The sequence below is a fragment of the Streptomyces sp. NPDC014991 genome, assembly GCF_043080665.1.
GTDB lineage: Bacteria > Actinomycetota > Actinomycetes > Streptomycetales > Streptomycetaceae > Streptomyces.
In genome coordinates, this window is record NZ_JBIBVY010000005.1 from 20,969 (window position 1) to 76,454 (window position 55,486).

Annotated in this window: 53 protein-coding genes (1 of these 53 only partly in view); 21 read left to right on the top strand and 32 right to left on the bottom strand. The window is 72.2% G+C overall.

Features of this window, described 5'->3' with window-relative positions; all coding sequences use genetic code 11:
- Positions 1-380: 380 nt before the first annotated feature.
- From ACF1BE_RS10500 to afsQ1, 3 genes are read right to left on the bottom strand one after another with little or no spacing between them, the layout of a single operon-like run.
- Positions 381-983: a hypothetical protein gene (locus ACF1BE_RS10500; RefSeq protein ID WP_392198600.1), complete on the bottom strand. Its 603-nt coding sequence runs from the start codon at positions 981-983 to the stop codon at positions 381-383.
- Positions 980-2,578, bottom strand: a complete 1,599-nt coding sequence (locus ACF1BE_RS10505; protein WP_392198601.1) for an ATP-binding protein — start codon at positions 2,576-2,578, stop codon at positions 980-982. Before ACF1BE_RS10505 ends, ACF1BE_RS10500 begins: the two co-directional genes overlap by 4 nt.
- Positions 2,575-3,252, bottom strand: coding sequence for a two-component system response regulator AfsQ1 (afsQ1, locus tag ACF1BE_RS10510; protein ID WP_031024517.1), 678 nt, complete (start codon positions 3,250-3,252; stop codon positions 2,575-2,577). The genes ACF1BE_RS10505 and afsQ1 overlap by 4 nt, the downstream gene beginning before the upstream one ends.
- Before the next feature lie 241 nt (positions 3,253-3,493).
- Between afsQ1 and ACF1BE_RS10515 the strand changes: the two genes are divergently transcribed.
- On the top strand, positions 3,494-4,288 hold the full coding sequence (locus tag ACF1BE_RS10515) for a SigE family RNA polymerase sigma factor (RefSeq protein ID WP_392198602.1): 795 nt from the start codon (positions 3,494-3,496) through the stop codon (positions 4,286-4,288).
- A gap of 150 nt (positions 4,289-4,438) precedes the next feature.
- Here ACF1BE_RS10515 and ACF1BE_RS10520 read toward each other — a convergent pair whose 3' ends face one another.
- A complete protein-coding gene (locus tag ACF1BE_RS10520; RefSeq protein WP_392198866.1) occupies positions 4,439-5,038 on the bottom strand; it encodes a uridine kinase in 600 nt (199 codons plus the stop codon).
- A 160-nt stretch (positions 5,039-5,198) separates the two neighbouring features.
- Between ACF1BE_RS10520 and ACF1BE_RS10525 the strand changes: the two genes are divergently transcribed.
- Positions 5,199-5,600 carry a hypothetical protein gene (locus ACF1BE_RS10525; RefSeq protein WP_392198603.1) on the top strand — a complete coding sequence of 134 codons (402 nt, stop codon included), beginning with the start codon at positions 5,199-5,201 and terminating at the stop codon, positions 5,598-5,600.
- 133 nt (positions 5,601-5,733) lie between these two features.
- On the opposite strand, the gene ACF1BE_RS10530 is transcribed toward ACF1BE_RS10525, so the two are convergent.
- Genes ACF1BE_RS10530 through deoC form a run of 3 tightly spaced genes read right to left on the bottom strand, consistent with a single transcriptional unit; the run spans position 5,734 to position 9,063 of the window.
- The gene (locus tag ACF1BE_RS10530) at positions 5,734-6,624 is read right to left on the bottom strand and encodes an aldehyde dehydrogenase family protein (RefSeq protein ID WP_392198604.1); all 891 of its coding nucleotides are present in this window, start codon (positions 6,622-6,624) and stop codon (positions 5,734-5,736) included.
- On the bottom strand, positions 6,617-8,068 hold the full coding sequence (locus tag ACF1BE_RS10535; RefSeq protein ID WP_392198605.1) for an aldehyde dehydrogenase family protein: 1,452 nt from the start codon (positions 8,066-8,068) through the stop codon (positions 6,617-6,619). Before ACF1BE_RS10535 ends, ACF1BE_RS10530 begins: the two co-directional genes overlap by 8 nt.
- A 5-nt stretch (positions 8,069-8,073) precedes the next feature.
- Positions 8,074-9,063 (bottom strand): deoxyribose-phosphate aldolase, encoded by a 990-nt coding sequence (gene deoC / locus ACF1BE_RS10540; protein ID WP_392198606.1) that lies wholly within the window; start codon positions 9,061-9,063, stop codon positions 8,074-8,076.
- Positions 9,064-9,221: 158 nt separating this feature from the next.
- On the opposite strand from deoC, the gene ACF1BE_RS10545 reads away from it, so the two are divergent.
- A complete protein-coding gene (locus tag ACF1BE_RS10545) occupies positions 9,222-9,959 on the top strand; it encodes a PH domain-containing protein (protein ID WP_392198607.1) in 738 nt (245 codons plus the stop codon).
- A 311-nt stretch (positions 9,960-10,270) separates the two neighbouring features.
- Here the strand turns inward: ACF1BE_RS10545 and ACF1BE_RS10550 are convergent, their stop codons facing one another.
- The 3 genes from ACF1BE_RS10550 to ACF1BE_RS10560 form a co-directional block, all read right to left on the bottom strand.
- Positions 10,271-11,917 (bottom strand): phospho-sugar mutase, encoded by a 1,647-nt coding sequence (locus tag ACF1BE_RS10550; protein WP_392198608.1) that lies wholly within the window; start codon positions 11,915-11,917, stop codon positions 10,271-10,273.
- A 253-nt stretch (positions 11,918-12,170) separates the two neighbouring features.
- Complete coding sequence (locus ACF1BE_RS10555) at positions 12,171-12,995, bottom strand: purine-nucleoside phosphorylase (RefSeq protein WP_392198609.1); 825 nt, start codon at positions 12,993-12,995, stop codon at positions 12,171-12,173.
- A 160-nt stretch (positions 12,996-13,155) separates the two neighbouring features.
- Positions 13,156-13,593: a gamma-glutamylcyclotransferase gene (locus tag ACF1BE_RS10560; protein WP_392198610.1), complete on the bottom strand. Its 438-nt coding sequence runs from the start codon at positions 13,591-13,593 to the stop codon at positions 13,156-13,158.
- A gap of 94 nt (positions 13,594-13,687) precedes the next feature.
- Here ACF1BE_RS10560 and ACF1BE_RS10565 point away from each other — a divergent pair, with 94 nt between their 5' ends.
- Together ACF1BE_RS10565 and ACF1BE_RS10570 are read left to right on the top strand one after the other, a co-directional pair.
- The gene (locus ACF1BE_RS10565) at positions 13,688-15,136 is read left to right on the top strand and encodes an NAD(P)H-quinone dehydrogenase (RefSeq protein ID WP_392198611.1); all 1,449 of its coding nucleotides are present in this window, start codon (positions 13,688-13,690) and stop codon (positions 15,134-15,136) included.
- A gap of 167 nt (positions 15,137-15,303) precedes the next feature.
- Positions 15,304-16,236 (top strand): DeoR/GlpR family DNA-binding transcription regulator, encoded by a 933-nt coding sequence (locus tag ACF1BE_RS10570; RefSeq protein ID WP_392198612.1) that lies wholly within the window; start codon positions 15,304-15,306, stop codon positions 16,234-16,236.
- A gap of 312 nt (positions 16,237-16,548) precedes the next feature.
- Here the strand turns inward: ACF1BE_RS10570 and ACF1BE_RS10575 are convergent, their stop codons facing one another.
- The gene (locus tag ACF1BE_RS10575) at positions 16,549-18,321 is read right to left on the bottom strand and encodes an acetyl/propionyl/methylcrotonyl-CoA carboxylase subunit alpha (protein ID WP_392198613.1); all 1,773 of its coding nucleotides are present in this window, start codon (positions 18,319-18,321) and stop codon (positions 16,549-16,551) included.
- A gap of 364 nt (positions 18,322-18,685) precedes the next feature.
- Here ACF1BE_RS10575 and ACF1BE_RS10580 point away from each other — a divergent pair, with 364 nt between their 5' ends.
- Positions 18,686-19,270 (top strand): hypothetical protein, encoded by a 585-nt coding sequence (locus ACF1BE_RS10580; RefSeq protein ID WP_392198614.1) that lies wholly within the window; start codon positions 18,686-18,688, stop codon positions 19,268-19,270.
- Here the strand turns inward: ACF1BE_RS10580 and ACF1BE_RS10585 are convergent.
- The 4 genes from ACF1BE_RS10585 to ACF1BE_RS10600 form a co-directional block, all read right to left on the bottom strand.
- Positions 19,242-19,859: a Maf family protein gene (locus ACF1BE_RS10585; protein WP_392198615.1), complete on the bottom strand. Its 618-nt coding sequence runs from the start codon at positions 19,857-19,859 to the stop codon at positions 19,242-19,244. The two genes, ACF1BE_RS10580 and ACF1BE_RS10585, sit on opposite strands and share 29 nt — an antisense overlap.
- A gap of 32 nt (positions 19,860-19,891) precedes the next feature.
- Positions 19,892-20,020 (bottom strand): morphogenic membrane protein MmpB, encoded by a 129-nt coding sequence (mmpB, locus tag ACF1BE_RS10590; RefSeq protein ID WP_392198616.1) that lies wholly within the window; start codon positions 20,018-20,020, stop codon positions 19,892-19,894.
- 69 nt (positions 20,021-20,089) lie between these two features.
- A complete protein-coding gene (locus ACF1BE_RS10595) occupies positions 20,090-20,299 on the bottom strand; it encodes an acyl-CoA carboxylase epsilon subunit (protein ID WP_392198617.1) in 210 nt (69 codons plus the stop codon).
- A 24-nt stretch (positions 20,300-20,323) separates the two neighbouring features.
- Positions 20,324-21,937 (bottom strand): acyl-CoA carboxylase subunit beta, encoded by a 1,614-nt coding sequence (locus tag ACF1BE_RS10600; RefSeq protein ID WP_392198618.1) that lies wholly within the window; start codon positions 21,935-21,937, stop codon positions 20,324-20,326.
- A 110-nt stretch (positions 21,938-22,047) separates the two neighbouring features.
- Here ACF1BE_RS10600 and ACF1BE_RS10605 point away from each other — a divergent pair, with 110 nt between their 5' ends.
- Entirely contained in the window at positions 22,048-22,908 is an 861-nt protein-coding gene (locus ACF1BE_RS10605; protein WP_392198619.1) for a biotin--[acetyl-CoA-carboxylase] ligase, read from the top strand.
- Between the two features lie 345 nt (positions 22,909-23,253).
- Complete coding sequence (locus ACF1BE_RS10610; protein ID WP_392198620.1) at positions 23,254-24,378, top strand: adenylate/guanylate cyclase domain-containing protein; 1,125 nt, start codon at positions 23,254-23,256, stop codon at positions 24,376-24,378.
- A gap of 23 nt (positions 24,379-24,401) precedes the next feature.
- On the opposite strand, the gene ACF1BE_RS10615 is transcribed toward ACF1BE_RS10610, so the two are convergent.
- Positions 24,402-25,040, bottom strand: coding sequence for a hypothetical protein (locus tag ACF1BE_RS10615; RefSeq protein ID WP_392198621.1), 639 nt, complete (start codon positions 25,038-25,040; stop codon positions 24,402-24,404).
- A gap of 192 nt (positions 25,041-25,232) precedes the next feature.
- Between ACF1BE_RS10615 and ACF1BE_RS10620 the strand changes: the two genes are divergently transcribed.
- The 3 genes from ACF1BE_RS10620 (at position 25,233) to hutH (ending at position 29,147) form a co-directional block, all read left to right on the top strand.
- Positions 25,233-26,027: an enoyl-CoA hydratase/isomerase family protein gene (locus ACF1BE_RS10620; RefSeq protein ID WP_392198622.1), complete on the top strand. Its 795-nt coding sequence runs from the start codon at positions 25,233-25,235 to the stop codon at positions 26,025-26,027.
- 350 nt (positions 26,028-26,377) lie between these two features.
- Positions 26,378-27,520: a diguanylate cyclase domain-containing protein gene (locus ACF1BE_RS10625; protein WP_392198623.1), complete on the top strand. Its 1,143-nt coding sequence runs from the start codon at positions 26,378-26,380 to the stop codon at positions 27,518-27,520.
- An 88-nt stretch (positions 27,521-27,608) separates the two neighbouring features.
- On the top strand, positions 27,609-29,147 hold the full coding sequence (gene hutH, locus ACF1BE_RS10630) for a histidine ammonia-lyase (protein WP_392198867.1): 1,539 nt from the start codon (positions 27,609-27,611) through the stop codon (positions 29,145-29,147).
- Between the two features lie 65 nt (positions 29,148-29,212).
- Here hutH and ACF1BE_RS10635 read toward each other — a convergent pair whose 3' ends face one another.
- Together ACF1BE_RS10635 and ACF1BE_RS10640 are read right to left on the bottom strand one after the other, a co-directional pair.
- A complete protein-coding gene (locus ACF1BE_RS10635) occupies positions 29,213-30,004 on the bottom strand; it encodes a hypothetical protein (RefSeq protein ID WP_392198624.1) in 792 nt (263 codons plus the stop codon).
- Between the two features lie 42 nt (positions 30,005-30,046).
- Entirely contained in the window at positions 30,047-30,388 is a 342-nt protein-coding gene (locus ACF1BE_RS10640) for an LAETG motif-containing sortase-dependent surface protein (protein ID WP_392198625.1), read from the bottom strand.
- Positions 30,389-30,497: 109 nt separating this feature from the next.
- On the opposite strand from ACF1BE_RS10640, the gene ACF1BE_RS10645 reads away from it, so the two are divergent.
- The 3 genes from ACF1BE_RS10645 to ACF1BE_RS10655 all read left to right on the top strand — a co-directional run bounded on the left by ACF1BE_RS10645 (position 30,498) and on the right by ACF1BE_RS10655 (position 35,973).
- Positions 30,498-30,842, top strand: a complete 345-nt coding sequence (locus ACF1BE_RS10645; protein ID WP_356818426.1) for a hypothetical protein — start codon at positions 30,498-30,500, stop codon at positions 30,840-30,842.
- Between the two features lie 228 nt (positions 30,843-31,070).
- Positions 31,071-32,315, top strand: a complete 1,245-nt coding sequence (locus tag ACF1BE_RS10650; protein ID WP_392198626.1) for an Ig-like domain-containing protein — start codon at positions 31,071-31,073, stop codon at positions 32,313-32,315.
- 415 nt (positions 32,316-32,730) lie between these two features.
- Entirely contained in the window at positions 32,731-35,973 is a 3,243-nt protein-coding gene (locus ACF1BE_RS10655) for a S8 family serine peptidase (RefSeq protein WP_392198627.1), read from the top strand.
- Positions 35,974-36,044: 71 nt separating this feature from the next.
- Here the strand turns inward: ACF1BE_RS10655 and ACF1BE_RS10660 are convergent, their stop codons facing one another.
- From ACF1BE_RS10660 to ACF1BE_RS10675, 4 genes are all read right to left on the bottom strand, one after another.
- Positions 36,045-36,386: a hypothetical protein gene (locus ACF1BE_RS10660; RefSeq protein ID WP_392198628.1), complete on the bottom strand. Its 342-nt coding sequence runs from the start codon at positions 36,384-36,386 to the stop codon at positions 36,045-36,047.
- The gene (locus ACF1BE_RS10665) at positions 36,383-36,688 is read right to left on the bottom strand and encodes a hypothetical protein (protein ID WP_392198629.1); all 306 of its coding nucleotides are present in this window, start codon (positions 36,686-36,688) and stop codon (positions 36,383-36,385) included. Before ACF1BE_RS10665 ends, ACF1BE_RS10660 begins: the two co-directional genes overlap by 4 nt.
- A gap of 73 nt (positions 36,689-36,761) precedes the next feature.
- On the bottom strand, positions 36,762-37,199 hold the full coding sequence (locus ACF1BE_RS10670) for a hypothetical protein (RefSeq protein WP_392198630.1): 438 nt from the start codon (positions 37,197-37,199) through the stop codon (positions 36,762-36,764).
- 817 nt (positions 37,200-38,016) lie between these two features.
- Positions 38,017-38,940: a helix-turn-helix transcriptional regulator gene (locus ACF1BE_RS10675; protein ID WP_392198631.1), complete on the bottom strand. Its 924-nt coding sequence runs from the start codon at positions 38,938-38,940 to the stop codon at positions 38,017-38,019.
- A 169-nt stretch (positions 38,941-39,109) separates the two neighbouring features.
- Between ACF1BE_RS10675 and ACF1BE_RS10680 the strand changes: the two genes are divergently transcribed.
- Complete coding sequence (locus ACF1BE_RS10680; RefSeq protein WP_392198632.1) at positions 39,110-40,150, top strand: NAD(P)-dependent alcohol dehydrogenase; 1,041 nt, start codon at positions 39,110-39,112, stop codon at positions 40,148-40,150.
- 523 nt (positions 40,151-40,673) lie between these two features.
- Positions 40,674-41,186, top strand: a complete 513-nt coding sequence (gene msrA / locus ACF1BE_RS10685; protein WP_392198633.1) for a peptide-methionine (S)-S-oxide reductase MsrA — start codon at positions 40,674-40,676, stop codon at positions 41,184-41,186.
- A 104-nt stretch (positions 41,187-41,290) separates the two neighbouring features.
- Here msrA and ACF1BE_RS10690 read toward each other — a convergent pair whose 3' ends face one another.
- The 3 genes from ACF1BE_RS10690 to ACF1BE_RS10700 form a co-directional block, all read right to left on the bottom strand.
- On the bottom strand, positions 41,291-42,379 hold the full coding sequence (locus ACF1BE_RS10690) for a hypothetical protein (RefSeq protein ID WP_392198634.1): 1,089 nt from the start codon (positions 42,377-42,379) through the stop codon (positions 41,291-41,293).
- A 53-nt stretch (positions 42,380-42,432) separates the two neighbouring features.
- Complete coding sequence (locus tag ACF1BE_RS10695) at positions 42,433-44,067, bottom strand: M48 family metalloprotease (protein ID WP_392198635.1); 1,635 nt, start codon at positions 44,065-44,067, stop codon at positions 42,433-42,435.
- Positions 44,068-44,447: 380 nt separating this feature from the next.
- Complete coding sequence (locus ACF1BE_RS10700) at positions 44,448-45,566, bottom strand: hypothetical protein (protein WP_392198636.1); 1,119 nt, start codon at positions 45,564-45,566, stop codon at positions 44,448-44,450.
- 178 nt (positions 45,567-45,744) lie between these two features.
- Between ACF1BE_RS10700 and ACF1BE_RS10705 the strand changes: the two genes are divergently transcribed.
- Entirely contained in the window at positions 45,745-46,899 is a 1,155-nt protein-coding gene (locus ACF1BE_RS10705) for a cystathionine gamma-synthase (RefSeq protein WP_392198637.1), read from the top strand.
- Positions 46,900-46,973: 74 nt separating this feature from the next.
- On the opposite strand, the gene ACF1BE_RS10710 is transcribed toward ACF1BE_RS10705, so the two are convergent.
- The 3 genes from ACF1BE_RS10710 to ACF1BE_RS10720 all read right to left on the bottom strand — a co-directional run bounded on the left by ACF1BE_RS10710 (position 46,974) and on the right by ACF1BE_RS10720 (position 48,416).
- Complete coding sequence (locus ACF1BE_RS10710; RefSeq protein WP_392198638.1) at positions 46,974-47,222, bottom strand: hypothetical protein; 249 nt, start codon at positions 47,220-47,222, stop codon at positions 46,974-46,976.
- 25 nt (positions 47,223-47,247) lie between these two features.
- Positions 47,248-47,751 carry a sigma factor-like helix-turn-helix DNA-binding protein gene (locus tag ACF1BE_RS10715; protein ID WP_392198639.1) on the bottom strand — a complete coding sequence of 168 codons (504 nt, stop codon included), beginning with the start codon at positions 47,749-47,751 and terminating at the stop codon, positions 47,248-47,250.
- 158 nt (positions 47,752-47,909) lie between these two features.
- Positions 47,910-48,416 (bottom strand): MarR family winged helix-turn-helix transcriptional regulator, encoded by a 507-nt coding sequence (locus ACF1BE_RS10720; protein ID WP_392198868.1) that lies wholly within the window; start codon positions 48,414-48,416, stop codon positions 47,910-47,912.
- 162 nt (positions 48,417-48,578) lie between these two features.
- Here ACF1BE_RS10720 and ilvA point away from each other — a divergent pair, with 162 nt between their 5' ends.
- Entirely contained in the window at positions 48,579-49,808 is a 1,230-nt protein-coding gene (gene ilvA / locus ACF1BE_RS10725) for a threonine ammonia-lyase (protein WP_392198640.1), read from the top strand.
- Positions 49,809-49,932: 124 nt separating this feature from the next.
- On the opposite strand, the gene greA is transcribed toward ilvA, so the two are convergent.
- Both greA and ACF1BE_RS10735 read right to left on the bottom strand, forming a co-directional pair.
- Positions 49,933-50,430: a transcription elongation factor GreA gene (greA, locus tag ACF1BE_RS10730; RefSeq protein WP_392198641.1), complete on the bottom strand. Its 498-nt coding sequence runs from the start codon at positions 50,428-50,430 to the stop codon at positions 49,933-49,935.
- 190 nt (positions 50,431-50,620) lie between these two features.
- Positions 50,621-51,019 (bottom strand): DUF4307 domain-containing protein, encoded by a 399-nt coding sequence (locus tag ACF1BE_RS10735; protein WP_392198642.1) that lies wholly within the window; start codon positions 51,017-51,019, stop codon positions 50,621-50,623.
- 101 nt (positions 51,020-51,120) lie between these two features.
- Between ACF1BE_RS10735 and mca the strand changes: the two genes are divergently transcribed.
- The 3 genes from mca to ACF1BE_RS10750 all read left to right on the top strand — a co-directional run bounded on the left by mca (position 51,121) and on the right by ACF1BE_RS10750 (position 54,472).
- On the top strand, positions 51,121-52,002 hold the full coding sequence (mca, locus tag ACF1BE_RS10740; protein WP_392198643.1) for a mycothiol conjugate amidase Mca: 882 nt from the start codon (positions 51,121-51,123) through the stop codon (positions 52,000-52,002).
- A complete protein-coding gene (locus ACF1BE_RS10745) occupies positions 51,995-52,243 on the top strand; it encodes a hypothetical protein (RefSeq protein ID WP_392198644.1) in 249 nt (82 codons plus the stop codon). Before mca ends, ACF1BE_RS10745 begins: the two co-directional genes overlap by 8 nt.
- Positions 52,244-52,438: 195 nt before the next feature.
- Complete coding sequence (locus tag ACF1BE_RS10750) at positions 52,439-54,472, top strand: thioredoxin domain-containing protein (RefSeq protein ID WP_392198645.1); 2,034 nt, start codon at positions 52,439-52,441, stop codon at positions 54,470-54,472.
- Between the two features lie 46 nt (positions 54,473-54,518).
- On the opposite strand, the gene ACF1BE_RS10755 is transcribed toward ACF1BE_RS10750, so the two are convergent.
- Both ACF1BE_RS10755 and ACF1BE_RS10760 read right to left on the bottom strand, forming a co-directional pair.
- Positions 54,519-55,250, bottom strand: a complete 732-nt coding sequence (locus tag ACF1BE_RS10755; protein WP_392198646.1) for a Mut7-C RNAse domain-containing protein — start codon at positions 55,248-55,250, stop codon at positions 54,519-54,521.
- Positions 55,251-55,283: 33 nt separating this feature from the next.
- Positions 55,284-55,486 carry the 3' portion of a TetR/AcrR family transcriptional regulator gene (locus ACF1BE_RS10760; protein WP_392198647.1) on the bottom strand. Its footprint extends 442 nt past the window's final position, so 203 of the gene's 645 nt are visible here — the last part of the coding sequence; the start codon falls outside the window, past its right edge; its stop codon occupies positions 55,284-55,286.

Consider the following 55,486-nt stretch of genomic DNA (forward strand, 5'->3'; position numbering starts at 1 on the left):
GATGGGCGCCGGGGGCAGCACGGACCGGCACTGGGCCCTCGGGCGGCCGGTCACGGACGGATGCGTGCGCCCGGCCGGTCACGGGCCGCGCCGCGCACCGAGCCCGGCACCGACGGCATGGGGTCCTGGGACGGCCCGGCAGGGACCGATGTCCGTGCCCGGCCGGCACGGCCACCGATGGGCGCCGGGGGCAGCACGGACCGGCACTGGGCCCTCGGGCGGCCGGTCACGGACGGATGCGTGCGCCCGGCCGGTCACGGGCCGCGCCGCGCCGCGAGCCCGGCACCGACGGGATCGGGTCCTGGGACGGCCCGGCAGGGACCGATGTCCGTGCCCGGTCCGCCGCGACCCCCCGGTGGCTGGTCGGCGTCGGCTGTTCGTCAGCGGTCGGTGATCGGGGTGGACGGGGGCTGGGCCGTGCCCGGGTGTTCGCGGACGCCGTCCGTGCACTCGTAGCGGCGGAGCGGTCCCCCGTCCGGGCCGCCCAGGATGACCGAGCCGTCGCCCTCCGTCGCCGCCGAGTCGGACAGCGTGCACACCAGCTGTGCCACGGCGTAGGAGGTGAGACGCGACGGTGCCGTGCTCAGGCGGAGCGCGTCGTCGGGGTCCTGCGGGCCGGGCCCGCGCACGCCGAGACCGCCCGGTACCCGCGTCGTGTAGCCGGCGGAGCGCTCCGCGGCCGACGGGGACGCGGCCAGCTGGTCCAGCAGCCCCTGTGCGACCATCACCCGGCGCCGGGCGTCCGGGGTGCCGTCGGGCACCCGCACGGTCCGGTCGACGGCCACCAGGGACGCCCCGCACAGCAGGAAGACCTGCACCGGCACCCCGTGCGAGGACTGCGTGGACAGATCGGGCCCGGCCAGCGAGCACTGCACCCCGGACGGTGCCGCCCCGAAGTCGGTCGGCACCTCCGTGGCCCGGATGCCGCAGCCGGTGAGCAGCGCGCCCAGGAGGGGCAGCACCAGCAGGCGTCGTACGGTCATGACCCCTCCCTTCCCGTGTGGTCCGTGCCGGTCCCGGTGGCCTCGCTGCCCTCGCCGTCCTCGCCGTCCTCCTCGGTCAGCCGGGCGGGGTCCTGCGGCAGCCGCAGCGTGAACACGGCACCGCCGTCGGGGGAATTGGCCGCGGTGATCCCGCCGCCGTGGATGTGGGCGTTCTCCAGGGCGATGGACAGGCCCAGTCCGCTGCCCTCGGAGCGCGGCCGGGAGGCGCTCGCCTTGTAGAAGCGGTCGAAGACGTGCGGCAGGACGTCCTCCGGGATGCCGGGCCCGTGGTCGCGGACCTGGATCTCGACCGCGTCGTCCGCCTTCCGCACCGACACCCGCACCGGCGAGCCGCCGTGCTTGAGGGCGTTGCCGATCAGGTTGGCGAGGATGACGTCCAGGCGGCGCGGGTCGATGCGGGCGTGCAGGCCGCGCTCGGCGTCCAGTTCGACCGCGTCGAGCCAGGCACGGGCGTCGATGCAGGCGGTGATCTGGTCGGCGAGGTCGACGTCGTCCAGGACCAGCCGGGCGGTCCCCGCGTCGAAGCGGGTGACCTCCATCAGGTTCTCCACCAGGTCGTTCAGCCGCCGGGTCTCGCTGACCACCAGCCGGACGGCGGGTTCGACCATCGGGTCGATGCCCCCGGCCTCCGATTCCAGCTCCTCCTCCAGCACCTCCGTGACGGCGGTGATGGCGGTGAGCGGGGTCCGCAGTTCATGGCTCATGTCGGCGACGAATCGCCGGGACGCGTCGTCCCGCGCGGCCATCTCCGCGACCCGTTTCTCCAGCGCCTCGGCGGCCTTGTTGAACGTCCGGGCCAGGTCGGCGAGTTCGTCGGTGCCGGACACCTGCAGCCGCGTGTCCAGCCTGCCCTCACCGAGCCGCCCCGCGGCCACGCCGAGCCGGTGCACCGGCTTCAGCACGGTCGTCGCGGCGGCCTGCGCGAGCAGCGCGGCGCCGATCAGTGCGAGCCCGGTGGCGATGCCCAGCGACCAGGCCAGCGAGTTGAGGTCCTTGGCCTCGGGTTCCAGGGACTTCGCCATGTAGCCGGTGGTGCCGCCGCCGATGACGCGCGTACCGGCCACCAGATAGGGCGTGCCGTGGTCCACCACCCGCTGCCAGTACAGGTGGTACGGCTCCTTGTTGGTGTCGGTCACCGGCTGGCGCCTGGTCACGGCCGCGCGCAGCGAGGAGGGTACGTCCTCCAGCGCGAAGCCGTTGATGCCGCCCGAGGTGCCGTACACCTTCTTGCCGCCGGCGTCCGCGGCGACCAGGAGCACGCTGAAGCGCTGGCTGCTGGCCCCCATCTGCCCGGCCGCCCGCTGGAGCTGGTCCTGCGTCGGGTGTTCGGGCAGCGCGCCGGCGCGGTTCTGCATCTCCTGCCGGAAGTCGCGCAGCACCGCGTCCTGGGCGCGGGTGAGGACGGCCTCCCGGTTGAGCCAGTAGGCGATGCCCGACGCCGACACCGCGGCGGTGAGCGCGACCAGGCCGAACACCAGCACCAGCCGTAGCCTGAGGCTGGTGAACCGCAGCCGCGAGAGATTCCCCCTGCGCCCCGCGGCCCAGCCGCGCAGCCGCCCGTGCGTGTCGGTCACTGAGGCGCGTCCAGGCGGTAGCCGACACCGCGGACGGTGCGGATCAGCGTCGGGGACGACGGCACGTCCTCGACCTTGGCCCGCAGCCGCTGCACGCACGCGTCCACCAGGCGTGAGTCGCCCAGGTAGTCGTGCTCCCACACCAGCCGAAGCAGTTGCTGCCGGGACAGCGCCTGACCTGGCCGCCGGCTCAGTTCCAGCAGCAGCCGCAGTTCGGTCGGGGTCAGCTGGAGGTCCTCGCCGTTCTTCGTGACGGTCATGGCCGACCGGTCGATGACGAGGCTGCCGAACGTCGCCGAGTCGCTGGACTCGCGTTCCCCGCGGCGCAGCACGGCCCGGATCCGGGCATCCAGCACCCGCCCCTGCACCGGCTTGACGACATAGTCGTCGGCGCCGGACTCCAGCCCGACCACCACGTCGATGTCGTCGCTGCGCGCCGTCAGCAGGATGATGGGCAGCTGGTCGGTGCGCCGGATGCGCCGGCACACCTCGAACCCGTCGATGCCGGGCAGCATCACGTCCAGCACGATCAGGTCCGGGCGCTGCTCACGCAGCAGCTTCAGACCGTCCTCGCCGCTGGCAGCGGTGGCCACCCGGTGTCCCTGGCGGGTCAGGGACAGCTCCAGGGCCGTACGGATGGCGTCGTCGTCCTCGATCAGCAACAGGGAAGGCACGGGCTCATTCTGGCCCATGGACGGGGTGTCGTACGACCCGTCGGCATCCCTTCCTCGCTGCCGCCACCACCTGTGCGCACGCCGTCACCGTCATGGACGGGGCCCCTGTGACAGGTCTGTGACAGTCGGCGGACACGTCCATGAAGGTCCCCCGGCAGTCTTTTGGTCACGGGCAAGGCCGCCGGCCGCGAACCAGCCCGGTAGTACCGAGTCACCGGAAGTCCACCACGGGGAGCGCGAGATGAACACGCTGCACAGCATGAGCACCAGCGCAGTGGTCACGCGTCTGCACGACGTGCACCGGGGACCGGAGAAGGCCGGTGCCGGCACAGGCACCTCCCTGCTCGAGCGGAACCAGGAGCTCGGGGGAGGGCGGGGATGCGCCCGCGGCGGCACCGGGCGTCAGCACACCGCGTTCATGACGGTGGTTGACGCGCACACGGGGGAGAAGCACGGGGGAGCAGCGTACGGGGAGGACCCGGGGGAGCGTCGCTCGCCGACGGAGACGGCAGACGCCGAAGCGGCGTTCACCGCCTACGTCCAGGAGCGCCGCGCCTCCCTGTACGCCACCGCCTACCACCTGACCGGGGACCGCTTCGAGGCCGAGGACCTGCTCCAGAGCGCGCTGTTCTCGACGTACCGGGCGTGGGAGCGGATCAGTGACAAGGCGGCGGTCGGCGGGTACCTCCGCCGCACCATGACCAACCTGCACATCAGCGCCTGGCGGCGCCGCAAGCTCAACGAGTACCCGACCGAGGAACTGCCGGAGACGCCCGGCGAGACGGACGCGATGCGCGGCACCGAGCTGCGCGCGGTCCTCTGGCAGGCGCTGGCCCGGCTGCCCGAACTCCAGCGCACCATGCTGGTCCTGCGCTACTACGAGGGCCGCACCGACCCGGAGATCGCGGAGATACTCGGCATCAGTGTCGGCACGGTGAAGTCCAGCATCTGGCGGTCGTTGCGCCGGCTGCGCGAGGACGAGGTCCTCAGCTTCGGCCGTGACGAGGAGAGCGCCTTCGGCGAACTGGTCGCCTGAGCACAGGGGCGACGGGGGCGACGGGGGAGAACCGGGGACCACTGGGGGGTGGGCCCACGGGGTGACACGGGGGAGAAACAGGAGCGGGACCGGTGGGCCAGGGGGGTCCGACCGGTCCCGCTCCTTCCGTGCGTCAGGGGTGGGCGGGCGTCACGCCGCCGTCTGCTGCCGCGCCGGCCGGCCCGCCGCCGCCGTCAGCCGGCCGAGTGCCTCCTCCCGGTCACAGGGGTGCGCGCCCAGGGACACCTGACGGGAGACGATCGAGCGTTCCGCGCGCATCAGCCGCCAGCCGCGGCGCAGCAGGAACGGCACCGACTTGCGGCCCTCCCTGAGGTCGCGCAGGAAGCGGCGGCGGAAGGTGGTGATCGGGCCCCGGTCCAGGCACAGGGCGTCCGCGAGCACGCCCCGTTCCCGGCAGCGTTCGACGATCTCCGCGGCGAACACGCCCTCCGCGATGAACACCGGGGTGCCGCCGATGCGCAGGGTCTCCTCGCCGGTACGGGCGCTCAGCGCGAGGTCGTACACCGGTACCTGTGTCGACCCCGTGGCGCACAGCCGGACGATGGCCTCGACGGCGACGTCCGCGTCCCAGGACCCCGGGTGGTCCCAGTCGATGTCGGAACTCCCCGCCACCAGCGGCAGAGTCGGGTCGTCACCCTCCTTGTAGAAGTCGTCCAGGCGCAGGACGGGAAGCCCGGAGCGGGCGGCGACGAGTGACTTGCCCGAGCCCGAGGGGCCGCAGAGCAGCACGACACGGGCGGGGGCCGGAGGATGAATGCTCACGGAACACCAGTTTGACGCATGGGGAGCGCCCTGCCGACCCCGCGGGTCGGCTTTTGAGCGTGACACCCACCTCAACTACGCTGCGTGCCGACAGTCCTACCCTGCGCTCCAGAAGGTGGCACCAGTGATGGCCCGACGCACCTCCCACCAGCATTCCGCCGCGCGGCGCGCCCTGATCGCCGTGGCGGCCGCCGGAACGGTCCTGGGCGCGGGGGCGGCCACGGCGTCCGCCGGCTCGATCCCGGCCGGGGGCCTCACCGACCGCCCCGTGGATCTCGGCAACGTCGACCCGCAGGCGGCCACGAGCGCCGCGACCGGCGTCCTCGGCCACGTCACCGGCCCGGTGGCCGGCCTCAGGCCCAACCCGCTCGCGGGCACCGGCGTGGATCCGCTGGACAACGGCGTGGAGACCCAGCTCGCGGACTTCCGGCCCGTCACGTCCAGGTCTCTGACGGGCCCTGTGGCCCAGGCCCCGTCGATCGGCGGCCTGCCGGTGCTGGGCGGGGTGCTGGGCGTGCCGGGCCGCTGACGGCACCTTCGTGAGCGGCGTGGGGGGGGGGCGTCCGGCCCGCCGGGTCCGGTCCGCGGCCGGCCGGACAGGACGCCCGCGGTTCCCCGCAGCGTCCCGTCACCGTGGGTCGCCCCCCGTCACTCCGCGTACGTCAGTACGACGAACCGGACGCGCCCAGCGATCCCGTCGGGTGCCAGACGGTCTTGGTCTCCAGGAACGCCGCCAGCCGGTCGGTCCCCGGCGTCCGGGAGTAGTCCACAGGCTGTGGACGGAGAACCCGCTTGAGGTTGTCCGCCGCCGCGATCTCCAGCTCCTTCGCGAGTTCCCCGCCGGCGCCCGCCAGGTCGATCGCGTTGACGTCCTGGTGCGCGGCCAGCGGCGCGGCGATCTCCGCCGTACGGCCGGACAGGATGTTGACCACGCCGCCCGGGACGTCGGACGTGGCCAGCACCTCGGCCAGGGACAGCGCGGGCAGCGGGGCCTTCTCGGAGGCCACCACGACCGCCGTGTTGCCGGTGGCGATCACCGGCGCCAGCACCGACACCAGACCGAGGAACGACGACTCCTGCGGGGCCACGACGGCGACCACGCCCGTCGGCTCGGGGGAGGAGAGGTTGAAGTACGGGCCCGCGACCGGGTTGGCGCCACCGAGCACCTGGGCGATCTTGTCGGTCCAGCCCGCGTACCAGACCCAGCGGTCGATCGTGGCCTCCACCTGCTCGGCGGCCCCGGACTTCGACAGGCCCTCGGCGTCGGCGACCTCGCGGACGAACTGCCCCCTGCGGCCCTCCAGCATCTCCGCCACGCGGTACAGGACCTGGCCGCGGTTGTAGGCCGTCGCGCCGGACCAGCCGCCGAACGCCTTGCGCGCGGCCACGACCGCGTCACGGGCGTCCTTGCGGGAGGACTGCGGAGCGTTGGCCAGCCACTTGCCCTTCGAGTCCGTCACCTCGTACACCCGGCCGCTCTCGGAACGCGGGAACTTCCCGCCGACGTACAGCTTGTAGGTCTTGAAGACGCTCAGACGGTTGTGATCAGACATCGAGGTACGCCTCCAGGCCGTGACGGCCGCCCTCGCGGCCGAAGCCCGACTCCTTGTAGCCGCCGAACGGCGAGGCAGGGTCGAACTTGTTGAACGTGTTGGACCAGACGACACCGGCGCGCAGCTTGCCGGCGACGGCCAGGATCCGGGAGCCCTTCTCGGACCAGATGCCCGCCGACAGGCCGTACTGCGTGTTGTTCGCCTTGGCGACCGCCTCGTCGGGCGTGCGGAAGGTGAGGACCGACAGCACCGGGCCGAAGATCTCGTCGCGCGCGATGGTGTGCGCCTGGGTGACGTTCGTGAAGAGCGTCGGTGCGAACCAGTAACCCGCCGACGGCAGTTCGCAGGCCGGGGACCAGCGCTCGGCACCCTCCGCCTCGCCCTGCTCGGTCAGGGTGGTGATCCGGGCCAGCTGCTCCGCGGAGTTGATCGCGCCGATGTCGGTGTTCTTGTCCAGGGGGTCGCCGAGGCGGAGCGTGGACAGGCGGCGCTTGAGGGAGTCCAGCAGCTCGTCCTGGACCGACTCCTGGACGAGCAGGCGGGAGCCCGCGCAGCAGACCTGGCCCTGGTTGAAGAAGATGCCGTTCACGATGCCCTCGACCGCCTGGTCGAGCGGGGCGTCGTCGAAGACGATGTTGGCGCCCTTGCCGCCGAGTTCGAGCGTGAGCTTCTTCCGCGTGCCGGCGACGGTCCGCGCGATCTCCTTGCCGACCGCGGTCGAGCCGGTGAAGGCGACCTTGTTCACGTCCGGGTGCGCGACGAGCGCGGCGCCCGCGTCGCCGTAGCCAGGAAGGATGTTCACGACGCCCTTGGGCAGGCCCGCCTGGCGGCAGATGTCCGCGAAGAAGAGCGCGGAGAGCGGGGTGGTCTCCGCCGGCTTCAGGACGACCGTGTTGCCGGTCGCGAGCGCCGGGGCGATCTTCCACGCCAGCATCAGCAGCGGGAAGTTCCACGGGATGACCTGGCCGGCCACGCCCAGCGGCTTGGGGGCGGCGCCGAACCCGGCGTGCTCCAGCTTGTCCGCCCAGCCCGCGTAGTAGAAGAAGTGCGCGGCGACCAGCGGGAGGTCCGCGTCGCGGGTCTCCCTGATCGGCTTGCCGTTGTCCAGCGTCTCCAGGACGGCCAGCTCGCGGCTGCGCTCCTGGATGATGCGGGCGATGCGGAACAGGTACTTGGCTCGCTCGGAGCCGGGCAGTGCCGACCACTTCTCGAACGCCGTGCGGGCGGCCCGGACGGCACGGTCGACGTCCTCGGCACCGGCCTGGGCGACCTCGGACAGCACCTCCTCGGTGGCCGGCGAGATGCTCTTGAACACCCTGCCGTCGGCCGCCTCCACGAACTCGCCGTCGATGAACAGGCCGTAGGAGGGGGCGATGTCGACGACGGAGCGGGACTCGGGCGCCGGTGCGTACTCGAATGCGGAGGACCGCTTCTCGATGGTCATGGTGATCAGTCCACCGTTACGTAGTCGGGGCCGGAGTAACGGCCGGTGGCCAGCTTCTGCCGCTGCATCAGCAGGTCGTTCAGGAGGGAGGAGGCGCCGAAGCGGAACCAGTGGTTGTCCAGCCAGTCCTCGCCGGCCGTCTCCTTGACGAGGACGAGGAACTTGACGGCGTCCTTGGAGGTGCGGATGCCGCCGGCCGGCTTCACACCGACCTGGACGCCGGTCTGGGCGCGGAAGTCCCGTACGGCCTCCAGCATCAGCAGCGTGTTGGCGGGCGTGGCGTTGACCGCGACCTTGCCCGTGGAGGTCTTGATGAAGTCCGCACCCGCGAGCATGCCGAGCCAGGAGGCGCGGCGGATGTTGTCGTACGTGGACAGCTCACCGGTCTCGAAGATCACCTTCAGCCGGGCGTCCGTCCCGCAGGCCTGCTTCACGGCGACGATCTCGTCGTACACCTTCAGATACCGGCCCGCGAGGAACGCGCCCCGGTCGATGACCATGTCGATCTCGTCGGCGCCGGCGGCGACGGCGTCCCGCACGTCGGCCAGCTTCACGTCGAGGGCGGCGCGGCCGGCCGGGAAGGCGGTGGCCACCGAGGCGACCTTCACACCGGAACCGGCGACGGCCTCCTTGGCGACGGCCACCATGTCGGGATAGACGCAGACCGCGGCCGTGGTGGGGGCCGTCCGGTCCGTGGGGTCGGGATGGACCGCCTTGGCGCCGAGCGCCCGGACCTTGCCCGGGGTGTCCGCGCCTTCCAGCGTCGTCAGGTCGACCATCGAGATGGCGAGGTCGATGGCGTACGCCTTCGCGGTGGCCTTGATCGAACGGGTGCCGAGAGACGCGGCGCGTGCCTCCAGGCCGACCGCGTCCACGCCGGGCAGCCCGTGCAGGAAGCGGCGCAGCGTGCTGTCGGACGCGGTGACGTCAGCGATGGAGCTACCACCCACGCGTTCGGCAGTGGGCGACTGTGCGTTGGGTGCAGTACTGGGCATGGTCACCAGACGAGCATATCTACGCGCGTAGCGGCTGTACACCCCCGCTCCCGTCCGGGCTCCCCACCGCCGCTCGTCACCGTTGCGCAGATCACGGATGAGCGCCGGTTGCCGGGCGCGTGGCCGCGCCCCCGGCGGTGTCGGGCAGAATCGGGGCCATGACCACCCCCGACCACCCGTCCCCCGCGTCACAGCCGACGGCACCCGCCGTCAAGGACTGGGTCTACCGCTCCCCCCTGGGCCTCGTGGGCGGTGCGCTGCTGCTCGTGGTCGTGCTCTGGCTGGGCTTCGACGCGCTGTTCAAGGGCCACGGCCGGACCCCCTGGCTGGCGCTGGCCGCGATGATCCTGGTCCTGCCGCTGCTGATCGCCTTCACGCTCCGCCCGGCGGTCTTCGCCAACGAGGACCGGCTGCGCATCCGCAACCCCTTCCGCGTGATCACCCTGCCCTGGGGTGAGATCGCCGGCCTGCGCTCCGGCTTCACCAACGAGGTCGTCGCCAGGTCCGGCGCCAAGTACCAGCTGTGGGCCGTCCCCGTCTCCCTGCGGGCCCGCAAGAAGGCGGCCCGCCGGCAGCAGCGGGCGGCGGCCGACGCGGCGCGCGGCGTCACGCCCGGCGGCCGGGGCGGGGGACGCGCACCGGGCGGCTTCGGCTCCGGGGGTGGCGGGCTCGCACCGAGCGGCTTCGGGTTCGGCGGGTTCGGCCTGCGCGGCGGCGACACCGGGCCGGCCCGGGCGCAGAGCGACCAGGTCATGGACCAGCTGAACGAACTCCGGGACCGGCGTTGCGAGGCCGACGAGGCCCAGGGCGAGCCGACGGTCCGCTGGGCGTACGAGGTGGCCGCGCCTGCGGTGGCGGGGGCTGTGCTGCTGGCGATCCTGCTGGTGGTGGGCTGAGGTCCCACGGGACGGTAGGTCGGTGGGGCCGGGCGGCCGGACGGGTGATCCGGGGGCTCGGTCGGGCCGGACAGGCCTGAGCCGCCTTCCCTCGGGCAACCGCCGATGTGGACCGGCCGGCGAGGCCGGCCCCTGTGGGCGCCCGAGCCGGTGCCGGCGTTCGCCCGGACGGCGGCCGTGCTGCTCCTGGCCCGCCCCGCACGTCGCGGCGCCGTGCGTCCCTCCGCAGCCGTTGACGCAAACCGTGGGAACGGAACCGCGGGACGCCCGCCGGGCGCCCCCTCGGGGCACACCGGCGGGCGGTCCGGGCGTCAGATGCCGGCAGCCGCCGACAAATCCCGCCGGACGGCGTCCAGCAGCTCGGCGGCGCGGGCCCGGGCGGCCGGCAGGCCGGCGTGGTCCGCGACCGGTACGACGACCTCCAGGTAGCACTTCAGCTTCGGTTCCGTGCCGCTGGGACGGACGATGACACGGGCGCCGGTGAGGGTGTAGCGCAGGCCGTCGGTGGGCGGCAGCCGGTCCGTGCCCCGGCTGAGGTCCTCGGCCCGGGTGACCGGCAGACCGGCCAGTTCCGCCGGCGGCCGCTCGCGCAGGCGGCGCATCGCGTCGGCGATGAGGGACAGGTCCTGGACGCGGACCGACAGCTGGTCGGTGGCGTGCAGGCCGTGTTCGACGGCCAGGTCGTCCAGGAGGTCGAGCAGCGTGCGGCCCTCCTCCTTCAGCGCGGACGCCAGCTCGGTGATCAGCAGCGCGGCGGTGATGCCGTCCTTGTCGCGCACGCCCTCGGGGTCCACGCAGTAGCCGAGGGCCTCCTCGTAGCCGTAGCGCAGGCCGTCGACGCGGGCGATCCACTTGAAGCCGGTCAGCGTCTCCTCGTACGGCAGCCCCGCCTTCCCGGCGATCCGGCCGAGGAGGGAGGAGGAGACGATCGACTCGGCGAAGGTGCCCCGCGCGCCGCGCCGGACCAGGTGGGCGGCGAGCAGGGCGCCGACCTCGTCACCGCGCAGCATGCGCCAGTCGCCGCCGTCCTTCACGGCCACCGCGCAGCGGTCCGCGTCCGGGTCGTTGGCGATGACCAGGTCCGGGTCGGTGGCGCGGGCCCGGGCGAACGCCAGGTCCATCGCGCCCGGCTCCTCCGGGTTCGGGAACGCGACCGTCGGGAAGTCCGGGTCCGGGTCGGCCTGCTCGGCGACCAGCACCGGCTCGGGGAACCCGGCGCGCGCGAAGGCGGCCAGCAGGACGTCCCTGCCGACGCCGTGCATCGCCGTGTAGACCGTGCGGGCGGTGCGCGGGGAGCCGGTGCCCAGGACGGCGTCCGTACGGGCCAGATAGGCGTCCAGGACCGCGTCGTCCAGAGTCTGCCAGCCGGACTCCGGGCGCGGTACGTCGTGCAGGGAGGCGATCGCGTCGATCTCGGCGGCGATCTCCGCGTCGGCGGGCGGGACGATCTGGGAGCCGTCGCCGAGGTAGACCTTGTAGCCGTTGTCCCGGGGCGGGTTGTGGCTGGCGGTGACCTCCACGCCCGCGACCGCGCCGAGGTGCCGTACGGCGAACGCCAGCACGGGAGTGGGGAGGGGACGCGGGAGCACGGCCGCGCGCAGGCCGGCGCCGGTCATCACGGCGGCGGTGTCGCGGGCGAAGTCGGCGGACTTGTGGCGGGCGTCGTAGCCGATGACGACGAGCCCGGCGCCGTCGTCCCCGTGCGGGGTCCCGTTCTTCTTCAGGTACGCGGCGAGGCCCGCGGCGGCGCGGATGACGACGCCGCGGTTCATGCGCATCGGGCCGGCGCCCAGTTCACCGCGCAGGCCGGCGGTGCCGAACTGGAGGGTGCCGCTGAAGCGGGCCGCCAGTTCGTCCGTGTCGCCGGCGTCGATCAGCCGGGCGAGTTCCTCACGGGTCTCCGCGTCGGGGTCCTCGGCCAGCCATGCCTTGGCCCGGGCGATGAGATCGTCGTGCACCTTGGAATCAACCTCTCCTGTGATTTGCCTGGTCCGGCCGGGGGCACCGCCCCCGGACCCCCGTCTTCGCCCGTCCACCCGGCCGGCTGGGCCGGCCGGCAGCGACCGGGCACCGTCGCCCGCCGTCACGTCACAGCCGGCACCGTCAGCCCCCGGGCGGCACCGGCCACGGCATCCCGCCCGCATGCGGCGTGGCACCCCGCGCGCGGCGCACGACGCCACGCGCGGGGGCTCGCGCAGGCCCGTGGCGGGCTCAGATGCGGCCCAGCACCTGGCCCAGCAGCTGGCCCATCCGGGCGGCGGAGTCGCGGCCGGCCTGGAGGACCTCCTCGTGGTTGAGGGGCTCGCCCGTCATACCCGCGGCGAGGTTGGTGACCAGGGAGATGCCCAGGACCTCGGCGCCGGCCTCGCGGGCGGCGATGGCCTCGAGGACCGTGGACATGCCGACCAGGTCCGCGCCGATGACGCGGGCCATGCGGATCTCGGCCGGGGTCTCGTAGTGCGGGCCGGGGAACTGGGCGTAGACGCCCTCCTCCAGCGTGGGGTCGATCTCCTTGCACAGGGCGCGCAGGCGGGGCGAGTACAGGTCCGTCAGGTCGACGAAGTTCGCGCCGACGATCGGGGAGGTCGCCGTCAGGTTGATGTGGTCGCTGATCAGCACGGGCTGGCCGGGGCGCATGCCCTCGCGCAGGCCACCGCAGCCGTTGGTGAGCACGATGGTCTTGCAGCCGGCGGCGACGGCGGTGCGCACCCCGTGGGCGACGGCGGCGACGCCACGGCCCTCGTAATAGTGGGTGCGGCCCAGGAAGACCAGGGCCCGCTTGTCACCGAAGGCGTACGAGCGGACCTTGCCGCCGTGCCCCTCGACGGCCGGCGGCGGGAAGCCGGGCAGCTCGGTGACCTGGAACTCGGCGTCGGGTGCGCCCAGGGCGTCGACGGCCGGAGCCCAGCCGGAGCCCATCACGAGGGCGACGTCGTGGGTCTCGGCACCGGTCAGCGTGCGCAGGCGCGCGGCGGCGGCGTCGGCGGCGGCGTAGGGGTCGCCCTGGATGTCGTCCGGAAGGAGAGATGCGTTCACGCCGTTGAGGGTAACCGGTCTTCGCCTACGCGCGTAGATGACAGACCCCACGGGAATCGGTTCGTTGTCTTGTCGTTTTCCACGAACGAACGGAGGAAGCGGTGCAAGGCGGCGGAAAACGGTGCGGAACGGCAGGACTGCCCACCCCGGGGCGGCCGGCTCAGCAGGGGCGCTTGCGGAGTTCCATCACATAGTCGTGCGGGGCCCCCGCCGATTCGGCCGCGTCGGCGATCTCGCCCAGGTAGCGGGCGGAGGGCAGGCCGCCCTCGTAGCCGTTCAGGACGTACGCCCACGACGGCTCCTCGCCGTCCAGGGTGTGCGCCCGCACGCGTACCCGCCGGTAGATACCGAGGCCGACGCCCTCCCACCGGTCGAGCGACTCCTCGTCCATGGGCGCGAGGTCGTACAGGCCGACGAAGACCTGAGCCAGCGGGTCCTCGACGATCGTGGCCAGCGCGCCCTCCCAGCCCAGCTGCTCGCCGCCGAAGGTCAGCCGCCAGCCGTTCAGCCAGCCGGTGGCGCGCAGCGGGGAGTGCGGGGCGCGGCGGGACATCAGCCGCGCGTCGAGGTTGCCGGCGTACGCGGCATAGAGCGCCATGGACAGAGGGTACGGCAGCCGCACCGCGCGCCTCCCGCGCCCCGGGAGTGCGCGTGGCGCCCCCGCGCAGTGGCACCTCGGAGCGTGCGGGACAATGGGGTACGTGACTCGGATCGTGATCATCGGTGGCGGACCCGGCGGATACGAGGCGGCCCTGGTGGCCGCCCAGCTCGGCGCGGAGGTGACCGTCGTCGACTGCGACGGTCTGGGCGGAGCGTCGGTGCTGACCGACTGCGTGCCGTCGAAGACCCTAATCGCAACGGCCGAGGTGATGACCACCTTCGACTCCTCCTACGAGGAGCTGGGCATCATCGTCGCCGACGACACCCCGCCCCTGGAGCAGGCGGCCCGGGTGGTCGGCGTGGACCTGGGCAAGGTCAACCGCCGGGTCAAACGCCTCGCCCTCGCCCAGTCCCACGACATCACCGCCTCCGTCACCCGCGCCGGCGCCCGCGTCATGCGCGGCCGCGGCCGGCTGGACGGCATGCAGGCCCTCGACGGGTCCCGCAAGGTCGTCGTCAGCACCGCCGACGGCAGTGAGGAGACCCTCGACGCCGACGCCGTCCTCATCGCCACCGGCGGCCACCCGCGCGAGCTGCCCGACGCCCAGCCCGACGGCGAGCGCATCCTGAACTGGACCCAGGTCTACGACCTCACCGAGCTGCCGGAAGAGCTGATCGTGGTCGGCTCCGGTGTGACCGGTGCCGAGTTCGCGGGCGCCTACCAGGCCCTCGGGTCCAGGGTGACCCTGGTGTCCTCGCGCGACCGGGTGCTGCCCGGCGAGGACCCGGACGCCGCCGCCGTCCTCGAGGACGTCTTCCGGCGCCGCGGCATGAACGTCATGGCCCGCTCCCGCGCGCAGTCCGCCAAGCGCGTCGGCGACCAGGTCGAGGTGACGCTGGCCGACGGCCGGGTCATCACCGGCTCCCACTGCCTGATGGCCGTCGGTGCCATCCCGAACAGCGCGGGGCTGGGCCTGGAGGAGGCCGGCGTCAGGCTGCGCGAGTCGGGGCACATCTGGACCGACAAGGTGTCCAGGACGACCGCTCCCGGCGTCTACGCGGCCGGTGACGTGACGGGTGTGTTCGCCCTCGCGTCCGTCGCCGCCATGCAGGGACGCATCGCCATGTACCACTTCCTCGGCGACGCGGTCACCCCGCTGAACCTCAAGACGGTGTCCTCCAACGTCTTCACCGACCCCGAGATCGCCACCGTCGGCTACACGCAGGCGGACGTCGACGCGGGCAAGATCGACGCCCGGGTCGTGAAGCTGCCTCTCCTGCGCAACCCGCGCGCGAAGATGCAGGGCATCCGGGACGGCTTCGTGAAGATCTTCTGCCGGCCGGGCACGGGCATCGTCGTCGGCGGTGTGGTCGTGGCGCCGCGCGCCTCGGAACTCATCCACCCCATCTCGATCGCCGTGGACAACAATCTGACCGTCGAACAGATCGCGAAGGCCTTCACGGTGTACCCCTCCCTTTCGGGGTCGATCGCGGAGGTCGCCCGGCAGCTGCACACGCGCAAGGCGAGTGCCGAGGCCTGACCGGCCGGATCCGGCGTCCCGCCGGTCACGAAGAGTCGCGGCGTGTGCGTACGGCATAGTCGGGACGGATAGGCCCTATATCACTTCCGCCCCTACCGTGCGAACAACTTCTGTTATTCGGCGCATACTGCTGAAACCAGACGGTCGCTGGGGTTACTGTCAGTTTCGTGTTCGCTGCTGAACGTCGCCAATTGATCCTCGAAATGGTGCGAGCGAACGGTGCGGTGTCGCTCCGTGAACTCGCCCGCGTCGTCCAGACCTCCGAAGTGACCGTACGGCGGGACGTGCGCGCACTGGAGGCAGAAGGACTCCTCGACCGCCGGCACGGCGGTGCGGTACTGCCGGGCGGGTTCACGCGGGAGTCCGGCTTTCCGCAGAAATCCCATCTCGCGACCGCCGAGAAGACGGCCATCGCCGACCTCGCCGCGGGCCTCGTCGAAGAGGGCGAGGCCATCGTGGTCGGCGCGGGTACCACCACGCAGGAGCTGGCCCGCCGGCTCGCGCGGGTGCCCGGACTGACCGTCGTCACCAACTCCCTGCTGGTGGCCCAGGCCCTCGCCCACGCCAACCGGGTGGAGGTCGTGATGACCGGCGGCACCCTGCGCGGCTCCAACTACGCGCTCGTCGGCTCCGGCGCCGAGCAGTCCCTCCAGGGGCTGCGCGTGTCCAGGGCCTTCCTGTCCGGGAGCGGGCTCACCGCCGAGCGCGGGCTGTCCACGTCCAACATGCTCTCGGCCTCCGTCGACCGGGCACTCGTGCAGGCCGCCGCGGAGGTCGTGGTCCTCGCCGACCACACCAAGCTCGGTACGGACACCATGTTCCAGACCGTGCCGACGCACCTCGTCACCCGCCTGGTCACCGACGAGCCGCCGCCGCACGACGACCGCGCCGCCACGGAGTTGCAGGCGCTCGCCGACCAGGGGGTGCAGATCGCCGTGACGGGGGCGAACGGGAACCCGGGGGGTGAACAAGGGCCCGCGGCTCGGCGCGCTCCCCTGCCGGGGCCCAGAAGGGGACACGTGCCGCTCCGCTCCGCGGGGCTGGGGGAGCAGTCGGCCGGGTCCGACCGGGGCCGCGTGGCCGACCTGCGCCGCCGCTGACCGCCGGACCCCTCCCGGGCGCCTCGCCCGCGGCTCTCCGGCGCCCCGCAGTGCCGGCCGGTGCCGGCGGGTACGGACGTGCGGCGGGTGCTCGCGTCGTGCGGTCGCGCGACCGCCGCCCGGCCGGCCCCTGCGTGCCGCCCGGCACGTGCCTGCCCGTCGGCACGTGCCTGTCGTCGGCACGTGCCTGTCGGCGGTCGTCGCCTTCGGAGCAGCCGTGTGGGTGCGCGGTCGTATGTGGCGCGGGGGGCGGACGGGAATGCCCGGTGCACCGTCGTCACGGTCCACCGGGCGTCTCGCAGGCCCTACGGCTCAGTCCTTGATCTCACAGATCGCCGCGCCCGACGTGACGGACGCGCCGACCTCGGCGCTCAGCCCCTTGACGGTGCCCGCCTTGTGGGCGTTGAGGGGCTGCTCCATCTTCATGGCTTCCAGGACGACGACCAGGTCGCCTTCCTGCACCTGCTGGCCCTCCTCGACCGCGATCTTGACGATCGTGCCCTGCATGGGCGAGGCGAGGGTGTCACCGGAGGCGACGGGCCCGGACTTCTTCGCCGCCCGCCGCTTGGGCTTCGCGCCGGCCGCCAGGCCCGTACGGGCCAGACTCATGCCGAGCGAGGACGGCAGGGACACCTCCAGGCGCTTGCCGCCGACCTCGACGACGACCGTCTCCCGGCCCAGCTCCTCCTCCGCCTCGGCGTCGGCGGGTGCGGTGAAGGGCTTGATGTCGTTGACGAACTCCGTCTCGATCCACCGGGTGTGGACCGTGAAGGGGTCCGTCGAGCCGGTGAGTTCGGGGGCGAAGGCGGGGTCGGTGACCACCTTGCGGTGGAAGGGGATCGCGGTGGCCATGCCCTCGACCTGGAACTCCTCCAGGGCACGGGCGGCCCGCTGGAGGGCCTCCGCGCGGGTGCGGCCGGTCACGATCAGCTTGGCGAGCAGGGAGTCCCAGGCCGGGCCGATGACGCTGCCGGACTCCACGCCCGCATCCAGCCGGACACCGGGACCGGACGGCGGCGCGAACGAGGTGACCGTGCCGGGGGCGGGCAGGAAGTTGCGGCCGGGGTCCTCGCCGTTGATGCGGAACTCGAAGGAGTGTCCGCGCAGGACCGGGTCGTCGTAGCCGAGTTCCTCGCCGTCGGCGATGCGGAACATCTCGCGCACCAGGTCGATGCCGGCGACCTCCTCGGTCACCGGGTGTTCGACCTGGAGGCGGGTGTTGACCTCCAGGAAGGAGATGGTGCCGTCCTGGCCGACGAGGAACTCACAGGTGCCGGCGCCCTCGTAGCGGGCCTCGCGCAGGATCGCCTTCGACGCCCGGTACAGCTCCGCGACCTGCGCCTCGGACAGGAACGGCGCGGGGGCCTCCTCGACCAGCTTCTGGTGGCGGCGCTGGAGGGAGCAGTCACGCGTGGACACGACGACGACGTTGCCGTGCTTGTCGGCCAGGCACTGGGTCTCCACGTGGCGGGGCCGGTCGAGGTAGCGCTCGACGAAGCACTCGCCGCGGCCGAAGGCGGCGACCGCCTCGCGGACGGCCGACTCGTACAGCTCCGGCACCTCCTCCAGCGTCCGGGCGACCTTCAGACCACGGCCACCGCCGCCGAACGCGGCCTTGATGGCGATGGGCAGGCCGTTCTCCCGGGCGAAGTCGACGACCTCGTCGGCACCGCTCACGGGGTCGGGGGTGCCCGCCACCAGGGGGGCACCGGCGCGCTGGGCGATGTGGCGGGCGGCCACCTTGTCGCCGAGGTCGCGGATGGCCTGCGGGGGCGGGCCGATCCAGATCAGACCGGCGTCGAGCACGGCCTGGGCGAACTCGGCGTTCTCCGAGAGGAAGCCGTATCCGGGATGGACGGCGTCCGCACCGGACTCCCGGGCGGCCCCCAGGACCTTGTCGATGTCCAGATAGCTGGTGGCCGGGGTGTCACCGCCCAGGGCGAACGCCTCATCCGCGGCGCGGACATGCAGAGCGTCCCGGTCCGGGTCGGCGTAGACGGCCACGCTCGCGATCCCGGCGTCCCGGCAGGCCCGGGCCACGCGGACAGCGATTTCGCCACGGTTGGCGATGAGCACCTTGCGCACGATTGAGGCTCCCTCCTTGAAACAAGCCGAGTTTAGGGACTGCCGACACGGCACTTCGACCCGTCCCCACTGGTGAGCTTGCCCACACGGAGCGTGATGCGAGGCTCGCCCTACCCGCGAAAGCCCTTGTCGCACCGCCGTACGCAGGACTCCTGCGGGAAACCCTAGCCCCGCCGTGTGGTCAAGGTCTCTGTGAGAGCGTGCTGCGGCCCACTCCGATTCTTTGTCGAGTCCCTACGAATGGCCCAATGATTCTTTGCTGCCGCCCGAACCCTTGTCCCCGGGTTTACCCGTTAGTAGCGTTCGCGCTGTCCCGAACGTACCTGAGGTAACAGGCTGCTGGTGTGAGAGTGGGTGGGTGCCGGTGGTGCGCAGACCGGTGGCGTGGTTCGTGGCGGTCGTCCTGCTGGCGGAGGCGGTCCTCGTCGCGGCGCTCAACTGGCTCCTGGGAACGGTCGTCGACCGGCAGAACATGTCCCTGGCCGGGCTCGACCCGTCCGTGATGGCGACGTCCTCGAAGGTCGGCGGCATCGTCTTCGGCGCCTACTTCGTGCTGTGCGCGCTGGTGGCCGTGCTCGTGGCGGTCCGCGACCGCGCCCCGGCCGGTTTCGGCCGGGTCCTGCTGATCAGCGCGGCCGTGGTGCACGGCCTGCTCGGCGCGTTCGCCTGGGGGCTGGTCGGCTGGACGGCGTTCCTGTTCATGGTCGTCGTCCTCGGGCTGATCGTGCTGCTCCTGATGACGTACGACCGTGCGGGCGGGCCGGAGAGCGCCGCCCAGGACCCGGCGCCCGGGGCGGGCGGCGGGCCGGCCGCACGGGCGGAGCCGGGCGCCTCGCCCGCCGGCGCGGGCGCGCCGGCGGGCGGTACGGACGAGCCGCGGGACGGGGACGACGAGCCGCAGGACCGCGTCCCCGCCCAGGTCACTCGCCCGGCGCCCACAACTCCGTGATGCCCACGCCCAGACGGGCGAGGAGCTTGCGGACCAGGGGCAGGCTGATGCCGATCACGTTGCCGTGGTCGCCCTCGATGCCCTCGATGAACGGCGCCGAACGGCCGTCCAGGGTGAACGCCCCGGCGACGTGGAGGGGCTCGCCGGAGGCCACGTACGCGGCGATCTCCTCGTCGCTCGGATCGCCGAAGCGGACGACGGTGGAGGCGGTCGCCGACACGTACCGCCCGGCCTCGGTGTCCCACACGCAGTGGCCGGTCTGGAGGACGCCGGCCCGCCCGCGCATCGCCTTCCAGCGGGCAGCGGCCTCCTCGGCGTCGGCGGGCTTGCCGAGCGCCCTGCCGTCCAGCTCCAGCACCGAGTCGCAGCCGATCACCAGGGCGCCCCGCACCTCCGGCTTCGCCGCGACGACCGAGGCCTTCGCCTCGGCCAGGGCGAGCGCCAGCTCCGCCGGGGTGGGGGCGGTGACGGCGTCCTCGTCGACGCCGCTCACGATCACCTCGGGGGCGAGGCCGGCCTGCCGGAGCAGGTCGAGCCGGGCGGGGGACTGGGAGGCGAGCACGAGTCGCCTGCGGTGCGTGTCAGTCATGCCGCCAGGTTAGTCAGCGCCGGCCGGCGGGCTCACCTCAGACCGATCACGACCATGACCACGATCATGGCCGAGGCCAGGAAGAGGCCGAGCCGCCGCAGCATGTCCTGCGCGTCGCGCAGCTCTTCCGGCGGCTCGTTCTCGGGGTCTGACCACAGCATCCTTCCAGCGTGCGACGCCGGGGGCGGCGGTGCCTGAGTACCCGTACTCAAGTTGTGCCGGGCTGCCCCTCAGCTCGGCCAGTAGGTGCGGGTCCAGGATGCCGGGCCCGGCGCGGGTACGCGGGCGGCCGCGATCCGCGCCGGGTCGGCCCACGCGTCCTTCGGTCCCTCGGCGCCCGACGGCACCGTCGCCGCCGCCGCGGCGCGGACGCGGACCACCGCCAGGGCGGCGGCAAGCTCCTCCGGGGTCGGGTTGCCTCGTACGACCTTGATGTTCATGACCGCTCCCAGGGTCCGCGGGGCCTAGAGGGGGATGTTGCCGTGCTTCTTCGGAGGCAGGGATTCCCGCTTGGTGCGCAGTTGACGCAGCCCACGGACGATGTGGGCGCGGGTGTCCGACGGCATGATCACCGCGTCGATGTAGCCGCGCTCGGCCGCGACGTAGGGGTTGAGGAGGGTGTCCTCGTACTCCTGGATCAGCCGGGCGCGCACCGCCTCGGCGTCCTCGCCCGTCTCCGCCGCCTCGGCGATGGTCCGCCGGTGCAGGATGTTGACCGCGCCCTGGGCGCCCATGACGGCGATCTGGGCCGTGGGCCAGGCGAGGTTGAGGTCGGCACCGAGGTGCTTGGAGCCCATGACGTCGTAGGCGCCGCCGAAGGCCTTGCGGGTGATGACGGTGATCAGCGGGACGGTGGCCTCGGCGTAGGCGTAGATGAGCTTGGCACCGCGCCGGATGATGCCGTCGTGCTCCTGGCCGACGCCCGGCAGGAAGCCGGGGACGTCCACGAAGGTCAGCACCGGCAGGTTGAAGGCGTCGCAGGTCCGCACGAACCGCGCCGCCTTCTCGCTGGCGGTGATGTCCAGGCAGCCGGCGAACTGCATCGGCTGGTTGGCGACGATGCCGACGGGGCGGCCCTCGACCCGGCCGAAGCCGGTGAGGATGTTCGGTGCGAACAGCGCCTGCGTCTCGAAGAACTCGGCGTCGTCCAGGACGTGCTCGATCACCGTGTGCATGTCGTACGGCTGGTTGGCGCTGTCCGGTACGACGGTGTCCAGCTCACGGTCCTCCTCGCCGACGGCGAGGTCCGCCTCCTCGGGGAAGACCGGGGGTTCGGAGAGGTTGTTGGACGGCAGGTACGACAGCAGCTGCTTGACGTACTCGATGGCGTCCTTCTCGTCCCCGGCCATGTGGTGGGCCACGCCCGAGGCGGTGTTGTGGGTCCTGGCCCCGCCCAGCTCCTCGAAGCCGACGTCCTCGCCGGTGACGGTCTTGATGACGTCCGGGCCGGTGATGAACATGTGCGAGGTCTGGTCGACCATGACCGTGAAGTCGGTGATGGCCGGCGAGTAGACGGCACCGCCGGCGCACGGGCCGACGACCAGGCTGATCTGCGGGATGACCCCGGAGGCGTGGGTGTTGCGGCGGAAGATCTCGCCGTACGCGCCGAGGGAGGCGACTCCCTCCTGGATCCGGGCGCCGCCGGAGTCGTTGATGCCGATGACCGGGCAGCCGGTCTTCAGCGCGAAGTCCATGACCTTGACGATCTTCTGGCCGTAGACCTCGCCGAGCGCCCCGCCGAAGACGGTGAAGTCCTGCGAGAACACGGCGACCGGCCGGCCGTCCACCGTGCCGTACCCGGTGACGACACCGTCCCCGTACGGGCGGTTGCTCTCCAGCCCGAAATTGGTCGACCGGTGCCGGGCGAACTCGTCCAGCTCCACGAACGAGTCTTCGTCGAGCAGTAGTTCGATCCGCTCACGCGCCGTCAGCTTGCCCTTGGCGTGCTGCTTCTCGACGGCGCGCGCGGAGCCGGCGTGCGTCGCCTCGTGGATGCGCCGCTGGAGATCCGCGAGCTTGCCCGCGGTCGTGTGGATATCGATCTTTTCGATCTCGTGACGCTCTTCCGGCTCGGACATCGGGATGCGGCTCCCTGCCTGCTCAAAAGGGGGGACGGTTACTCATCCGTAGGGTAGTGGCGCGCCTACCGATCAGCACTGCGTCGTTTACCACACCTAGGGTGGCTTGCATGACGCCGCACAATCCATCAGACGACAGCCGCTGGTCCGATCTGGACCGCCCGCCTCTGAACGCCACGGCACTGCGGCGCGGGCTGATCCGGGAGGGCAGCCTCTACCGCGCCGTCGAGGTCGTGCAACGGACCGGGTCCACCAACTCCGACCTCGCCGCGTCGGCCGCCGCCGGCACCGCCGACGAGGGCACGGTCCTCGTGGCGGAGGAGCAGACGGCCGGCCGGGGCCGGCTGGACCGGCAGTGGACGGCGCCGCCGCGCTCCGGCCTCTTCTTCTCCGTCCTGCTCAAGCCCGCCGAGGTGCCGGTGGACCGCTGGGGCTGGCTCCCGCTGCTGACCGGGGTCGCCGTCGCGACCGGGCTGTCCCGGGCGGCCGGCGTCGACACGGCACTCAAATGGCCGAACGACCTGCTGCTGACCGTGGACGGCGAGGAACGCAAGGCCGGCGGCATCCTCGCGGAGCGGGCCGGCGCGGACGGCGTCGTCATGGGCGTCGGCATCAACGTCACCCTCCGCGCGGACGAACTCCCGGTCCCTCAGGCGGGCTCCCTGGCCCTGGCCGGTGCGCTCACCACGGACCGCGATCCACTGCTGCGGGCGGTGCTGCGGTCACTGGAGGACTGGTACCGGCGCTGGCGCGCCGCCGGCGGCGATCCCGGGGCGAGCGGCCTCCAGGAGACGTACACGGCGGGCTGCGCGACCCTCGGCCGGGTGGTGCGCGCGGAGCTGCCGGGCGACCGGTCGCTCGTGGGGGAGGCCGTGGCGCTGGACGGCGACGGGCGGCTGGTCATCGCCACGGAGGCGGGCGTGCAGGAACCGGTGGGGGCGGGGGACATCGTCCACCTGCGGCCCGCGTGACGGCGCGGGGGACCGCCGATCGGCCCGTATGAGGGCCCCGGTTGCCGGCCGGGTCCCCGCCGGTGCGGTGAACCGCGGTTCCTCAGGGGCGCATGGGGCGCGGGAAACCACGCGATCAGCCACGATGGACGAGCGGCCGGCAATGGTGACACGCCGCCCCCGGCCGGACGCCGGGGCCCCGGGACCGCAGGCCCCGGGGACCGCCCGCCGCAGCTCCGGGCACCGTTTTCACCCCGAACGACAGGCGTGCCGCCGGCCGAACCCGACGGAGTGAGCTGGCGCACACCTGCCGTAGAGTTGAGCGCGGTCGATACCTGACCGCGGCAGATCGGAAGGGCAGCAGGCGTGACCGTCGACGACACGGGCTCCGGCGCGGGCGGGGACGGCCGGTTGGACCCCCACGCCCCCGACACCGGCGAGGACCCGCTGGCCCTGCGGCTCGAACAGCTCATCCTGGGCGCCGAGCGCCGCTACACACCGTTCCAGGCCGCGCGCAGCGCCGGCGTCTCCATGGAACTGGCCTCCCGTTTCTGGCGGGCCATGGGCTTCGCGGACATAGGGCAGGCCAAGGCCCTCACCGAGGCGGACGTCCTCGCCCTGCGCCGCCTCGCCGGCCTGGTGGAGGCGGGCCTGCTGAGCGAGGCCATGGCGGTACAGGTGGCCCGGTCCACGGGCCAGACCACCGCCCGGTTGGCCGAGTGGCAGATCGACTCCTTCCTGGAGGGCCTGACCGAGCCCCCCGAGCCGGGCATGACGCGCACCGAGGTGACGTACCCGATCGTCGAGCTGCTCCTGCCCGAGCTGGAGGAGTTCCTGGTCTACGTCTGGCGCCGCCAGCTCGCCGCGTCGGCCGGCCGGGTCGTGCAGACCGCCGACGACGAGGAGATGGTCGACCGCCGGCTCGCCGTCGCCTTCGCCGACCTCGTGGGGTTCACCCGGCTCACCCGCCGGATGGAGGAGGAGGAGCTGGGCGAGCTGGTCGAGGCCTTCGAGACCACCGCCGCGGACCTCGTGGCGGCACGCGGCGGCCGGCTCATCAAGACCCTCGGCGACGAGGTGCTCTACGCGGCGGACGACGCGGGCACGGCCGCCGACATCGCGCTGCGGCTGGTGGAGACGCTGTCCCACGACGAGACGATGCCGGAACTCCGGGTGGGCATGGCGTTCGGCACGGTGACCACCCGGATGGGCGACGTGTTCGGTACGACGGTGAACCTGGCGTCCCGGCTGACCTCGATAGCCCCGCGCGACGCCGTCCTCGTCGACAGCGCCTTCGCCGAGGAGCTGATCCGCACCGGCGAGGCGCCCGCCTCGGAGGCGGAGGCGGCCGAGGCGGCGGCCGCCGCGGAGAAGGAGGGCGAGGACCCGCCGGTGTACCGCTTCGCGCTCCAGCCGATGTGGCAGCGCCCGGTGCGCGGGCTCGGCGTGGTCGAACCGTGGCTGCTCACGCGCCGCGACGACGCCCCCTGACCCACGACCCGCCCGCCGTACCGCTAGCCGCTCGTGTCCACGCACAGGCGGATCACCGGCAGGCAGATCTCGCCCGGACCGTGCTTCGGCGGGCGGTGACTCGGCGGCGGGCTCGGCGTGGGTGACGCCGTGGCGGATGCCGTCGGCGAGGGGCGCCCGGTAGTGCGGTGCGGGCCGGGGACGCCGGTGGGGCCGCTGGTCGGAACGCCGGTGGAGACGGTGGTCGGGACGCCGGTGGAGCCGGTGGTCGGTTCGGCGGTGCCGCCGGCCGGTGCGGTGGCCGTGCCCGGAGCGGCGGTGACCGGTGAACCGGATCCGATGGCCGACGGCGTTCCAGCGAGACCTCTGCCGCCCATGACGGAGGTCGCCGAGGGCAGCCCGGTGGGGGTGGCGGCCACACCGGCGACAGTCCTCGCCGACCGGTCCGGGACCCCGCCGCCCGGGCCGGGCCGGGGACCGGCCTCCGCCGTCCCCGGAGTTGCGACCCCCGGGTCCGGGGCTACCCGCACCAGGCTGAGCACCCCCGCGGCCAGCGCCAGAGCGCCGGCGGCGAGCAGCGCCCCGCGGGGCCGCGGCCTGCGGTGCCGGCCGCGCCGTACTCCCGACGGCTTTCCCGGCGCGTGTTCCCGCGCCGCCGCGGGCGGCGCAGATATCGGTGTCATGGGTCCCCTCCCCGCCGCGCGCCCGGGGGCGCGCCGTGGCGGAGCGCACGCTATGCGCTCCCGTGGGCGATACGGACCGGGACGACCGGGATGTCACTCGAACGGGTGTAGCCCCCTGGACTTCACGGGAGGGGGCAGGGCTGCGATGATCGAGCAGACGGTCAGTTAACCCGCGTTAACCGGAGGGGTGTCATGAGCGAGGAGCGGTTCGGGGAGTTCGTGCTGGTGCGACGGCACGGGCACGTCGCGGAGCTGGTGCTGGACCGGCCCAAGGCCATGAACGCCGTCTCGACGGAGATGGCCCGTTCCCTCGCGGGCGCCTGCGCCGCGCTCGCCGCCGACCGGGACGCCCGGGTGGTCGTCCTGACCTCGTCGCACGAACGGGCGTTCTGCGTCGGGGCGGACCTGAAGGAGCGGAACTCCTTCACCGACGCCGACCTCGTACGGCAGCGGCCGGTGGCGCGGGCGGCGTACACCGGGGTGCTGGAGCTGCCGATGCCGACGGTCGCCGCCGTGCACGGCTTCGCGCTGGGCGGCGGATTCGAGCTGGCGCTGTCCTGCGACCTGATCGTGGCCGACCGTACGGCCGTGGTGGGGCTGCCGGAGGTGTCCGTGGGCGTGATCCCGGGCGGCGGCGGTACGCAGCTGCTGCCGCGGCGGGTCGGGGCGGCGCGCGCGGCCGAGCTGATCTTCTCCGCGCGCCGGGTGGAGGCGGCCGAGGCGGTCGAGCTGGGCCTGGTGGACCGGCTGGTGGAAGAAGGGCGCGACCGCGAGGAGGCGCTGGCCCTGGGGGAGCGGATCGCCGGGAACTCCCCGGTGGGCTTGCGGGCGGCGAAGCGCGCCCTGCGGCTGGGACACGGGCTGGACCTGCGGGCCGGCCTCGAGGTGGAGGACGCGGCCTGGCGCTCGGTGGCGTTCTCGGGCGACCGGGCGGAAGGAGTAGCAGCCTTCAACGAGAAGCGCACCCCCCGCTGGCCCGGCGAGTAACCGCCCCAGAGCGCCCCCGAAGGGCCGCGGGGAACTGCGCGCTCAGCCGGCACCCCCCGCCCCCACGGCACGCATCCACCCCCGCCCCGCACACGGCAGCGCCCCCGAAGGGGCGCGGGGAACTGCGCGCCCGACCACGACCGGACCCGCACCGGAGGACGAACCCGCTCCCCACGGCACGCATCCACCCCCGCACACGGCAGCGCCCCCGAAGGGGCGCGGGGAACTGCGCGCCCGACCACGACCGGACCCGCACCCGGCAACGGCCCCCCGCCCCCACGGCACGCACCCCCGTACGCGGCAGCGCACGCGGCAGCGCGAATCGCCCGATTCATCCCTAACCTGGATGGATGGGTGAGGACAAGCGGCTCGTCGCCGTCGTGGCGCTGGCGCAGGGGATGGCGGCGGCGCACACCCCGCGGGAGTGCTGGCAGGCCGCGGCCGTCGGCGCCTGCCGCGCGCTGGACGGCAGCTTCGCCGCGCTGTCCGTGTGGGAGCGGGGCCTGGGCCGCCTGCGGGTCCTGGTCAACGTGGGGGACCGCGCCCCGGACGAGGAGCAGTTCCCGGAGTCCGAGGCGTACCCGGTGCACCAGTTCCCGGAGATCACCGAGTTCCTGCACGAGCGGTGGGCGGGCGGCGGCGGGCCCAACGCGTGGGTGGAGACGGCGGAGGGGGCCGCCGCCGGCACCCCCGGTTACCTGCATCAGCGGGTCGCCGCCCTGCGCCGCCGGGGCCGCGGCTGCTGCGTCGTCGCCCCCGTCGTCCTGCACGGCAGGGCGTGGGGTGAGCTGTATGTGGCCCGTGCGATCGGGGAGCCGCTGTTCGGCCGGCCGGACGCCGACTTCGCCACCGTGCTGGCCGCGGTCGTCGCCGCCGGGATCGCGCAGACCGAGCGGCTGGAGGAGGCCCGCCGGCTGGCGTTCACCGACGCGCTGACCGGCCTCGCCAACCGCCGTGCCGTGGACGTGCGCCTGGAGGAGGCCGTCGAGCGGCACCGTACGGAGGGGGTGGCGGTCAGTCTGGTCGTCTGCGACCTCAACGGGCTCAAGCGGGTCAACGACACCCTCGGCCACGCCGTCGGCGACCGTCTCCTCGAACGGTTCGGCTCGGTGCTGTCGCTGTGCGGGGCGATGGTGCCGGGCGCGCTGGCCGCGCGGCTGGGCGGGGACGAGTTCTGTCTGCTGGCGGTGGGGCAGTCCGCCGACGACGTCGCCAAGGCGGCGGGCGAACTGTGCCGGAGGGCGGCCGAGCTGGAGTTGGGGGAGGGGGTGGCGTGCGGGGTCGCCTCGACCGAGGACCCGATCGGGGAGGTGCGGGACGCCCGCCGGCTGTTCCGGCTCGCCGACGCCGCTCAGTACCGGGCCAAGGCGCTGCGGGCGGACCGGCCGGTGGTGGCGGGCCGGGAGGGACCGGACGATCCGGTCGTACGGTTGGCGGACGAGCCGCCGCCCGCGCGTGGCGAACGGCGCCGGTTCCGCGGGCGCCGGCCGTGAGGCGAAGCCCACACGTCGCGGTAAGGGTCACACCGGCACTCCACTAGTGACATCGCCGCATTCAATGCGTACGCTCCTGAATATGGATATGCACACTGTGGTGGTGGGGACGTCCGGTGTCACGGCGTCCGACGTTCTCGCCGTGGCGCGCGGCGGTGCCCGCATCGAACTGTCGGAGCAGGCGGTGGCGGCCCTCGCGGCGGCCCGGGAGATCGTGGACGCGCTGGCGGCGAAGCCCGAGCCGGTCTACGGCGTCTCCACCGGCTTCGGCGCGCTGGCGACCCGGCACATCAGCCCGGAGCTCCGTGCTCAGCTGCAGCGCAACATCGTCCGCTCGCACGCCGCCGGCATGGGGCCGCGGGTGGAGCGCGAGGTGGTACGGGCCCTGATGTTCCTGCGGCTGAAGACCGTCTGCTCCGGGCACACCGGCGTCCGGCCCGAGGTCGCGCAGACCATGGCCGACGTGCTGAACGCCGGGATCACCCCGGTCGTGCACGAGTACGGCTCCCTCGGCTGCTCCGGCGACCTCGCCCCGCTCTCCCACTGCGCCCTCACCCTGATGGGAGAGGGCGACGCGGAAGGCCCCGACGGCACCGTCCGCCCCGCGGGCGAGCTGCTCGCCGAGCACGGCATCCAGCCGGTCGAGCTGCGCGAGAAGGAGGGCCTGGCCCTCCTCAACGGCACCGACGGCATGCTCGGCATGCTGATCATGGCCCTCGCCGACCTCGACACCCTCTACAAGTCCGCCGACATCACCGCCGCCCTCAGCCTGGAGGCGCTGCTCGGCACGGACAGGGTGCTCGCGCCCGAGCTGCATGCCATCCGGCCGCACCCGGGCCAGGGCGCCAGCGCCGCCAACATGCTGGCCGTGCTCGAGGGTTCGCAGCTCACCGGGCACCACCAGGACGACGCGCCGCGCGTGCAGGACGCCTACTCGGTGCGCTGCGCCCCGCAGGTCGCCGGCGCCGGACGCGACACGATCGCGCACGCCCGCCTGGTCGCCGAGCGGGAACTCGCCTCCGCCGTCGACAACCCCGTGGTGCTTCCCGACGGCCGGGTGGAGTCCAACGGCAACTTCCACGGCGCCCCCGTGGCCTACGTCCTGGACTTCCTCGCCGTCGCCGCCGCCGACCTGGGCTCCATCGCCGAGCGCCGCACCGACCGGCTGCTGGACAAGAACCGCAGCCACGGTCTGCCGCCGTTCCTCGCCGACGACGCCGGCGTCGACTCCGGTCTGATGATCGCCCAGTACACGCAGGCCGCGCTGGTCAGCGAGATGAAGCGGCTCGCCGTACCGGCCTCCGCGGACTCCATCCCGTCCTCCGCCATGCAGGAGGACCACGTGTCCATGGGGTGGTCGGCCGCGCGCAAGCTGCGCACCGCCGTGGACAACCTCACCCGGATCATCGCCGTCGAGCTGTACGCGGCCACGCGGGCCGTCGAGCTGCGCGAGGGCCTCACCCCGGCGCCCGCCTCGCAGGCGGTCATCGAGGCCGTACGGGCCGCCGGTGTGCAGGGGCCCGGTCCGGACCGGTTCCTGGCGCCTGACCTGGCCGCCGCCGACGCGTTCGTGCGCAGCGGTGACCTCGTGACGGCCGCGGAGAAGGTCACCGGACCGCTCCGGTGAACGCGAAGGGGCCCCGGCTGCGGCCGGGGCCCCTTCACATCACGACGAACGTGCCGGACGAGGCGTCACTTCAGCTTGGCCGCCTGGGCCTTCACGACCGGGGCGGACACCGTGTAGGGCTTCTTGCCCATCATCGCGCCGATGTTGATCGTGGTGTAGACGGCGAGGGTGGAGCCGTGCCGCACGACCTCCGCGTGCAGCGGCAGGGCGCCGTCCTTGCCCGCGTCGTTGGTCGCGGTGAAGGCCACCGACGCGTCACCCGTGCCGGAGGACTTCTCCTCGGCGACCTTGGTGAACGTGCCCTTGTCGCCGGCCTGCCGGCCGGAGAAACCGCCCGCGCAGGCCTTGACCGCGTCGGAGACCGACGTCAGGGCCTGCTCCGCGCCGTTCCCGTCGTACGAGGCGAGGGTGACGACGGTGACGTCCAGGTCCATGGACTTGTTGATCGAGTCCTCGAACTTGCCGTCGGCCAGGTCGTCCCCGGACGTGGCGCCGCCCGTGGGGGCCTTCTTGTCCTGCGTGGCCATACGGCTGGTGTTCGCAGCCGGGTCGCCGGGCGCGATGCCGGTGAACGCCCGCAGCAGCGGCTCGCACTTGGCGTCGCCCGCCGTGACCTCGTCCTTGGCGGGCAGGCCGCCCTCGACGGCGCCGACCTTGAACCCGGGCACCTCGCCCTTGGCGATGATCAGTTTCTTCAGCTCGGCGGCGCTCAGCGCCTTCGTGGCCGGGTTCGCCGCGTCCTTGCCCTTGCCGTCCCCGGTGTCCTTCGACCCGTCGGCACAGCCCGTGACGAGGGCGAGCGACAGTACGCTCACAGCTGCGGTGGCGCACAGCCGCACGCCCGATGATCTCTTCATGTGCGAACTATGTGCGGGCTGCCAAAGATTCGTCAAGGACGATTAAAACCCAAGACGTTCCCGGCGCACCGAATACACGACGAAACCGGCGCCCACGGAGAGGAAAAGACTGCCCCCGACGACGTACGGGGTCGTGTCGGGGCTTCCCGTGTCGGCCAGTTCGGTGCCGTCCTCCGCCTCCCGCGCGGTGACCGCCGTGCCGGTGGTGTCGGTGGTCGCCGCGGTCACCGCTCTCGCCTGGGTGACCCGTGCCGGCGCGGACGTGTCCACCGCCCTGTCCTCCGGGGCGCTCTGCGAGGCGTTCGCGGACGGGACGAACCACAGGGCGCACAGCAGGGTGCCCGCGGCGGTGGCGGTCAGCAGCGGACGGCGAACGGATGACACGGAATATCGATCCCCTTGTGACGCTGGCGAATTGGCCGTGTGGGGCGATGTTAGTGAAAGGCGCGGGTCACAGGAAAGTCACGGGAGGTTTCGGCCGTACGCTCACGTCATGAGCACTGAAGAGACATCACGTTTTGTACGGCTTCGCGTGGAGCTGGTCCTGGAGGTGCAGGACGAGGACGAGGTGACCAAGGCCGCGCTGCGCCGCCTCGCCGCGGATCCTGAGCTGCCCGAGTCGGAGCGGGCCCAGGCCGAGAGCGCTGTGACCGAAGACACCGCGGAAGCCCTGGCGTATCTCGTGGACCCGTTCGACCTGGTCAGTGAGGTGCCAGGGGTGGAGCTCCAGCAGGCGTCCTGGTCCAGTGAGCGGGTCGACTACGACCCCGACTCGCCCGAGTGGGACCTGGACGAGGATGATGGGGCGGACGACGAGGAAGAGGGCGGCATCGGCTGAGCGTCCCGGGGCACCCATGACCCCGGACGGCAACCGCCGTCCGGGGTTTCGTCGTCCCAGGGGACGCACGGACCGAATCCCGCACCACCCGCGGACAGTGTTCCGCGGACGTGGTGTGCCCCACAGATCCACCGGATGTGGAACGGGACTGAGCGGCCGTAGCGTTGAAGGTCTTTACGGGGACACTCGGGGTTTTTTCGCGACTCGGCAACGATGGAGAAGCTTGTGATGACGGACAGTACGCGGCGCAGGGGCCTGATGGCCGCGTCCGCTCTGCTCGGCGGTGTGCTGGTGCTCACGGGGTGCTCCGGCGGCGACGACAACGCCTCCGGCAGCGGCGACTCCTCGCAGGCCAAGGCCGACGCGGCGGCGGCGAAGAAGTCGTCGGAGGCGCAGATCACGATCACGCCGAAGGACGGCTCCAACAACGCCTCGATCAACAACTCCGCGGCCGTCCGGGTGAGCAAGGGCACGCTCACCGCCGTCACGATGACCACGCAGGACGGCAAGACCGTCGCCGGTCAGCTCTCCGCCGACCGGAAGAGCTGGAAGCCGGGCGTCCAGCTGGAGCGCTCCACCACCTACCGCCTCGCCGCGGAGGCCAAGGACTCCGAGGGCCGCATAGCCCACGAGAACGCCTCCTTCACCACCGTCTCCCCGGCCAACAGCTTCATCGGCTCCTTCACCCCGGACAACGGCTCCACGGTCGGGGTCGGCATGCCGGTGTCGATCAACTTCGACAAGGCGATCACCAACAAGGCGGCCGTGCAGAAGGGCGTCACGGTCAGCTCCAGCAGCGGCCAGGAGGTCGCCTGTCACTGGTTCAACGCCAACCGCATGGACTGCCGCCCCGAGGAGTACTGGAAGGGCGGCTCCACCGTCACCCTGAAGCTGGCGCTCGACGGCGTCCAGGGCGCGGACGGCGTCTACGGCGTCCAGCAGAAGACGGTCACCTTCCACGTCGGCCGCAACCAGGTCACGTACGTCGACGCGAAGACCAAGCAGATGAAGATCACGCAGGACGGAAAGGTCGTCAAGAACATACCGATCTCCGCCGGTTCGCCCGACAACAAGACGTACGAGGGCCAGATGGTGATCTCCGAGAAGTTCAAGGAGACCCGGATGAACGGCGCGACGGTCGGCTTCACCGACGACGACGGCAAGGGCGAGTACGACATCAAGGACGTGCCGCACGCCATGCGCCTGACCACCTCCGGCACCTTCGTGCACGGCAACTACTGGGGCGCGCCCTCGGTGTTCGGCAACCTCAACACCAGCCACGGCTGCGTCGGCCTCCAGGACAAGAAGGGCGCCGGCGACCCGAGCACGCCGGCCGCGTGGTTCTACGACCACTCGCTGATCGGCGACGTCGTGGTCGTCCAGAACACCGGTGACAAGACGGTCGCCCCGGACAACGGCCTCAACGGCTGGAACATGGACTGGGCGCAGTGGAAGGCCGGTTCGGCCGTCTGACGCCCCTCCCCCCAGCTCTCCCGGTGCCGCCCCCAGGGGCGGCACCGGTGTTTCACGGACGCACTCGAACTCCTGTGCAAGGAGCGTGGGCCGACCTTCGTCGTGCGCCTGACGCCGCATAACGCCCTTGCTGGCAGAGGGACTTCGCAGTTGTGTAACGGTGTTCCGGCCGCCGCGTAACAGTTTCCTCCGGGCGCTCTCCCACCCCCCTTCCCTCTCTTGAGCCGTCTGATCACCCCCCGGCATACTTCGGGATCCGGGGGGCTGACGTGCAGACGTACGAGGCTTCCCCCGGCCGGGTGAACAGGGAATTCACCCGGTACACCATCTCCAGGGGGAGATCTTGCGCAGACAAGTGAAAAGAGCGGCTGCGGCCACCGTGGCAACGGCCGCAGCAGTCGCCCTCGCAGCGGGCATGACCAGCCCGGCGTCGGCGAAGCCCACAGGGGCCCCGGCGGCCGGCACCGCCGCCCCGACGTCCAGCGCCAGGCACCACGTCACCCTCATCACCGGTGACCGCGTCGCCCTCGACGCCAAGGGCCGCATCGTCGGCCTGGAGCGGGCCGAGGGACGCGAGCACATACCCTTCCAGGTCCGCAGGACCGCCGGACACACGCTGGTCGTCCCCGCAGACGCGGCCCACCTGGTCGCCTCCGGCACGCTGGACCAGCGCCTGTTCGACATCACCGAGCTGAACAAGGCCGCCACCCGCAAGGCCCAGAAGAACGGCCTGAAGGTCATCGTCGGCTACCGCGGCGCCGCCGCCACCGCAAAGGCCGGCGTGCGCGACGCGGGCACCCTGCGCCGCAGTCTGAAGGCGCTCAACGCGGACGCCGTGCAGACCCCGGTCAAGGACACCACCGACCTGTGGCACGCGGTCACCGACGGCAGCCGGTCCGCCTCCGGCATCGCGCACGTCTGGCTCGACGGCGTCCGCAGAGCCAGCCTCGACAAGTCCGTGCCGCAGATCGGCGCCCCCACCGCCTGGAAGGCCGGCTACACCGGCAAGGGCATCAAGGTCGCCGTCCTGGACACCGGTGTGGACGCCACCCACCCCGACCTGAAGAACCAGGTCATCGAGGCACGGAACTTCACCGCCGCAGCCGACGCCACCGACCACTTCGGGCACGGCACGCACGTCGCGTCCATCGTGGCGGGCACCGGCGCCAAGTCGGGCGGCAAGTACAAGGGTGTCGCCCCCGACGCCAAGATCCTCAACGGCAAGGTCCTGGACGACACCGGCTCCGGTGACGACTCCGGCATCCTCGCCGGCATGGAGTGGGCGGCCTCCCAGGGCGCCTCCGTCATCAACCTGAGCCTCGGCGGCTACGACACCCCCGAGATCGACCCCCTCGAGGCCGAGGTCAACAAGCTCTCCGCCGAGAAGGGCGTCCTGTTCGCGATCGCCGCGGGCAACGACGGCCCCCAGTCGATCGGTTCGCCGGGCAGCGCGGACGCCGCGCTCACCGTCGGCGCCGTCGACAAGAAGGACAAGCTCGCCGACTTCTCCTCCACCGGCCCGCGCGTCGGCGACGGCGCCATCAAGCCGGACGTCACCGCGCCCGGCGTGGACATCACCGCCGCCGCGGCCAAGGGCAGCGTCATCGACGAGGAGGTCGGCGAGAAGCCCGAGGGCTACCTGACCATCTCCGGCACCTCGATGGCCACCCCGCACGTCGCGGGCGCAGCGGCCATCCTGAAGCAGGAGCACCCCGACTGGGGCTACGCCGAGCTGAAGGGTGCCCTGACCGGCTCCGCCAAGGACGGCAAGTACACCGCGTTCCAGCAGGGTACGGGCCGCATCCAGGTCGACAAGGCCATCAAGCAGTCGATCGTCGCCGAACCCGTGTCGGTGGCCTTCGGTGTGCAGCAGTGGCCCCACACCGACGACAAGCCGGCCACCAGGAAGCTGACCTACCGCAACCTCGGTGCCAAGGACGTCACGCTCACCCTCACCAGCAGCGCCACCGACCCCAAGGGCGCGGCGGCCCCGTCGGGCTTCTTCAAGCTCGCCGCGACGAAGGTCACCGTCCCGGCGCACGGCAAGGCCTCGGTCGGCCTCACCGTCAACACCAAGCTGGGTGGCACCGTCGACGGCGCCTACTCCGCGTACGTGACGGCGACGGGCGGCGGCCAGACGGTCCGCACGGCCGCCGCGGTGCAGCGCGAGGTGGAGTCGTACACGGTCACTTTCAGGCACACCGGCCGTGACGGGAAGCCGACCGGCGTCTACGACACCGAACTGCTCGGCTACACCGGCCTCGGCAAGGGCCTGGACTTCACGGCCCGGCCCACCGATTCCGGGGTCACGACCCTGCGCCTGCCGAAGGGCACGTACCTGCTGGACTCGTGGATCACCAAGGACTTCAGCACCTTCGACGGCGGTCTTGACTGGCTGGTGCAGCCGAAGCTGAGCGTCAGCAAGGACACCACGGTGACACTGGACGCCCGCACCACCGAGTCGGCCGACATCAGCGTGCCGGACGCACAGGCCAAGCCGCATTCCGCGATGATCGACTACCTGTATGGTCCGGCGGGCATCGGGACCGGCATCGATCTGGACAGCTTCGACAATCTGCGCATGGCGCACGTGGGGCCTGAGGTCCCCAACGGTCTGACCCAGACCTGGAGCGGTCAGTGGACCAAGGGCGACAACGCCGAGTACGACGTGGCCACCACTGCGCAGGTGAAGAAGATCCAGGGCAGGAAGGTCCGCCACTTCAAGGCCGCCGAACTTGCCACGGTCAAGAACACGATCGGCGCCGGCGCCTCCGGCAAGACCGGCGGAGTCGGTGTCTCGGGCGTCATGGGTGGCAACATGGTCTTCGGCGACCTCGTGGAGCAGAAGCTGCCCGGCACGCGGACCGTGTACCTCTCGACCATCGACGGAGCCCGGTGGAGCTTCGACGTCACCCAGTTCGCGAGTCACGACGCTGACGGATACCCCGTGGCGGACGCCTTCTACACGCTCGGCGAACCCCAGATCTTCAAGGCGGGCCAGACCTACTCGAAGACGTTCAACACGGCCGTGTTCGGGCCGCACCTCAACTCCGACTTCGGCCTTTACCGCGACGGCAACAGCATCTCCGGCCTCATCCCGCTGGTCGCCGACGGCAAGACCCACGCGGGTTCCTCCGACTTCACCTCGGTCACCTCGACCCTGTACCGCAACGGCACCAAGGTCGGCTCGAACGACGACCCGCTGTTCGGTGAGAAGGCGTTCAAGGTCCCGGCGGGCGACGCCGAGTACAAACTGACGACGTCGGTCAAGCGCAGCGTCAAGATCGCGGCGGCATCCACCCGCATCGACACGAGCTTCACGTTCCGCTCGAAGAAGACCGCGGAGATGGTGAAGCTTCCCGCCTCCGTCGCCCGCTTCGCGGCGACCACCGGCCTGGACAACCGGGTCAAGGCCGGCAAGACGGTCGCGATCCCCGTGATCGTCGAGGGCTCGGCCAAGGGCAGCAACCTCAAGTCGCTGTCGGCGTACGTGTCCTACGACTACGGCCGGACCTGGAAGAAGGTCAATGTGGTCAACGGCAAGATCAAGGTCAAGAACCCGGCGAAGGGGAAGGCTGTCTCCTTCCATGCGGATATCGCCGACAAGAAGGGCAACAAGTCGACTGTCTCGATCTACAACGCCTACTACGGGAAGTAGTTCCTGAACAGTGAGAGGCATGCCGGAGTAGGACTTCCGGCATGCCTTTCGTTTCGGTTGGGCAGGACAATTCACCGGCAGATGCCAGCTGACCCAGACGTGAATTGCAGGGCGGGCGAACCCGACTTGTATCCGGTGTCGAACTTGGTTTCGAAGCACACGGTGATGGGTGGGGCCCAACCTCCGAACGAGATGCGCAGTGACTTATTGCTGGCGCTGAGCATGCCGTAATAGCGAGTTGTGCTTTCGGCCGTGTTCGTGCACTTGTACCAGGTGCCGTAGGCCTGTGGGGGATCGGGTAGCTCGGTGCAGGTGGCCGTGTTGGCCTGAGCTGATGCCGGGGGTACCGAGATGGCCAGGGAAGCCGTTGCCAGACAGGCGGCTGCGGCGAGTGCTGTGACGGTTCGTTTCATTGCACATCCTTGATGACGGCGATGATGTGCCATACGGCGATCACATGGGCGAGAGCGGCGGCCCACCAACCCCACAACTCTACTTTCCGGCCTCGAAGCGAGCGTATTGCCGTCGACCAGTGCATCAGGAGCAGGAGGGCTGCGAGGGCCCAGAGGGGCCAGCTGATGAACGCAGCCCAACTGCGGGACCCGAACGCATAGTCGAGGCAGAGCGGGACGGCGAAAAGGGCGGTGGTCACGACCCAGTCGAGTGTGCCGACGTAGGTGCTCGCGTCCTTGCCTTCGTGGCGCATCGTGTACATGAGTTCCCAGAGGTGCGGTCGGCGTGGGCCGCTCTACGATCGGGCGAAGAGCGGCCATCATGCAGGTCCCGGACTACGACGCCGCGTTCCTGAGGATCGTGTAGATCGTGTAGAGGTCATAGCCCCAGCTGATGACCCAGCGGATCGCGCGGGGGACCTTGTCGTTGTACCAGTCCTTGAACTTGCTGTAGCTGGCCCTCGCGGCGGCCGCCCAGCCTCTGACCTTCTTGAGCAGCTTGATGATGCCCGAAAGGCGGCTCTGGACCACGACATCGGTAGTGGTGTCGCTGGAGTAGAGCGCGTCGCGCTCGGCGCTGGTCAGGTCGGCTTCGGCCAGGAGTGCCTGTCCCTCGGCCGAGTTGAGGTAACTGACGAACTCGGTGTGGTTGGTGACATCCGCGTCCGAGGCGGGGGCTGCCGGGAGGGAGCGGGCAACAGTGGTGTTTTCCTGCGCCGCCATGGCGGTAGGCGCTCCGAAGCCGACGGTGACCGCCACGAGTGCGGTGGCCACACCTATACGGATCTGCTTGCGAGTCACTAAGATAGCCTTTCGGGTAAGACGGGTGCGGGCCCCCTTCGGCGCACTTGATGGCCTGGAAACCGTGTGCGACGGAGTGGGGTCCGCGCCCGGCCGAGCGCCGGGTTCAACAGAAAATTACGCGGCGGAACGATCACGAGCAAGAAAATCACCAAGCTTGTCCAAAACGGCGCAGGTGGCTGGAGCTGGCGTCTTTCGGGAATCCCCAGGCCTGCGGCCTGTGATCGACTGAAGCCGTAGAGTGTGCATGTGTGGCGCGCTTGGCTGGTTCCCGTCTGACGGAATTCGTGGCTCCAATTGTGTCCCCTGGTCATGGGGAGGGTCTCGGCGGATCCGTTCTGCGCGCCGCATTCATGTAACTCAGCGCCGTGTGCTCTGGAATTGTTACTCGGGTGAGTAAGGCAGCCGCCCGGGCGAAGGGTCGCTGAGCGTTGAGCGACACCAGCGACGGAAGTGGGGCGTCCGGTGGGCGTTGCGTGTCTCTGTGGGCCCATGACCACACAGACCGTTGAGTACATTCGCTACCGCACCCGCAGGACCGCGCAGTGGAGTTCCTCGCCGCGTACACCTGCGCCACCACCCAGCTCGCTGCCGCGGCCCGGATACCTCAAGACCATCTCGGCGCACCCGGCGGTCTCTGACGAGCGGTCACCTTGGGCCGACGCGCTGAACCCCGATGCGACAGAAGCCGTTGGTAACGGGCCGTAGGCCACCCGCTTGCCTTTCGCATCTGCCTGGTGGGTGTGCGGGCCGATTCGGCGGCCAACTCACCTCGGCACACAGCGTGCCCTCAGACCGATGGCGCCGAGCTCCCCGACCGGATGGCGTCCGCGCCCCAGCTCGCCAGCAGACGCAGCGCCTCCGCCGAGGGCGAGGCCGGCTCCGCGTGGTAGATCAGCATGCTCTGCTCGCTGTCGTCGGGCAGCCGGAACGACTCGAACTGCAGGGCCAGGTCACCCATCAGGGGATGATGCAGCAGCTTCACGCCGTGGCTCTTCTCCTTGACGTCGTGCGTGGCCCACAGCCGCCGGAACTCCTCGCTCTTCACGGACAGCTCACCCACCAGGGCGGACAGCCGCGGGTCGTCCGGATGGCAGCCCGCGTCCATGCGCAGCGCGCACACGATGTCGATCGCTTTTTGCTCCCAGTCCACGAACAGCTCGCGGTACTGGGGGCGCAGGAAGACGAGCCGCGCCCAGTTCCGCTCTGCCGGCGGCAGCTCCGACCAGTCGCCGAAGACCGCGGCCGCCATCCGGTTCCACGCCAGGATCTCCGTGCGCCGTCCCACGACGTACGACGGAACGCCGTCCATCGTGTCCAGCAGCTGTCGCAGCGACATCCGCACCTGCTGGGACCGGGCCGAGAACTTCTTCTTGTGCTGCTTGGGCTTCGCGAGGTGAGTAAGGTGCGCGTGCTCCGCGTCCGTCAGCCGCAGGGCGCGGGCGATCGAGCCCAGCACCTCCGCCGACACGTTCTTCCCGTTGCCCTGCTCGAGCCGGGTGTAGTACGCCACCGACACCCCGGCCAGCTGCGCCAGCTCCTCGCGGCGCAGCCCCGGCACCCGGCGGTGCCGTCCGAAGTCGGGCAGACCCACGTCCTCCGGCTTCAGCCGGGCGCGCCGGCTGCGCAGGAACTCGCTCAGCTCCGCCCGCCGGTCCAGCGTCCGGCCGGTGCCGGCCGCGCCGTCCGGCTGCTCGTCCCTGCTGCTGTCCATACGTCCAGTATTCCTGGTCGTACGCACAGGAGCCTGACCCCGTCAATGGTAGGCACGGCAGTCGTACGCAAAGGCGTGGTCTGGGTGACCGGCCGTCCGCGGGGCAGGCTGGACGCCGTGCCCGGCCGGAAGGCGGCCGGGCACGCGAGACAGCTAGGAGACCCCCGGCATGACCACTGTTGCCGCGTACGCCGCGCCCGCCGCGAAGGCCCCGCTGGAGCGGACGACCATCGAGCGCCGCGCGGTCGGCGAGTACGACGTCCTGATCGACATCAAGTTCGCCGGCATCTGCCACTCCGACATCCACCAGGTCCGCGAGGGCTGGGGTGAGGCGATCTTCCCCATGGTCCCCGGCCACGAGATCGCGGGCGTCGTCGCCGAGGTCGGCCCCGGCGTGACCAGGTTCCGGGCCGGCGACCGGGTGGGCGTCGGCTGCATGGTCGACTCCTGCCGCGAGTGCGAGAACTGCCTCAAGGGCCTGGAGCAGTACTGCCTCAAGGGCATGGTCGGCACCTACAACGCCGTCGGCAAGGACGGCGAGCCCACCTACGGCGGCTACTCCGAGAAGATCGTCGTCGACGAGAACTACGTGGTCCGCATCCCCGACGGCCTGTCCCTGGACGTGGCCGCGCCGCTGCTGTGCGCGGGCATCACGACCTACTCCCCGCTGCGCCACTGGAACGCCGGCCCCGGCAAGAAGGTCGCGGTCGTCGGTCTCGGCGGCCTCGGTCACATGGCCGTCAAGATCGCGCACGCCATGGGAGCCGAGGTCACGGTCCTCTCCCAGTCGCTGCGCAAGAAGGACGACGGCCTCAAGCTCGGCGCGGACCACTACCACGCCACCAGTGACCCGAAGACCTTCGAGGAGCTGGCCGGCAGCCTCGACCTGATCGTCTCGACGGTGTCCGCCCCGATGGACTTCGACGCGCTCCTGTCGCTGCTGAAGGTGGAAGGCGCCCTGGTGAACGTCGGCGCGCCCGAGGAGCCGGTCGCCCTCAACCTGTTCTCGGTGATCGGCGGCCGCAAGACCCTGGCGGGTTCCATGATCGGCGGCATCCAGGAGACCCAGGAGATGCTCGACTTCTGCGCCGAGCACGGCATCGGCGCCGAGATAGAGCTGATCAGCGCCGCCGAGGTCAACGAGGCGTACGAGCGGGTGCTGGCCAGCGACGTCCGCTACCGCTTCGTCATCGACACGGCGACCATCTGACCGACGGGCGTCCGCACCGGTGCGGAGGGGGCCGACGGGGGCGCGAGAACGCACCCGACCGGCCCCGCCCGTCCCGTCGGGCCCGGGCGAATCCGCCGTCCGGGTTCGTGCGTCTCCCGGTAGCGGTCCAGCACCCACTCGACGAACGCCCTGGGCTCCTCCGTGCAACCGAGCCGGATGAACGTCGCGGCCGTGTCCTCCCCTTCCTCCTGATCAGCGTGCTGGTGGTGGACATCGCCACCGGTTCGCCGGCCTACGGACGGCGCGCCCGATCCTCCTCCGTGCGGCTGACCCGGCACGGCGCACCTCCTGAGAACACCTGCCTGCTGTCGGACCGTGCCGGACCCGCGCCGACACCGAAGGACCGTGCGCCGATCCTTCTCGATGCGCCGCCCACCCGGCGGCAGAGCGGGCACGGAATCGCCTGGAACCCTCGCGCGTTGAGGAGGGTGGGCGTGAGATGCCGGTGGTGTGCGAGCCGAGTAGCCCGAGTGACCGAGCCGAGAGATATGGGAGGGCCGCAATGGCCGCGCAGACGCAGAGGGCCGTGCTGGCAGGCGGATGCTTCTGGGGGATGGAGGAGCTGATCCGCCGGCTCCCGGGCGTGACCGCGACCCGGGTCGGATACACCGGGGGTGACGTGCCGAACGCGACGTACCGCAACCACGGCACGCACGCGGAGGCCATCGAGATCCTCTTCGATCCCGAGAAGACCGACTTCCGCGCGATCCTGGAGTTCTTCTTCCAGATCCACGACCCGAGCACCCAAAACCGCCAGGGCAACGACATCGGCCTCAGCTACCGCTCGGCGATCTACTACGTGGACGACGAGCAGAAGCGGATCGCCGAGGACACGATCGCGGATGTGGACGCCTCCGGACTGTGGCCGGGCAAGGTCGTCACCGAGGTGGAGCCGGTCGGCCCCTTCTGGGAGGCCGAACCCGAACACCAGGACTACCTTCAGCGTTACCCGGACGGCTACACCTGCCACTTCCCCCGCCCGGGATGGCGGCTGCCCGCCCGCGCCGAGGGCTGACCGCGCGGCCGCCCGGCGGAAGGTGAGGACCGACCGGGGGCGGGCGCCGGCCACCCGGCCGGCGCCCGCCCCCGCGGGACGTCCGGGAGCCCGCGGCACCCCGGTCAGGCCCGCTCCGCCACCGTCTGCGCCACCGTGTCGCGCACCTGGCAGTAGTACCCGGCCATGTCCCCCCGATAGCGCCACGGCAGCGCGTTCACATACCCGTCGACCAGCCTGAACTGCTCCAGCGCCGCCTCGTCGCGGTCCTGGAGGTGCAGGTAGAAGGCCAGCAGGTGGCGCAGCTCCGGCAGCCGCGGGTGGGCCGGATCCGCCGCCGCCGCATCCGTGAGGGCCGCCTCCACCCGGGCCCGCATCACCGGCGTGTTGTCGGCGGCGGTGTCCTCCGACTCGTCGTGCTCGAAGTGCGCGATGAGCGGCAGCGCCGTCAGCAGGCTTCCCGGCGGCGCGTCCGCCGCCGCCCGCTGGGCGAACTCGGACGCCAGCCGCTCGGAGCCCCGCCACTTCGCGCACCAGTACTGCAACGCCGAGAAGTGCGCCTCGTAGTGGTGCGGGGCCCGGGCGGTGATCTCGCCCCACAGCTTGTCCATCTCGGCGTTCGGACAGCCGAGCCCCAGCGCCACCCATATCTCCGCGATGTACGGCGTCGGGTCGTCGGGGTTCAGCTCGGCCGCCTTCGCGATCTCCTCGCGGGCGGCGGCCAGCATCCGGTGGAAGCCGTCGAACTGCTCCCGCGTCGTGTACTGGGCCTTCTTCCCGCCCCTCAGCTCCCAGGCCAGGATCACCGTGCTGCGCGCCCGGACCACGGCCGCGTCCGGGGCACCGGGCCGTGCCGCCTCCCAGGCCAGCAGCCACGCGTCTTCCTCGGCCGCGCGCTCCGCCAGCACATAGGCGACCGCCGACCGGCGCTCCCAGTCCCGGCCGATCGCGGCGAGCAGCTCGGCGGCCGGCCGCCAGTCGCCGCCGCGCACCGCGTCCAGTACGGCGGCCCACTCCGCCGGCAGCGGCGCGGCGAGGTCGGTGTTCTGCCGCTCCGGGGGCAGCAGGCCGAGCTTCTCGGCGGCCTGCGCGGCCTGCGTGCCGTCGTCGGGGGTCGGGGAGAAGAACTCCTTCAGGAAGACCCCGGTCAGCCACAGCACGAAGAGCAGTGTGGGCACGGCCAGGGCGGCGAGGATCCAGAGGAGGACGGTCATCGGGGTCGGTCCGTTCGTCGGGAGCAGCGGGGGAGCGTCGGCGGGGGCGGCTGTCAGGCGGGCTGGGTGACCGGCGGCAGCAGCGCGCGCAGCGGCGCGGTGTCGGGGTGGTCGGCGATCGCGGCTTCCACCGCCGCGTCCAGCGCGGCCTCGGCGTCGCCGTCCGGCGTGGTCCCCGCGCCCTGGCCGGGCAGCCGCACCGACGCCGGGCGGGACCAGGAGAACTCCCAGCGCAGCAGCGAGCGGGAGCTGAACTCGGCAAGCACCATGGTGCGCAGCGACCGGCGCAGCACCGGTCGTACGAACTCCCGGTGGGCCCGGCCCTTCGCGGCAGCCGCCTCGTCCGACATCGGCAGCAGCTCCGCCAGCCGCCACAGCCGGTCCTCGTCGATGACGTCCAGCAGCGCGGACAGGGTCGCAGGCTGCCCGGTGTACCCGGCCAGCGCCCGGTGCAGCGGGGTCTGCGCGGCCGCCAGGTTCGCGGACATCGAGGCGTCGAGCAGCTCCTCCCAGCCGGCGGCCCGCGGGTGGCGGAGCAGCCTGCGGGCGAGGACGGCGTCCTCGAGCGCGGCCAGGGTGCGCGCCGGGTCGGTCAGCAGGTCCAGGGCGGCGCCCCGGGCCTCCTCGGTGCGCCCGTCGGCGGGCAGGGCCTCGATCCGGCGTACCCGCTCGGCGATCGGCGGGTGGGAGTCGTACGGCCCGGCCGGTTCCTCCGGCAACTCCGCGCGCAGGCCCACCAGCTCCGGTTCACGGGCCGCGAGCAGTCGGCCGAAGCCGCCGAAGAACTCGCCGCGCGGCGGCAGCAGCCCGGCCGGCACGCCCAGGGTGGCGTAGCCCTCCAGGTAGAAGTCGTGGGACGACGACAGGACCGGGATCTCGCGCAGTGCCGACGCGGTCGCCTCGCGTCCGGCGATCCGGGCGGCGGTCAGGTCGGCGGCGTACTCCTGGGCGCGCGCGGTGGACAGCGAGGCGCGCAGGTACAGCCTGCCGTAGGCGGTGTAGATCCTCGCCATCGTCCGGTACGTCGCCCCGGTGCCGGCCGTGTCGACCTCCTTGGCCTTCTTGCCCTTGGCGACGCGCGCGGCGGACGCCCGTTCCTGCCGGGCCCGGTCGGCGGCCACCTTGTCGTCCGCCTTGGCGTGGAACTGGTCGATGACCCGGGCGATCTGCACACGGCCGCGCACGACGAGCGCGGACAGCCGGGTGTCGCCGCCGGTGAAGTGCCCGTACTCGTGGGCGAGTACGGCTTTCAGCTGGGCCTCGGTCAGGCCGGTCAGCAGCGGGACGCCGAGGTAGAGGCGGCGCGGGCCGGGGAGGAGCCCGAGCAGCCGGGGGTTCTCGCTGACGGCCGCGTTGACGTCACCGGTGAGCAGGATCCGGTCGGGGGCGCGGGTGCCGGCCGCCGCGGCGAGGTCCCGGACCAGCGCCCACAGCCGGGGCTCGTCGGCCTCGGTGACCGGGATGCCGGGGCCGTCCTCGCCCTTGGGGGTGCGCAGCACGAACATGCCGCGGACGACGGGGATGGCCAGCAGCACCGTGACGAAGCCGATCTTCGCCGTGAGCGACCCGTGGCCCCACGTGAAGACGAGGACGTCGAGGCCGATCAGCGCGGCGAGCAGGACGAGGCTCAGCAGGTAGAAGCCGAGCAGCAGGACGAGGGCGCGCAGCGCGCGCAGAGTTGCGCCCATCGGGCAGATCCCCCCACAGGACCTAGGAAAGGACATGACAAGGCACACCCCAGCGACCGATCGGTGCGGGTGGTGCGGTGTGGGGGGATGCGGAGTATGCCCTACCGCAGGTCAGCAGGGCAATGCGAGGCCGGGGGCGCGGGCTGGTCGTGGGGCTGACGGCGCGGGGGCGCCGGCGGGTGACGGCCGGCCGACGGGTGCCGGTGACCGTGGGCGCCGGTGACGATCGGCGGGTGGGCGCCGGCCGCGGACGACGGATGTGCCGTTGCGGGCCCGCTCGTGGTGCCGGCCGTGGTCCGCGGGGGTGCCGCCGGCCGTGCGGGGTGCCGCCGGCCGTCGTCGGCGGGCGGGCCGGGACCTGGGCGGGGGCCGGTCGGGGCTCAGCCGGGGAGGTCGGCCGGACTGCCGCCGTTGGCCTCGTAGCCGGCCACCGCCAGCGCGCGGTAGACGGCGAACTCCGCGGCCGGGTCGGCGCACAGCGTCCAGGGCAGGGCGCCGACGTGACCGTCGACGTGCACCAGCTGGTGCATGGCCTCCGCCCAGCGCTCGGCGCGGACCAGGAAGAAGACCAGCAGATGCCGGACGTGCGGCAGCACCGGGTCGTCGGGGCGGGCCGCGTGCACCGCGTGCAGCGCGCCGTGGATCGCCCGGGTGACGACCTCGCTCTGGTAGAAGCCCGCGACCAGGTTCACCTCCGGGAGGTGCTCGAACACGGCGAACAGCGGCAGCGCGGCGAGCAGCGAGCCTCGCGGGGCGCGGGCGGCGGCGGCCTCGGCGAAGGCGTACGCCTGCTCGCGTGAACCGTGCCACTTCTCGCACCAGTAGTGCAGCGCGGCCAGGTGCGCGCCCATGTGATGCGGGGCGCGGTCCAGGATCTTCAGCCACAGCTGCTCGAACTCGGCCTCCGAACAGGCCAGTGCGCGGGCGACGGACAACTCGACGAGATACGGCACCGGGTCGCCGGGAGCCAGCAGGGCCGCCTGGGCGCAGGCGGCCTGGGCTTCCTCCATGATGATCCGGAACTCGTCCGTGCCCCGCGTCGACGTCCGCCAGGCCTGCTGCACCAGGAACTCCGCGTGGACGGCGGCGCCGCCCGCGTCCTTGGGCTGCTCGGCCCGCCACACCCTGAGCCACTGGCCGCCCGGAATCGCGTGTATCCCGCCGGGGCGCTGCTGGAGCTCCAGCGCGGCGGCGCCCGCGAAGGCCTGCACCCGCTGCCAGCGCAGCTCGCCCTCGGTCTCGGTGCCGGCCAGCAGCTGGGCGGCGGCCCGGTAGTCCTGCGTGCGCTGCACCAGCTCCAGCACGTCCAGCAGGTCCTGGTCCGGGCCCGGCATGCGCACGTCCAGCTCCTCCTGACGCACGAAGCCGTAGTCCTCCGGGTCGGCGGCGTCCGGGTGTCCCGGAGGGACCTGCTCGATCATCCCGCGCCTGCGCCGCATGACCGGGAGCAGGACGAAGCCCAGCATGAGCAGCGCCATCAGCAGCCAGAGAATCGCCATGCCCCAAGCGAACCAGACGCCGCCGGCAATTGGCGAACCCCGTCGCGTGCCTGTGGAAAACCCTGGACCGGAGCATGACAGGGACGCGCGGGAGCCCGCACAGGGATATCCCTAGCGCCGGTGGCCCCCGAGCCGGGCGGCCCTCAGGATCCGGCCAGGCGCACTACGCTCGGTGGACATGAGCGACAGGCACATCAGTCAGCACTTCGAAACCCTCGCGATCCATGCGGGCAACACCGCGGATCCCCGCACCGGCGCGGTCGTCCCGCCGATCTACCAGGTCTCCACCTACAAGCAGGACGGCGTGGGCGGGCTGCGCGGCGGCTACGAGTACAGCCGCAGCGCCAACCCGACCCGGACGGCACTGGAGGAGAATCTCGCCGCGCTGGAGGGGGGCCGCCGCGGTCTCGCCTTCGCGTCCGGCCTGGCGGCCGAGGACACGCTGCTGCGTACGCTGCTCGTCCCCGGCGACCACGTGGTGATCCCGAACGACGCCTACGGCGGCACCTTCCGGCTCTTCGCCAAGGTCGCCACCCGCTGGGGAGTCGAGTGGTCCGTCGCCGACACCAGCGACCCGGCCGCCGTGCGCGCCGCGATCACCCCGAAGACCCGGGTCGTCTGGGTGGAGACCCCCTCCAACCCGCTGCTCGGCATCACCGACATCGCCGCCGTCGCCCAGGTCGCCCACGACGCGGGCGCGCGGCTCGTCGTCGACAACACCTTCGCCACGCCCTACCTCCAGCAGCCGCTGGCGCTCGGCGCCGACGTCGTCGTGCACTCCCTGACCAAGTACATGGGCGGCCACTCCGACGTGGTCGGCGGCGCGCTGATCGTCTCGGACCCGGGCCTGGGCGAGGAACTGGCGTACCACCAGAACGCGATGGGCGCCGTCGCCGGCCCCTTCGACTCCTGGCTGGTGCTGCGCGGCACCAAGACCCTCGCGGTGCGGATGGACCGGCACAGCGAGAACGCCACGCGGATCACGGACATGCTGACCCGTCACGCGCGCGTGACGAGCGTGCTCTACCCGGGCCTGCCCGAGCACCCGAACCACGAGGTCGCCGCCAAGCAGATGAAGGCGTTCGGCGGCATGGTGTCGTTCCGGGTGGAGGGCGGCGAGGCCGCGGCCGTCGAGGTGTGCAACCGGGCCCAGGTGTTCACCCTCGGCGAGTCGCTCGGCGGCGTCGAGTCCCTCATCGAGCACCCCGGCCGGATGACGCACGCCTCCGCGGCCGGCTCCGCGCTGGAGGTCCCGGGCGACCTGGTGCGTCTGTCCGTCGGCATCGAGAACGTCGACGACCTGCTGGCGGACCTGAAGCAGGCCCTCGGCTAGGGCCTCTCTTTCGGATCCTGCCGGGGTCGCGGGGGCAGGCGGGCGTCCGATGACACGGGCCCAGCAGCCCCGGGTCACCAGCCGGTGACCGGCGGAGTCGTCTGCGAGGGCGGCTCCGCCCACGGGCGGGCCTCGGCCGCCCACACGGCGAACACGACGGCCGCGGCGCACACCAGCAGCCACAGCACCCGGCGGGCGAGCCGCCGCTGCCGCAGCCGGCGCTCGCCGCGCCGTGCCGCGTCCGCGTACAGCTCCGGCGGTACGGGGGCCGGCGTCCGTTCCATGATCCGACGTACGGCGGCCTCCCGCTCGGACCGGTTCACCACGCCCTCCCGCCGGGTCCGGCCCTCATGACGGTGCCACCTTCGGGCCCGCCGTGCGGGGGCCGGCCGGCCGGGCGGGGTGCAGCAGGGTTGCCGCCGCGCGGTCGCAGACCGTGTGCACGTGTTCCGCGGGCAGCCCGAGCAGGGCCGCGGTCTGTTCCTCGGCGACGCCCTCGTAGAGCCGCAGTACCAGGATCAGCCGTTCCCGTGGGGTCAGCGTGGCGAGCGGGCTGCCCGGATCGGCCCGGGAGCGGCCGGGGAAGCCGTACCGGTGCCATACCGTGCGCGCGAAGCGCGTGGCGAGGTACTGGCGGGCGCAGTCGTACGGGTCCTCGCCGCGCAGCCGGTCCCAGCGGGCGTAGGTGTGCGCCAGCGCGTGCGTCAGCAGGCGCCGCGCGCGTGGGTTGGCGTCCGGCGCCTCCGCGGTGAGCAGCGTGGCGGCGTGCAGGAGGCGTCCGGCCGCTCCGGCGGCGAACGCCTGGAACTCCCCGGTCCGGCGGGCATCGCGGGCCGCCTGCCGATCACGCACCGGACCTCCCCCCTGAAGGGGCCCTGTCCGGTACGGGACAGGTGAACCGCGTACGACGCAGGACCCGGTCTCATATGAGACCGGCGGCGGCCCCGGGTCAAGGGTCAGGAGCGTGTCAACGGGCCGGTGCGCCCGGGCCACGGGCGGGCGGGGACCGCTCAGGCCGTCGGCGGCTGGTCCGGCCCCGGACCGCCCGGTGCCGCCATCCGCGCGGAGAGCGCGCCGTTGAAGCGGGTCAGGAGCGTGCAGAACTGCTCGCGCTCCTCAGGCGCCCAGTCGTGTGTCAGCTCGGCCATGAGCTGACGTCTGGACGAGCGCACCTCCTCCAGCCGGGCGGCCCCGCGCGGCGACAGCTGGAGCACCACCGCACGTCCGTCCTCCGGGTGGGAGGTGCGCTTGACGAGCCCGGTGTCGACCAGGGGCGCCACCTGCCGGGTGACCGTGGAGGAGTCGATGCCCATGCTGGCCGCGAGTGCCTTGACGCCCATCGGGCCTTCCCTGTCGAGCCGGTTGAGCAGCAGGTACGCCGCGCGGTCCATGGAGTTGCGCACCTGGCCGATGCCGCCGAGCCGGGTCTGTTCGGCACGGCGCGCGAACAGCGCCACCTCGTGCTGGAGGGTGTCGAGGAGACCGGTGTCACCGACGGTCGTCATGTCCATCGACATATCAGGTGTTGTGGGCATGGCCGGAGGCTCGCTTCATGAAGGCTGCTGGGTTGGGGGACAGGGTACGCGGCCCGGCGCCGAGCCGTACCGGCGCTGCGCGAACCCGGTCTCGCAGCTTGGGCACACCCGTCGTGCGCTCGGCTGAACTGCGATGCTGGAGTCATGAGCTACGGCACGGCCGGCACCTTGCGTTCCGTCACGCTGGACGACGTACGCGGTGCCCGGAAGATGCTCTCGGGCGTGGCACGCGTGACGTCCATGGAGGGCAGCCGACACCTGTCCCAGCTGGTCGGCGCGCCCGTCCACCTCAAGTGCGAGAACCTCCAGCGCACCGGCTCGTTCAAGCTGCGCGGCGCCTATGTGCGGATCGCCGGGCTGCTGCCCGAGCAGCGGGCGGCCGGCGTGGTCGCGGCGAGCGCCGGCAACCACGCGCAGGGCGTGGCGCTGGCCTCCGCGCTCCTGGGGGTGCCCGCGACGGTGTTCATGCCGCACGGCGCGCCACTGCCGAAGATCAGCGCGACCCGGGAGTACGGCGCCGAGGTGCGCCTGCACGGCCAGGTGGTCGACGAGACGCTGGCCGCCGCCCAGGAGTACGCGGCCGGGACGGGCGCGGTGTTCATCCACCCCTTCGACCACCCGGACGTGATCGCCGGGCAGGGCACGGTCGGCCTGGAGATCCTGGAGCAGTGCCCCGAGGTGCGCACGATCGTCGTCGGTGTCGGCGGCGGGGGGCTCGCGGCCGGGATCGCGGTGGCGGTGAAGGCGCTGCGGCCGGACGTCCGGGTCGTGGGCGTGCAGGCGGAGGGCGCGGCGGCCTATCCGGCCTCGCTGGCCGCGGGCCGCCCGGTGTCGGTGCGGAACCCGGTGACGATGGCCGACGGCATAAGGGTGGGCCGGCCGGGCGTGGTGCCGTTCGGGATCGTCGAGGACCTGGTCGACGAGGTGCGCACGGTCACCGAGGACCAGTTGTCGGCCGCGCTGCTGCTGTGCCTGGAGCGGGCGAAGCTGGTGGTGGAGCCGGCCGGGGCGAGCCCGGTCGCCGCACTGCTGTCCGCGCCGCACGCCTTCGAGGGGCCGGTCGTCGCGGTGCTCTCCGGGGGGAACGTGGACCCGGTGCTGATGCAGCGGGTGCTGCGGCACGGCATGGCCGCCCAGGGCCGGTACCTGGCCGTACGGCTGCGGCTGACGGACCGGCCCGGTGCCCTCGCCACGCTCCTCGGGGTGCTGTCGGCGGCCGACGCCAACGTCCTCGACGTGAGCCACGTCCGCACCGACCCCCGGCTCGGGCTGGCGGAGGCGGAGGTCGAGCTGCACCTGGAGACGAAGGGCCCGGCGCACTGCGCCGAGGTCGGCCAGGCGCTGCGGAACGCGGGATACACGGTCATGGCCTGACCACCGGGCGTCCGGTCACGGCGCATGGGCGGCCACGCGGTACGGCACGGGCGGCACGGCGAAGCCCCCGGCGGTCCCGCTGGGGGCGGGGCGCCGGGGGCTCGAAGCGGACCGGGGGCCGGGATCAGTCCGTGTACGGCACGGCCTTCAGGATCCGCACCGAGGCCTTCTTGCCGTTCGGCAGCTCGTACTCCGCGTCCTCGCCGACCGAGTGACCGGTGACGCCCGAACCGAGCGGGGACTGCGGGGAGTACGTCTCGATGTCCGAGCTGGCGTACTCGCGCGAGGCGAGCAGGAACGTCAGCGTGTCGTCCTCGTCACCGTCGAAGGCGATCGTGACGACCATGCCCGGCGCGACGACGCCGTCCGCGGCCGGCGCCTCGCCGACCTTGGCGTTCTCGAGGAGCTGGGTCAGCTGGCGTACCCGCAGTTCCTGCTTGCCCTGCTCCTCCTTGGCGGCGTGGTACCCGCCGTTCTCGCGCAGGTCGCCCTCCTCGCGCGCGGCCGCGATCTTGGCGGCGATCTCCGTGCGCGCAGGACCAGTAAGGTACTCAAGCTCGTCCCTGAGCTTGTTGTACGCCTCCTGGGTCAGCCAGGTGACGTTCTCGCTGGTCTGGGTCACAGGGTGCTCCTCGTCGGTACTGGTCAATACAAAGCATCGCCCTACCCAGAAGAATGTTCCCTCTTGGATGGGCGAAACCACGAGCCTAACAATTCGCGGCCGAAAGGGGGAGGACATAACCCATCAGAATCACATCGGCGCAGGTCAGGGTCTGCGCATCCCGGGTGATCCGAGGAGTGTCCGCCCGTCCTCAGCCGGTGTGACAGCCCAGCAGCTCGGCGGTCGTCCCCCGGGCCGTCGTGCGGAGCGTGACGACCTTGTCGATCCGCGTGGCGGACCCGGAGAAGCGGAAGTCGGCCCGGCCGACCTCGGCGCCGTCGGCCGACTGGGACCGCACGGTGCAGTAGCCCGAGGCACCGGCGTCCTTGCGCACCTCCAGATGCGCCCGCACCGCGTCGTCGGACGCCTTGAAGGCGATCACCTCGCCGCTGATCTCGTTCTGCGCGACGTAGTGGTAGGCGAAGTAGCCGACCAGGGCGAGCAGGGCAGCGCCCAGCACCGTCGCGGCGATCCTGAGCCTGCGGTCGGCACGCTCGTCCGAGGAACGGCCGTAGCGGCCCTCGGGCAGCCGCGCGCTCGCCGTACTCATGATCGTCCTCTCCGCGGAATTATTCGCCCCCCGATTCCGTCACTATAGAAGCCGCCGATCGCGCCGAAGACCCGGGGCGCCGACTGACCGAGGATTGAGTCTTGACTGACCAGCTGCGACTGATGGCCGTTCACGCGCACCCCGACGACGAGTCGAGCAAGGGCGCGGCCACCATGGCGAAGTACGTGTCCGAGGGGGTGGACGTGCTGGTGGTGACCTGCACCGGCGGGGAGCGCGGGTCCATCCTCAATCCCAAGCTCCAGGGTGACCGGTACATCGAGGAGAACATCCACGAGGTCCGCCGCAAGGAGATGGACGAGGCCCGCGAGATCCTCGGCGTCCGGCAGGAGTGGCTCGGCTTCGTCGACTCCGGCCTGCCCGAGGGCGACCCGCTGCCGCCGCTGCCCGACGGCTGCTTCGCCCTGGAGGACGTCGACAAGGCCGCCGGGGAGCTGGTGCGCAGCATCCGCTCCTTCCGCCCGCAGGTGATCACCACCTACGACGAGAACGGCGGCTACCCGCACCCCGACCACATCATGACCCACAAGATCTCCATGGTGGCGTTCGAGGGCGCGGCGGACCCCGAGAAGTACCCCGAGGCCGAGTTCGGCCCCGCCTACCAGCCGCTGAAGCTCTACTACAACCAGGGCTTCAACCGCCCCCGCACCGAGGCGTTGCACCAGGCCATGCTCGACCGCGGCCTGGAGTCGCCGTACGGGGACTGGCTGAAGCGGTGGAACGAGATGGTGCGCACCGAGCGCACGCTGACCACCCACGTCCCGTGCGGGGACTTCTTCGAGATCCGGGACAAGGCGCTGATCGCCCACGCCACGCAGATCGACCCGGACGGCGGCTGGTTCAAGGTGCCGCTGGACCTCCAGAGGGAGGTCTGGCCGACCGAGGAGTACGAGCTGGCGAAGTCCCTCGTCGACACCTCCCTCCCCGAGGACGACCTCTTCGCGGGCGTCCGGGACAATGCCTGACATGAGCGCAAGCGTGAGCCTCGCAGTGACGCACCTCGTCCCCCTCGCCAAGGAGGTGGACGAGAACAAGGTCACCCCCGGTGTCCTCGGCTTCATCGTCTTCGCGGTGATGGCCCTGGCCGTGTGGGGTCTGATGAAGTCGATGAGCAAGCACATGCGGAAGGTCGACTTCCAGGAGTCTCCGGACGTCGGCGCGGACAAGGCCGGACAGCAGGCCGACTCCCCGGCCCGGCAGGGCTGACCCGGGACCACCGTCCCGCCGGTACCGCCGCGCCGTCACCGTGCGGGCGTGGCGGTCCGGTGCCGTGCGGCCGCCGGACCACCGCCGGTGCCGCCCCGGCGGGGGCGCACCGCCCCCGTGGTCCGGTGCCGGGCAGGGCACGCCCGGTGTCTGCGCGTCTCTCCGCGCTGCCGGAGGCCGTGGCAGAGTGGAACGGTGAACCGACTGGCCCATGAGACGTCCCCGTATCTGCTCCAGCACGCCGACAACCCCGTCGACTGGTGGCCCTGGTCGGCCGAGGCCTTCGAGGCCGCCCGCGAGGCCGGCAGACCCGTCCTGCTGAGCGTCGGGTACTCGAGCTGCCACTGGTGTCACGTCATGGCCCACGAGTCCTTCGAGGACCGGGCCACCGCCGACTACCTGAACGAGCACTTCGTCAGCGTCAAGGTCGACCGGGAGGAACGCCCGGACGTGGACGCCGTCTACATGGAGGCCGTCCAGGCGGCCACCGGACAGGGCGGCTGGCCCATGACCGTGTTCCTCACCCCGGACGCCGAACCGTTCTACTTCGGCACCTACTTCCCGCCCGCCCCCCGGCACGGCATGCCCTCCTTCCGGCAGGTGCTGGAGGGCGTCCAGCAGGCCTGGACCACCCGCCGCGACGAGGTCGCCGACGTCGCCGGGAAGATCGTCCGCGACCTCGCCCAGAGGGAGATCAGCCACCAGGGTGACCGCGCGCCCGGTGAGCAGGAGCAGGCGCAGGCCCTCCTCGGGCTCACCCGCGAGTACGACCCGCAGCGCGGCGGATTCGGCGGCGCGCCCAAGTTCCCGCCGTCCATGGTGCTGGAGTTCCTGCTACGGCACCACGCGCGGACCGGCGCCGAGGGTGCCCTCGAGATGGCGCGGGACACGTGCGAGCGGATGGCGCGCGGCGGCATCTACGACCAGCTCGGCGGCGGGTTCGCCCGCTACTCCGTCGACCGCGACTGGGTCGTGCCGCACTTCGAGAAGATGCTCTACGACAACGCCCTGCTCTGCCGGGTCTACGCCCATCTGTGGCGGGCCACCGGGTCGGACCTGGCCCGGCGGGTCGCGCTGGAGACCGCCGACTTCATGGTCCGCGAGCTGCGCACCAGCGAGGGCGGGTTCGCCTCGGCCCTCGACGCCGACAGTGACGACGGCAGCGGGCGGCAGGTGGAGGGGGCGTACTACGTCTGGACGCCCGAGCAACTGCGCCGGGTGCTCGGGGACGACGACGCCGGCCTCGCCGCCCAGTACTTCGGCGTGACCGATGAGGGCACGTTCGAGCACGGCCAGTCCGTGCTCCAGCTCCCGCAGACGGAGGGCGTCGCCGACGCCGGGCGGATCGCGTCCGTACGGAGCCGGCTGCTCGCCGAGCGCGCGCGACGGCCCGCCCCCGGCCGGGACGACAAGGTCGTCGCCGCCTGGAACGGCCTCGCCGTCGCGGCCCTCGCCGAGACCGGCGCCTACTTCGACCGGCCCGACCTGACCGAGGCGGCCCTCGGCGCCGCCGACCTGCTCGTCCGCGTCCACCTGGACGAGCACGCCCGCCTCTCGCGCACCAGCAAGGACGGCCGTGTCGGCCCGAACGCGGGCGTGCTGGAGGACTACGCCGACGTCGCCGAGGGCTTCCTCACCCTCGCCTCCGTCACCGGCGAGGGCGTCTGGCTGGACTTCGCCGGGCTGCTCCTCGACCAGGTGCTGACCCGGTTCACCGACGCGGGGACCGGCGCCCTGTTCGACACCGCCGCCGACGCCGAGCAGCTCATCCGCCGGCCCCAGGACCCCACCGACAACGCCACGCCCTCCGGCTGGACCGCCGCGGCCGGCGCGCTGCTGGGGTACGCCGCTCAGACCGGCTCCGAGGCCCACCGGACCGGCGCCGAACGGGCGTTGGGGGTCGTGAAGACGCTCGGGCCGCGGGTGCCCCGGTTCATGGGGTGGGGGCTCGCCGTCGCCGAGGCACTGCTCGACGGGCCGCGTGAGGTGGCCGTCGTCGGACCGGCCCGGGACGACGAGCGGACGACCGCCCTGCACCGTACGGCGCTGCTGGCGTCCGCCCCGGGGGCCGTGGTCGCCCGTGGCGTCCCGGACAGCGACGAGTTCCCGCTCCTCGCCGACCGCGTCCTCATCGACGGCGCGCCGACCGCGTACGTCTGCCGCGGGTTCGTCTGCGACCTGCCGGTGACGGACCCGGCCGCCCTTCAGGCACGGCTGAGCACCCCCTGAACCGGCCGGGTGCCCGGCCGGCCGGCGCGGATCGGCCGTGCCGTACTCAGCCGCCCTGGGGGCGCATGCCCAACGCCCGTTCCACGACCGCCTCCAGCTGTTCGTGGTGGGCGCCCTTCCAGTAGGCCCGGCCGCAGGCCGTGCACTGGGCGAAGACGTCGTACGACCGCTGGGTGCCGCCCTTGAGCTGGTCGGCGACCTCCTGACGGGTGGCCTCCCTCAGCAGGCCGTTGCAGGCGGTGCAGCGGGTCCAGGGGCGCAGGCCGGGGGCGAAGCGGTCCAGGACGTCGTGCAGCTGGTCGTCGGGCCGGGTGCTGTACACGAAGGCGCCGGCCCACAGTTCGCGGCGGCGCAGCAGGCCCCGGTCGCGGCTCAGCAGGACCCGTTTCTCGGCCGCCGAGCGGGCGGCGAGCGCCGGGTCGCCGATGTCCGTCGACTCGTACGCCGTGTCCACCCCGAGCAGCCGAAGCCGGCGGGCCAGGGTGCCGAGATGGACGTCGAGGAGGAAGCGGAGGGGCGCGCCGGGGACCCGCTGGGGGCGTGTCACCTCCTGGACCCGCACGGTCTCGCCCGCCACCGGGATGTGGGACGGGGCGACCTCGCGGCCGTCCACGACGAACGTGCCGACCTCGGTCAGGGGCACCCCGAGGGACTCCACGACGTGGCCGAGGGTCGAGACGCCGTCCGTGGTCAGGGCCGTGGTGCCGGCGCGCCGGGCGGGCGGCACGAACAGCTGGAGTCCGGGGGCGACTTCGACGTGGATCTCGGGTCCGTTCACCCCGTCAGGATCGCACGGGCCGCCGTCCCCGCCTCAGTGGTTCTCCCCGGCCAGGCCGTGCGCCAGGACGTCCAGGGCGCGGTCGACCAGGGACGCGAGGTCGTCCCGGTGGCCCTTCTCCGCCCAGTACAGGGAGGTCTCCATCAGGCCGCCGACCAGGGACATCGCGTGGACCCGCACCTCCAGGCCGTCCGGGGCGAGGCCGGTGCGCTCGCCGATGGCCTGGCAGAGCATGC

Coding starts and splice junctions, on each gene's coding strand:
- ACF1BE_RS10500 (WP_392198600.1), bottom strand. CDS start 983: ATGACCGTACGACGCCTGCTGGTGCTGCCCCTCCTGGGCGCGCTGCTC.
- ACF1BE_RS10515 (WP_392198602.1), top strand. CDS start 3,494: ATGAACACGCTGCACAGCATGAGCACCAGCGCAGTGGTCACGCGTCTG.
- ACF1BE_RS10525 (WP_392198603.1), top strand. CDS start 5,199: ATGGCCCGACGCACCTCCCACCAGCATTCCGCCGCGCGGCGCGCCCTG.
- ACF1BE_RS10530 (WP_392198604.1), bottom strand. CDS start 6,624: ATGTCTGATCACAACCGTCTGAGCGTCTTCAAGACCTACAAGCTGTAC.
- ACF1BE_RS10535 (WP_392198605.1), bottom strand. CDS start 8,068: ATGACCATCGAGAAGCGGTCCTCCGCATTCGAGTACGCACCGGCGCCC.
- deoC (WP_392198606.1), bottom strand. CDS start 9,063: ATGCCCAGTACTGCACCCAACGCACAGTCGCCCACTGCCGAACGCGTG.
- ACF1BE_RS10545 (WP_392198607.1), top strand. CDS start 9,222: ATGACCACCCCCGACCACCCGTCCCCCGCGTCACAGCCGACGGCACCC.
- ACF1BE_RS10560 (WP_392198610.1), bottom strand. CDS start 13,593: ATGGCGCTCTATGCCGCGTACGCCGGCAACCTCGACGCGCGGCTGATG.
- ACF1BE_RS10565 (WP_392198611.1), top strand. CDS start 13,688: ATGGGGTACGTGACTCGGATCGTGATCATCGGTGGCGGACCCGGCGGA.
- ACF1BE_RS10585 (WP_392198615.1), bottom strand. CDS start 19,859: ATGACTGACACGCACCGCAGGCGACTCGTGCTCGCCTCCCAGTCCCCC.
- mmpB (WP_392198616.1), bottom strand. CDS start 20,020: ATGCTGTGGTCAGACCCCGAGAACGAGCCGCCGGAAGAGCTGCGCGAC.
- ACF1BE_RS10595 (WP_392198617.1), bottom strand. CDS start 20,299: ATGAACATCAAGGTCGTACGAGGCAACCCGACCCCGGAGGAGCTTGCC.
- ACF1BE_RS10600 (WP_392198618.1), bottom strand. CDS start 21,937: ATGTCCGAGCCGGAAGAGCGTCACGAGATCGAAAAGATCGATATCCAC.
- ACF1BE_RS10605 (WP_392198619.1), top strand. CDS start 22,048: ATGACGCCGCACAATCCATCAGACGACAGCCGCTGGTCCGATCTGGAC.
- ACF1BE_RS10615 (WP_392198621.1), bottom strand. CDS start 25,040: ATGACACCGATATCTGCGCCGCCCGCGGCGGCGCGGGAACACGCGCCG.
- ACF1BE_RS10620 (WP_392198622.1), top strand. CDS start 25,233: ATGAGCGAGGAGCGGTTCGGGGAGTTCGTGCTGGTGCGACGGCACGGG.
- ACF1BE_RS10625 (WP_392198623.1), top strand. CDS start 26,378: ATGGGTGAGGACAAGCGGCTCGTCGCCGTCGTGGCGCTGGCGCAGGGG.
- hutH (WP_392198867.1), top strand. CDS start 27,609: ATGCACACTGTGGTGGTGGGGACGTCCGGTGTCACGGCGTCCGACGTT.
- ACF1BE_RS10635 (WP_392198624.1), bottom strand. CDS start 30,004: ATGAAGAGATCATCGGGCGTGCGGCTGTGCGCCACCGCAGCTGTGAGC.
- ACF1BE_RS10645 (WP_356818426.1), top strand. CDS start 30,498: ATGAGCACTGAAGAGACATCACGTTTTGTACGGCTTCGCGTGGAGCTG.
- ACF1BE_RS10650 (WP_392198626.1), top strand. CDS start 31,071: ATGACGGACAGTACGCGGCGCAGGGGCCTGATGGCCGCGTCCGCTCTG.
- ACF1BE_RS10655 (WP_392198627.1), top strand. CDS start 32,731: ATGACCAGCCCGGCGTCGGCGAAGCCCACAGGGGCCCCGGCGGCCGGC.
- ACF1BE_RS10660 (WP_392198628.1), bottom strand. CDS start 36,386: ATGAAACGAACCGTCACAGCACTCGCCGCAGCCGCCTGTCTGGCAACG.
- ACF1BE_RS10665 (WP_392198629.1), bottom strand. CDS start 36,688: ATGTACACGATGCGCCACGAAGGCAAGGACGCGAGCACCTACGTCGGC.
- ACF1BE_RS10675 (WP_392198631.1), bottom strand. CDS start 38,940: ATGGACAGCAGCAGGGACGAGCAGCCGGACGGCGCGGCCGGCACCGGC.
- ACF1BE_RS10680 (WP_392198632.1), top strand. CDS start 39,110: ATGACCACTGTTGCCGCGTACGCCGCGCCCGCCGCGAAGGCCCCGCTG.
- msrA (WP_392198633.1), top strand. CDS start 40,674: ATGGCCGCGCAGACGCAGAGGGCCGTGCTGGCAGGCGGATGCTTCTGG.
- ACF1BE_RS10690 (WP_392198634.1), bottom strand. CDS start 42,379: ATGACCGTCCTCCTCTGGATCCTCGCCGCCCTGGCCGTGCCCACACTG.
- ACF1BE_RS10695 (WP_392198635.1), bottom strand. CDS start 44,067: ATGGGCGCAACTCTGCGCGCGCTGCGCGCCCTCGTCCTGCTGCTCGGC.
- ACF1BE_RS10700 (WP_392198636.1), bottom strand. CDS start 45,566: ATGGCGATTCTCTGGCTGCTGATGGCGCTGCTCATGCTGGGCTTCGTC.
- ACF1BE_RS10705 (WP_392198637.1), top strand. CDS start 45,745: ATGAGCGACAGGCACATCAGTCAGCACTTCGAAACCCTCGCGATCCAT.
- ACF1BE_RS10720 (WP_392198868.1), bottom strand. CDS start 48,416: ATGTCGATGGACATGACGACCGTCGGTGACACCGGTCTCCTCGACACC.
- ilvA (WP_392198640.1), top strand. CDS start 48,579: ATGAGCTACGGCACGGCCGGCACCTTGCGTTCCGTCACGCTGGACGAC.
- ACF1BE_RS10735 (WP_392198642.1), bottom strand. CDS start 51,019: ATGAGTACGGCGAGCGCGCGGCTGCCCGAGGGCCGCTACGGCCGTTCC.
- ACF1BE_RS10745 (WP_392198644.1), top strand. CDS start 51,995: ATGCCTGACATGAGCGCAAGCGTGAGCCTCGCAGTGACGCACCTCGTC.